This is a genomic window from Rubellimicrobium mesophilum DSM 19309 (assembly GCF_000600335.2).
In the GTDB taxonomy this organism is placed as follows: domain Bacteria; phylum Pseudomonadota; class Alphaproteobacteria; order Rhodobacterales; family Rhodobacteraceae; genus Rubellimicrobium; species Rubellimicrobium mesophilum.
The window spans coordinates 55,294-111,437 of sequence record NZ_KK088626.1; the positions used below are offsets into that span (position 1 = coordinate 55,294).

Sequence of the window (56,144 nt, forward strand, 5' to 3'; positions counted from 1 at the left end):
CCGAATCGCACGACTGGGCGGGGGCGCGGCGGACGCTGGGCGCGCAACTCAAGTCCGGCGCCCTGCCGCGCGACGTCCACAAGCGGCGCGACGCGGTGCTGGCGCTGAGCCAGGCCGCCGACGTGATCGACGACAGCAAGAGCATCGAGGCCCGCGAGGCCGCCATCGAGGCCAATCGCCTGTCGCCGGACCTGATCCCGGCGGCGGTCATGGCGGCGCGCGGATACATCGCCGCCCACAACGGCCGCTACGCCGCGCGGGTGCTGCGCAAGGCCTGGGACGTGCAGCCCCATCCCGACCTCGCCGCCGCCTTCGCCGAGATCGTCCCGGAGGAGTCCCCGCAGGAACGCCTGCGCCGCTTCCAGGCGCTGACCTCGCTCCGCCCCGAGCATCCCGAGACGCGGATGCTCCTCGCGGAGCTTCTGATCGCCGCCGAGGACTTCGCAGGCGCGCGTCGGGCCCTGGGCGACCTTCCCGAGACGCAACCCACCGGGCGCAATCTCACGCTGATGGCCGCGATCGCGCGGGGACAGGGGGAGGACGAGGCCACCGTGCGCGGCTGGCTCACGCGGGCCCTGGCCGCGCCGCGCGGGCCGCAGTGGGTGTGCGACAACTGCGGGCGCATCCACCCGCAGTGGGTCCCGGTCTGCGCCAACTGCCATGCCTTCGACACGCTGAGCTGGAAGACGCCGCCGGCCGAGGCCTCGCTGCCGGGTGGCGTGGAGATGCTGCCGTTGCTTGTCCGGGACGGCGCGGGCCCGTCGCGCGCCTCCTCGGGGCCCGAGGATTCGGACGCCACGGAAGCACGGATTCCGGCCTCGGCTCCGCCAAGTTAGGACTTCCCCCTTCCGCAGGGGGGTGCTAAGAGCCGCCCGGCGCCGCAGTAGCTCAGCTGGTAGAGCACGTCATTCGTAATGATGGGGTCGGGGGTTCGAGTCCCTTCTGCGGCACCACTGATCTGTTCGTCGAGACCCGGCAACGATCGATAAAGACCTTGAATATATGTAGTTTTGGAGCCACTTCGTCCGTGGCTGTCCGGCTTTGTTCGCCCATAGCCACCGCGAACTGGGGGCCTTTCGGGCAAGCGCGGTTTGGGGGCCGACAGGGCGCTGACGGACGTGGCGGTGCGGAGCGCGAAGCCGCGCGACAAGGACTACAAGCTCACGGACAGCGCCGGGCTCTACCTGCTGGTCGCGCCCTCCGGGGGCAAGCTCTGGCGGCTCAAGTATCGGATGCACGGGGTTGAGCGGAAGCTGGCGCTGGGACGCTATCCCGAGATGGCCTTAAGCGAGGCGCGCAAGGCTCGGGACGCGGCGCGAGAGGAGGCGAGGACCCTTCTGTCCTCAAGCGGCGCCAGCGGATCGGGGCCAAGATCGCGGTCGGGACCACCTTCGGAGCCGTGTCGCGCACCACTTGATCTGACTAGAGCTGGGCAGGTCACGAACCTGGGTTTCAAGCCCCTGATCTGATACACCCTTTCGTCCATCCAGAGTTGCTGGGTGGGGCTGCCTGCGTGAGATCGGCAAGAGCACATCGCCTGAGCCTTGTCGGTCGGATCCCTGACATGATGTCAGGTCCCCGACGAGTTGGCCTAGAAACCCATATGCGTCGCCATCTGCGGCCACGAGAGGATCTCGTGGATCGTCAGAGGATGGCTGACAGCGGTGAAGCAGGTCGCCGACATACTCGTAGATCGCTTCAGGCTCCTGCCGAGCCGAGGAGGGGCAAACCCGAACCCGGCCAGCGGACAGGTTCGCAAAGTTCCTGGCGCGCCTAGACGGCTTGGTCCGAAGTCGACTTCGACCGGGCGGTCTGGACCGTCTCAGCGTCGCACATGACGGGAGTCGTGGAGCACGCGGTCGCATAGTCCTGCTCTGCTCGACAGTTTCGGAAGACCCTGGGCGGGGTGAAGACCGGCGGCCTTCTAGAAGGATAGCCAACCCCGTCCGACGCGGCCATGGCGATGCTTCCTCACCGGCTCATGTCCGCTGTGACAGCGGACGGCTTCCGCAACGCGTCTCGTGACTGGTGCAGAGAGGAGGCAAGCTTTCCGCACGAGGCCGCCGAGCAGGCGCACCCCACATCGTCGGCGACGAGATGGAATGCGCTCACCCTCGTGGCGATGCGTTCAGGAAGCGACGCGAGCTCATGGAGGCGCCGTGGACGTGTCCGGAGGGTTCTCCGACCGCCCTGACCGAAGGGGAAGTGCTTGATCGTCACCGGCCCGCACGAGCGATATCCCAGCCCTAAGCTGGGAGTGCATGATTCCTGGGGCCCTTGGCCTTGCGGTCCTGCATCTGCGGGAGATGGCCGAGCAGGGGGGCTCCCGTCCGACCGCGCGAGAACGATAGGGCTTGCCCTGACGCGCGCAGAGCGTCGACCGCGACCCGCGCCGGGCCACGAGGGCACTCCATCGAGTGGTAGGGAGGCTGGACCGGGCTGGGCGGAGCGAGGCCGATCCCGTGCGCCGGGCGAGACGCGAGATCGAAGCAAACCTCGCCTTCTTGAGCTGCTCCCCTGGCTTGACCCCCCGGAACAGGAGGCATGGCGAGCCTTCTGTCGGGACGTTCATCCGTGCCCAGGACGTGAGCGCAGATTCCGCGGCTTCGGTCAGCCTCCGTTGCCGGTATCCACGTCGCTCTCGGGCGCGCTGGCATCCTCTCCGCCTGCAGCCGGGGTCGCCTCGCCCGTGTAGGTGAAGGCGAGGATCGCACCCGGGTTGGCCATCTGGTCGGTGGCGCCGCCCAGGGCGTCTCCGGCGAGCCCGCCCGTGTCGGTCGAGACGTAGATCGTCCGCCCGTCCGGGCTGATGGCGAGGTCGCGATAGCGGTTCACGGTGTCGAAGAGCCGGTCGGTGTCGCGGATCCAGTTCCCGTCCTCGGTGAGCTTGAAGCGGTAGACCGCCCCGCCCTTGAGCGAGGTGACGAGCAGCGAGCCGCCCCAGCCGGGGATCGCCCCATCCTCGGGGTAGAAGTCGAGGCCCGAGGGCGCGATCGAGGGCCGGCAGATGAAGAAGAGCTCGCCGCAGGCCGTGTCCTCGAGGTTCTGGCCGCTCGGGACCGTGAAGAGGGTCTTCAGGGGCTCGACGAAGTCTCCGTCCCAGTCGCTCTCCTCCTGGTGCGGCACGTCCGCAGGGACGGATTGGGCGTCGGTGAGGTTGGTCCAGGTCAGGGAGGCGCAGTCGGGTGCCGCCGACCAGTTCGCATAGGCATAGGACTGGTCGTCGCGGAAGCCCACGACGAAGGGCCAGCCGAAGTTGCCGCCCGACTGGAGCATGTTGATCTCGTCATCGGTGTTGGGGCCGTGCTCGGACTCGTAGATCTGCCCCTCGGGGCCAAAGACGATCCCCTGCGGGTTGCGGTGGCCGTAGGTGAAGACGTGGCTCCGCACGCCCTCGATCTCCGGGTTGTCGGGCGGGATCGAGCCGTCGAGCGCCATGCGCAGGACCTTGCCCTTATAGGCCGACCAGTCCTGGGCATCGACCTCGGCCTGGGTGGGTAGCCTTTGCGCCTCGATGGGCTTGCAGTAGTTGCCGAACTGGTTGGCGCCCTGCTCACCTTGCGTCCGGTAGAGCATCCCGTCCGGGCCGATGGCCAGCCGCCCGCCGTTGTGGTCGTTGCCGGCGGGGATGCCGGAGAGGAGCTCCTTGGGCTCGCCCAGGGTCTGGGCGTCGGCGTCCCAGGTCAGGCGGACGATCTTGGCGCGTGGGGCGTCCTGCTCGTCGCCATCCGCGGGCGTGCTGTCATAGGTGTAGGTGACGTAGACGTAGTCGTTCCCGCTCCCTTTGCCAAAGCCCGGGTCGAAGGCCAGGCCCAGCAGACCTTCGTGCTGCTGGTCGACCAGCACCTCGTCGAGGGTGATGGCGGGCTTGGCCTCGCCGGTCGCCGGATCGACGCGAGTCACGCGCTTGCCGGCTCGCTCGGTCACCCACAGCATGTCGTCAGGCCCCCAAGCCACTTCCCACGGACCTTCGAGCCCGGTGGCCAGGACCTTGCCCGAGAAGGTCTCGAGGGGGATAGCCTCTCCTGCTCCTGGCGCTGGAGCAGCCGCCTCCTGGGCAAAGGCCATCGGAATGAACGCGGTCATCCCTAGCACGGCGCTCAGAACTGTCCGTCCCATTGCTGCCTCCTTGGCATCGACAGCCAAGCCGCCAGGCAGGCTGCCGGAGCGGCAACGGGCGAAGGGCCATCACGTTCCCTAAGTCACCCATACGCTTGGTCCCGCGATCCCTTGCCTCGTATGATTTCAAGCGTCGAACAGAGCCAGGCGCCGAGAATGGAAGGGCCATGACACGGCCCCTTTTCCCTGACGACGTCCGGGCGACCATGGGGCCGCTTGTGCTATCGAAACGACTCAAGCCCAGGGCCAGGCGCCTCGACTGGAGGCGAGCCGCTTGGCTCAGCCGCTCTCCCTGAGGCCAACCGCCAGGACTGTCGCTTCGACGATCATGCCGCCCTCATCACTCGCGGCCGGGCTCTCACCTGACTCGACCGGATCAGGCGCTATTGTAATGTGCTGTCTGAGGCCGATCGCCGCCAAGGTTGCCGGCGAGCAGCCACTGGAGATCGTCATGGCCGGTTCCCGCACCAGCGCATCCGCTGTCCTGGGTGACCTGAGGACGCTGCTGCCCGATCTGGAAGCGCTCTACAAGGACATCCACTCTCACCCCGAGCTGTCCATGCAGGAGACGCGGACCTCGGGCATCGCCGCCGAACGTCTGAGGAACGCCGGCTATGAGGTGACCATGGGCGTCGGCAAGACGGGCGTCGTCGGGTTGCTTCGGAATGGCGAGGGACCGACCGTGATGCTGCGCGCTGACATGGACGCGTTGCCCATCGCAGAGGCCACCGGCCTTCCCTACGCGAGCAAGTCAACGGCGACGGATGCTCAAGGAAACGTCGTGCCCGTGGGTCACATGTGCGGCCACGACATCCATATCGCGTGGCTTGTCGGGGCGGCGACGTTGCTGTCGCAGGCGCGCAATACCTGGAGCGGCACCCTGATGGCCGTCTTCCAGCCGGGCGAGGAAACTGCGCAGGGCGCGCGCGCCATGATCGACGATGGCCTGCTCGACCGCTTCCCGACGCCGGATGTCGTGCTGGGCCAGCACGTCATGCTCGGGCCGGCGGGCACCGTCGCCGGCAGTGCCGGGCCGATCACCTCGGCGGCGGACAGCCTGGAGATCCGGCTGTTCGGGCGCGGCGCGCATGGATCGATGCCGCAGGCCAGCATCGACCCGGTCGTCATGGCGGCGTCCGTCGTCCTGCGTCTTCAGACCATCGTCTCGCGCGAGGTCGCCGCGACCGACGCGGCGGTGCTCACGGTGGGCGTGCTGCAGGCCGGCACCAAGGAGAACGTCATCCCCGACGAGGCCGTCATCAGGCTCAATGTGCGGACCTTCGACCCCGGAGTGCGCAAGCACGTGCTCGAGGCGATCGAGCGGATCGTCGATGCCGAGGCCGCGGCCTCAGGAGCCCCGCGCAAGCCGGAGATCACGCCGCTCGACCGTTACCCGCTGAACGTGAACGACGAGGCCGCGAGCAACCGGATCGCCGAGGCGTTCCGCAGCCATTTCTCGCCCGAGCGGGTCAAGCACACCGGGCCGGCGCCAGCCAGCGAGGACTTCGGCTGCTTCGGCACGGCCTGGCAGGTTCCCTCGGTGTTCTGGTTCGTTGGCGGCACCGACCCTGAGATCTATGCGAAGGCGAAAGCCGCAGGCAAGCTGAACGAGTTGCCGGTCAACCACAGCCCGCAGTTCGCGCCGGTCCTGCATCCCACGCTGGAAACCGGGGTCGAGGCGATGGTCGTGGGCACCCTGGCCTGGCTTGGCGCGACATGACCGCCCTGAGCCGGACTCGATATCGGGCGAATCGTCCTGCGGTAACACGGGGCGTCATGGCGTCATGCCCGTCGCATTCACCCCGGCCACCCTCAGACGTCCGCCTTGACATGCAAGGATCGTCGCGGGCGCGGGCATGATTGCCGTCGAGACCATCATACATGTGCTCGACCTGGGAGGCACGTTCGTCTTCGCGCTCAGCGGGGCGGTCGCGGCCGTCAATCGCCGGCTCGACGTCTTAGGCATCCTCGTGCTGTCCTTCGTGGCCGGGAACTTCGGCGGGATCACCCGGGATCTGCTGATCGGCGCGGCGCCGCCAGCCGCCCTGACCGACGGGCATTATCTCCTGGTCTCGGTCGTTGCCGGGCTCATCACCTTCTTCGCCTATGCCGGCGTCGACAGGCTGCGCAGTCCCGTGCTGCTGCTCGATGCGGTGGGGCTGGCGTTCTTCGCGGTCGCCGGGGCGCAGAAGGCGATCGAGTTCGGGCTGAGTCCGGTCATGTCGGCTCTTCTGGGCATGCTCACCGGCATCGGCGGCGGCATGACGCGCGACGTTCTCCTCGCGGAGATCCCGCAGGTGCTGCGGGCCGACCTCTACGCGGTCGCGGCGCTGGCGGGCGCGTCCATCGTCGTCCTTGGGGACAGGTTGGGCCTGTCCTATGGGATGTCGGCCCTGGCCGGAGGTGCCTTGTGCCTCGGCCTGCGCTTCATGGCCATCCAGCACCGCTGGCGTCTGCCGGTTGCGCATCTGTCCGCGCAAGGGCGCGCGGGCGTGGACCGGTCAGCCGATGAGGGGCCGCCCTGACACGCGGCTTTCCTTGGGACCGAGCGTGCCCTCGCGGCGATGCTGGGGGTCCGCGCCATGATCGAGGCCGGCGCCAGGCGTCGGCTCGACGCGGAGGGCAGCAGCCCGGTCATCGAGAGAGGCCGGGAGCCTGCCCGGACGAGCTTGGCCTCACGGGGTCTCCTCGGGCGTCCTGTTGGCTGGCAGTACCTGGGTCGGGGTCGAGGCAGTTGCCTGAGTGACCTGCCTCTCCGGCCTGGGGGACGCGGCTGGGCTCACGGGATGCGTTGCGGCGTCGGCACGAAGCGGAGCCGCACCGAGATGGCCACGAGCACTGCCGGCCCGCTGCCGATCCAAGTCCCGCTGTAGGGGATCACCGCCGTGATCGCGACCCAGGCGCCCAAGGCGAGCGGGTAGGGCACGCCGATGAGCCAGAGCGCCACCATCAGGGTTGCGAGGCTGCGCGGCAAGACTCGCGAGAGGCGGACCGGGACGGAGAGCACCAAGGCGATGGCGAAGCCGCCCACTGCCACAACGAGCATGATCGGGGCTTGCCAGAGGATCAGCGCCAGAGTGCCGAGGAGGGTCAGGACGAGCAGGTTGCGGGGCCTCGGGAGATCAGGATCGGCGTCGCCCGGCGAGGCCGGGCCGTGGGCAAGAGTGTCCGAGGTCGGCGAGGCGGTATCCAGTCGGAGGGAGCGGGTCGCATGGATGGGACCCGGCGAAATCCGTCTCGCAAGCGTGGGAACGCGAGGTCCAGCGAAGTGTTCCATGCGCGAAAGCCCTATCGCGGAGCCGTTCCGATGGTCGGAGCGGCGAACAGGAGGGGCACCATGGCCGATGTCGACCTTGGCTCCGACGCAGACACGCAGGCGTCGCTCCACTCCAGCCGGGGCTGGTCTGGCGCGCTGGGAAGCTTCCTTCTCGTCCTTGGGGTGCTCGCGGCCCTGAACCTCCTCTTGGCCGCTGTCGTCTTGGGCTTCCATGTCGGAGCGCTGATGATCCTGGGCGGCATCGCTTAGATCGGGCATGCGTTTCGGGTGAGGACCTGGGGCGGCTTCGCGCTCTGGATCGGGAGCCGGGTGATCTATGCCCTGGCCGGCATTCTCGCCTTCGCGAACCCACTCCTCGCGTCCAGCGCGCTGACGCTGATGATCGCCGTCTCGCTTCTTGTGGCTGGGGTCCTGCGGCTCATCGTAGGTCTGAGGGAGCGACCCCGGCGCGGGTGGGGGTAGGTGGTGGCAACCGGGCTCCTGGGCATTCTCACAAGGTTTGTCATCCTGGCTGGCTGGTCGGTGAACAGCTTGTGGATTCTGGGCACCATCCCGGCCGTCGACCTGATGTTCCAAGGCTGGGGATGGTTGGCTGTCGGGCTGGCGCCGGGACGCGACTGACGGTCGAGCCGAGCGATACCGCGCAATCTCTACGCCAAGGGTCCTGATCCAACGCCTCCGGCGGCCTGCATCTCCACTCTCCGGGAGAGCTCCCGACGCACAGCCCGATCGGGCCGGCTTGGGCATGGTTCTTGAGACGCGGCGGCGTTGGCTCGATCACCACGACCGCCGTCGAGACTCTCAGGGCAGTGGCGAGACGAGCCGGGCGACGGAGTCGCGAAACCGCGGGAGCGGGTTGCGCGCATGATGACTCCCTACCGTGAATTCCCGCAGTCGTCCTGGCCGCACAGGAAGGCCGTCTCAAGCTCCTGCGTGACAGCTTCGTCGTAGATCACGGCGTCGAGTTCGTAGTCGATGCTGGTCGAGCCTTGCCTGCTGCCGGTCTCGCGGACACGACGACAAGATCGTGACCTTGGAGCTGGAGGATGCCGATGAGGCGGAAGTTCGGCCCCGAGTTCAAGCTCAAGGCGGTGAAGTTGGTGAACGAGCGCGGCGTGTCGGTCGCGCAGGCCTGCCGTGACCTGGATGCCGATGAGAGCGTGCTCCAGCGCTGGATGCAGGATCTGGCAGAGGCGCCCGCGAGCGCATTCCCGGGCGGAGCAGGCCGAGATCGCGGCGCCGAGAACGGAGGTCGCCCGGCTCAAGGCGGCGTGCGATCTCACGGACACCGTGCCCGCCAGCGCGGAGAAGCGCAATCGCCTCTCGCTCGACGAATGAAAGGTAGCGCCCCGACAGCGGTTTCGCCGAGGGCGCAAAATGAGATGGTGGCATGCCGCCTGCCTCCCGGAGCCACCTGGCTCCCACGGGGGGCGATACTCCGGCCTCCACGGCCGCGTCCTCTCGAGCGCCACGCCGCGACCGCCGACCAGAACACCTGCCGGTGCTCGCGCTGCGGGTGCGGCGTGGCGCTCTGCGAGGCCATGTCGGCCAAGGACGTGATCGTACCGGAGGTGCCGGGGATCACGGCGGCGGTCGGCCTCCTCAAGACCGACCTGCGTTACGAGCACACCGAGGCGGTGATCGTGGAGCTGGACAAGGTAGCCCGCGCCGAGCTCGCCCGCATCAACGCGGCGGTGCGGGCCGCGCACGGCACGGTGCAGGCGGAGCTCGACAACGACGGCATCGCGCGGGAGCGGCAGACCATCGCGCCGGTGGCCGAGTGCCGCTACCAGGGCCAGGGCTTCGAGCTTCGCGCCTCCATGCCCGAGGGAGAGGTGACGGCGGAGAACCTCCACGTCGTCACCGACAGCTTCCATGACCAGCACCAGGCCGACTACGGCTACAGCTACCGCACGGCGGGAGTGGAGCTCATCACGCTGCGGGCCATCGGCTCGGCCTCGACGCGGCGGATCGACATTCCCCGGATCGGCAAGGCGGACGGATCGAGCCCCGACCGCGCGCTGATGTTCGTCCGGCCGACCACCTTCGACGACGGGCGGACGCTCGGGACGCCGCGCTACGACCGCACCAAGCTCCTCGCGGGAGACTGCGTCGAGGAGCCGGCGGTCCTGCACCAGCACGACTCGACCACGCTCGTGCCCCCGAGCTGGGTGGCCGAGACGCTGGACTACGGCAACACCCGCATCAGCCCGCTGGGCGCCTGAGAGGATGGACAGCCATGAACCAGATGCTGCCGCAGCCGGCGCTCACCGTCGATCCGATCACGCTCCAGGTGATCCGCGGCGCCTTCGAGACCATCGCGGAGGAGATGGGGCACGTCCTCTACCGCATGTCCTTCTCCTCGATCATCCGGGAGAGCCAGGACCTCGGCGCGGGGCTCTTCGACACTGCCTTCAACACGTTCTGCGAGTCGGAATCGACGCTGATGCACATCGGCTCGATCCCAAGCTACCCGCGCGGGAACGCGGAGACCCTGGAGGACGGGAGTGGTGCGAGGGCGACGCGGTGGTGCACAACCGCCCGTATCACGGCGCCTCGCACACCTCCGACCTCGTCATCGTCGTGCCGGTGCTCTTCCGGGGCCGCCTCGTCGGCTTCGCAGGAAACACGGCGCACCACGTGGACATCGGCGCGGCGACGCCGAGGCTCATCATCGACGTGCCGGACGTGTTCGCGGAAGGGATGCTCTTCGCCGGCACCAAGCTTTATCGCAAGGGCGAGCCCAACAACGCCATGTGGAACTACATCCGCCGCAACAGCCGCGCGGCGGGGCAGCTCGTCATGGATATCGAGGCGCAGGTCGCCTCGGCGCGGCTGGGCGCCAAGCGGTTCGTCGAGCTGCTGGAGAAGTACGGCGAGGACATGGTCTTCTCCGCCGCGAACCAGCTCATGGACTATGCCCAGCGCATGACCCGCGCCCGCATCCGCGAGATCCCGGACGGGGACTACACCGCTGAGGGCTGGCTCGACGACGTGCGGAACCGCGACGAGCGGCTCAAGGTCAAGGCACGGTGCGGGTGCGGGGCAACGAGGTCGACCTCACGGGCTCGACCGACCAGACGCCCACGGCCTACGATGTGCCCTTCGAGGGCTCGACCAAGGTGGCCGCTTGTGCCGGCTTCCGCAAGCTGTTGCTCGACGCCGCGACCTCCGAGGCGCGGATGTCGTCGAATGAGGGGCCGTTCCCGCCGGCGGCTACGGCGACCCGCTGAACCGCCCGGCGCTGAAGGTCTTGGAGGACGTGCTGGACGGCTACTGCTTGGCCACCCACGCGCGGGAGGCCTACGGGGTCGTTCTTGGACCTCGGGACCGAGACGGTGGACATGGCCGCGATGGAGAAGCTCCGGACGGCGATGCGCGGGAACGAGTAGAGGGACCAGGGGCTGCCGCATCGGGCGGCCCCTTCGCGCTTTTCAACAAGACCGATCCCGTGGTCGCCTGCGGCCGAAGGACGGCGTCAACTCCAACGACAGGGGCCACGCATGAACATCGCAGACGGATTACAGACCACCGGGAGCGACCGCACGTCGCTGATCGAGGACTCCATCCGTCCCACGACGCTGGACCAGAGGCCCATCGGGGCGCTGGGCTACGCCGGATCTGGGTCGGCATCGCCGTCATAATCCTCACCTGCTCGCTGGCGCGACCGGCATCCAGGGGGCTTCGGCCCCGCCACCGTGCTCCTAACCGTAGGTGCTTGCGGCAGGCCTACTGGAAAGCCAGGCTCGGGGGAGCAACCTGCCACCTGAGCCCGCTGCGCAGGACGTGAAGGATGCCGCTCAGCGCCCGCCGGTCGTCGCCTCCGGGCTTGCCCCGAGCCTTCGGAACGTGCGGCCGGAGCCGCTCCACCTGCTTGTCCGTCAACCAGAATTGCCTGCCCATGCCGCCTCCCAAAGCCGACGAGCATGAATCGGCTAAGCCGCTGAGAGGCCAGAGCGGCTAAAGGTCCTGAGCCTGGGACGGTCCCGTGACGACGGCGATGCTGATCGGTGACGTGCCGGGGCTTCGCCGGATGACTCCGGCCGAAGCTGTCAGGTAGGTCTGGCCTCGATCCCGCACGACCGCGAAGCTTTAGGCAGATGGCGAGCCATCATCCGTGGAGAGGGAGACTTGCGGCTTGGGCCCACCCACGCGGCCCAGGCCGCCGCTCGCCGCAACCCATGGCCGCTACCTCCTCCGGCACGCGCAGGCCGAACTCCTGCCGCAGGACCGACATGACCCGAAAGGCCATGCAGTCGTCATTGGGCCGCACGATCGAGGTCGAAGTGGCCCAGCGTCGGACTTCAAAGCCCTCTTGACGTGACGCTTTGCTTATGTCATCGGTGTCATGTCACCGATGACATAGGTGGGCGAAAGTCGGGCCGCTATCCGGGGTGGAGGCATGGCAACGATCTATGACGTAGCCCGGCTGGCCAACGTATCGGCCAAGACCGTCAGCCGCGTGCTGAACGAGGACGGGCCTGTCGGGCCGCGGACGCGGCAGGCGGTCCAGGAGGCCATCGCCCAACTGGGCTACGTCCCGTCCAACGCGGCGCGGATGATGCGGTCCAACCGCTCCGGGCTCGTCGGTCTCATCACCGGGGCGATCACGGCCGCGCAGGAGCCCACGCACCCTGCGGGCCTGCCGGATCTTCTCATCGTCCAGGGCATCCAGCGCGTCATGGCCGACCAGGACATGACGCTCATGGTGGCCGACACGGGCGGCCGCGCCGACCGCATCCCGCGTCTGGTCCGCACCTTCCTGGAGCATCGGGCCGAAGGGCTGATCTACGTCGCCGACTACCATCAGCGGGTGCGGTTGCCACCGGTCGCCGGATCGACGCCGCTGGTGCTGGCCAACTGCTTCGACGACGCCGGCACGCCGGCCGTCCTGCCCGACGACCGCCGGGGGCAGCACGACCTCGTGGCGCGCATCGCCGCCGCCGGGCATCGCCGGATCGCCTACCTGACGCTGCGCGAGGACATGGTGGCCACGTCCTTGCGCAGCCTAGGCTACCGCGACGCCCTCGCGGAGGCCGGGCTGCCCTTCGACCCGCGCCTCGTGCAGGTCGCCTACCTGTCCGATGGCGAGGAGGACTCGCGCATCCTCGTGGAGGCCATCGACCGCCTGCTCGAGCTGCCGGACCCGCCCACGGTGCTCTGCTGCGGCAACGACGCCATGGCGATGCGCGTCTACGGCATCCTGCGCTCGCGCGGGGTCCGGGTCCCGGAGGACATGTCCGTGGCGGGCTACGACAATCACCGGATCATCGCGGAGACGCTCTATCCGCCGCTCACGACGGTGGAGCTGCCCTACCGGGACATGGGCCAGCGGGCGGCCGAGCGGCTCCTGGCCTGCATCTCCGGCCAAGGCCGGGATGAGCCGACACCGACCCTGGTCTCGGGGCCGGTGCTCTGGCGCGCGTCGGTCACCGACCGGCCCGCCGCGAACCCTCGACACATCAGCTTCAACGGGAGGAGCGAACCATGACCCGACTGACGACCGCCACGGCCCTTGCCTTGATCTGGGCCTCGGGCGCCCTGGCGCAGACCGAGCTCACCATGTGGTATCATGGGGCAGGCAACCAGGTCGAAAGCGAGATCATCAACCAGATCATCTCGGACTTCAACGCGAGCCAGTCCGACTGGCACGTCACCATCGAGAGCTTCCCGCAGGCGGCCTACAACGACGCCGTCGTCGCGGCGGCGCTGGCGGGCGACCTGCCGGACATCCTGGACGTGGACGGCCCGATCATGCCCAACTGGGCCTGGGCGGGCTACCTCCAGCCGCTGCCCATCGACCCGGCCAAGATCGAGAGCTTCCTGCCCGGCCCCAAGGGCACTTGGAACGATCAGCTCTACTCCGTCGGCCTTTGGGACGCGGCGGTCGCTCTGGTCACGCGCCAGTCCACGCTGGACGAGCTGGGCCTGAGGACGCCCACGCTCGAGGAGCCCTGGACCCTGGAGGAGTTCATGGGCGCCATGGAGGCGGCCAAGGCCTCGGGCAAGTACGACTACGCCATCGACCTCGGCATGTCCGACCAGGGCGAGTGGTATCCCTACGCCTTCCTGCCCTTCCTGTGGTCCTTCGGGGGGGACCTGGTCGACGTGCAGGCCGATCCGCAGACCGCCGAAGGCGTGCTGAACGGCGACGCCGGGCTCAAGTTCGGCGAGTGGTGGCAGGGGATGTTCGCCAACGGCTACGCCCCGGGGCCGTCGCAGGACCCGGCCGACCACGCCTCGGGCTTCCAAGAGGGAAAGTATGCCTTCTCGTGGAACGGCAACTGGCTCGCGCTGCCCTTCCTCGAGGCCTACGACGACGTGGTGTTCCTGCCCGCGCCCGACTTCGGGAACGGCAACTACATCGGCGGGGCCTCCTGGCAATTCGCGGTCTCGGGCACGACCGAGCATCCCGAGGGTGGCGCGGCCTTCATCGAGTTCGCGCTGCAGGACAAGTATCTCGCCCAGTTCTCGGACGGGATCGGGCTGATCCCGCCCACGACCACGGCGGCGGCGATGACGCAGAACTACAAGGAGAGCGGGCCGATGGCCGTCTTCTACGACCTCTCGGCCGACCAGGCGCGCCTGCGCCCCGTCACGCCGGGCTATCCGGTCGCGTCCAAGGTGTTCCTCAAGGCCATGATGGACATCGCCAACGGCGCCGACGTGGCGGACACGCTGGACTCGGCGGTGGACGAGATCGACGCCGACATCCAGGCCAACAACGGCTACGCCCAAGCGCAGTGACAAGGCTCCCGGGCCGGGCCTCCTCTCTCCCGGAACCGGCCCGGGGATCCCGGGCCCTGGCGACAGGCCAGGGTCCACCTCGTCCGCCCCCAGCGACCGGAGCGTCCCATGGCCTCGCGTCTTTCCTTCTCGAACCGGGCGGGCTGGCTCATGGCCCTGCCGGGGTTCGGCCTCATCGCCCTGTTCGTGATCCTGCCCTTCGTGTTGGCCTTCGTGCTGTCGTTCACGAACCAGCGCCTCGTCTCGCCCAATCCGACCGAATGGGTGGGCCTGTCCAACTACCAGTCGCTCCTCGGCCTGGGCGTCCTCCACCTCGAGCCCGAGCGCGACGAGGCCGGCCAGGTCGTCACCGACGAGAACGGCGCCCCCGAATACCCGCGCCTGCGGAGCTACACCCGGAACAACCCCGACTATCCCCATCTCCAGGGCAAGAGCGAGTGGTTCTCCTTCGACTGGGGAAACGGGCGGACCTACGTCCTCGCCAGCGACGTCGTCTTCATGAAGGCGATCGTCAACACGCTGATCTTCGTGGCGGTGGTGGCGCCGGTGCAGGCGGGGCTCGCCCTCGTGCTCGCGCTGCTCATCAACCAGAGGCTCCGGGGCATCAACATCTTCCGCACCGTCTACTTCATGCCCGTGGTGGTCTCGATCGTCGTGGTCTCGCTCCTGTGGCGGTTCATCTACGCCGAGGACGGGCTCCTCAACAACCTGCTCTCGGGCCTCACCTTCGGGGCCTTCGACGGGCCCGACTGGCTGGGAAACCCGCGCACCGCGCTCGGCGCCATCATCGGGATGTCGATCTGGCAGGCCGTGGGCTTCCACATGGTCATCTGGCTCTCGGGCCTCCAGACCATCTCGCCCACGCTCTACGAAGCCGGGGCCATCGAGGGCGCGTCCCGCTGGCAGACCTTCCGCTACATCACCTGGCCGGGCCTCCGGAACACCGCCGTCCTGATCCTGATCGTCATCACCATGCAGGCATTCGCGCTCTTCGCGCAGATCGACGTGATGACCAAGGGGGGCCCGCTCGACAGCACGCAGACCATCGTCTTCCAGGCGGTCCAGCGCGGCTACGGCAAGCAGGACATCTCGAGCGGCGCCACGATCTCCGTGTTCCTCTTCGTGCTCGTCCTGTCCATCAGCCTCCTGCAACGCTGGCTCACGAGGGAGCGTCGCTGACATGGCCGCCATCGATCCGTCCAACCGGGGCCTCCGGCTTTTCGCGCGCTACGCGGTGCTGACGCTGGTCGCGGTGATCTTCGCCTTCCCGCTGGTGTTCATGCTGGTCTCCAGCCTCAAGCCCGACGACCAGCTCCTGAGGGACACCGCCTCGCTCCGGGCCTTCCTCCCGGTGGGGGACCTCAGCCTCCGGAACTACTACGCCGCCTTCGACCGGGCGCCGGTGGGGACCTTCATCCTCAACTCGGTCTTCGTCACCGGCGTGACGGTGGCCCTGTCGCTCTTCGTCTGCTCGCTCGCGGGCTTCGCCTTCGTCTTCCTGCGCTGGACGGGGCGGGACCTGGTGCTCTCGGTCATTCTGGCCACGCTGATCGTCCCCTTCGAGACCATCGCCATCCCGCTGCTCCTCGTCGTCTCCAAGCTTCCCTGGATCGGCGCGGAGGGGCTCACCCTTGGTTGGCTCAACACCTACCGCGTGCAGATCGTCCCCTTCATCGCGGACGGGCTCACGATCTTCCTCTTCGTGCAGTACTTCAAGGATCTGCCCGGCGACCTGATCGAGGCCGCCCGCGTCGAGGGCGCCTCCAACTGGCAGATCTACCGCCGGATCGTCATGCCGCTGTCGGGCCCGATCCTGGCCACCGCCGCCATCCTTAAGTTCCTCGTCATGTACAACCAGTACCTCTGGCCGCTCATGGTGGTGCAGGAGGAGGGGCGGCGCCCGGTGATGGTCGGCCTCCAGTACTTCTTCCAACTCAACCGCGCCTGGGGCGAGATCATGGCCTATCTCAGCCTCATCACCGTCCCGGTGCTGGCCTTTTACCTCTACCTGCAACGCGCCTTCATCGCGTCGATCGCCTCGACCGGCGTGAAGGGCTGACGGAGTTAACCTCGAATGGTGATCGCAATCGACGGCAAGTGGCTCTGGGACTCGTGGTACATCCACGACGGCGAGCGTTGGCACGGCTACTTCCTCCAGGCGGACCGCTCTCTGGGCGATCCCGACCTGCGCCACTTCAACGTGACGCAGGGCCACGCGACGAGCGCGGACCTGGTGACCTGGGACCACGAGGGCACCACCTTCCGGCCCGCCGAGGGGCCTGCCTGGGACGACTACACGACGTGGACGGGCTCGGTGGTGCGGGGCGACGACGGGCTCTGGCACCTGTTCTACACCGGCACCTCACGCTCCGAGCGGGGGCTCTACCAGCGGATCGGCCACGCGACCTCGACCGACCTGCATCGCTGGGCCCGCGTGGGTGACGGTCTCGCGCTGGACCTGACCGGGCCGAACGCCGACCGCTACGAGACCGAGCACATGGTCGGCTTCTGGCACGACCGGGCGATGCGCGACCCCTGGGTGATGCGCGACCCCGAGGGACCGGGCTGGCTCATGTACTTCACCGCCCGCTCGCCCGGCGTCCCTGAGGCGAACGGCGGCGGCGCCATCGGCTTCGCCACCTCGCCCGACCTCATGACCTGGACCCTCCAGCCTCCCGTCTTCGTGGGCGCCTTCGGCCAGCTCGAGGTCCCGCAGGTCTTCGAGCGGGGCGGCCGCTGGTTCTGCCTCTTCTGCACGGCGGCGCAGCACTGGGGCGAGGCCGCCAAGCAGATGCTGGGCACGCCCAGGACCGGCACGCATTACCTGATCGGGGACGGCCCTCGGGGCACCTGGGGCGTCGCGCCGCTCCCCCTCCTCGACATGGACGACCCCTGCCGCCGCTACGCCGCGCGCATCGTCGAGACCGCCGAGGGGATGCGCATCCTCGGCTTCGCGGATGGCGGTAAGGAGAGCTTCGGCGGGTTCATCATGGACCCGGAGCCCGTGGAGCTGGGGCCCGACGGCCTGCTCCGCGTCGTCCCCCAACCCCATCCCGCGGAGACGTGACATGGCCGAGATCAGCCTCAGGCAGGTGCGCAAGAGCTACGGCCCCACCGAGATCATCAAGGGCGTGGACATCGACATCGCCGACGGCGAGTTCTGCGTCTTCGTCGGCCCTTCGGGCTGCGGCAAGTCCACGCTGCTGCGCATGATCGCGGGCCTGGAGGACATCACCTCGGGGGAGCTCCGGATCGGCGGCCGCGTGGTCAACGAGCTGCCGCCCAAGGAGCGGGGCGTGGCCATGGTGTTCCAGAGCTACGCCATCTTCCCGCACATGACCGTGCGCGAGAACGTCGCCTTCGGCCTGACCATCGCCGGCGCCTCGAAGGAGGAGAAGGCCGCCAAGGTCGCCGAGGCCGCACGCATCCTGCAGATGGAGCATCTCCTGGACCGCCGGCCCTCCCAGCTCTCGGGCGGGCAGCGGCAGCGGGTGGCCATCGGCCGGGCGATCGTGCGCGAGCCCTCCGTGTTCCTCTTCGACGAGCCGCTCTCGAACCTCGACGCCGCGCTGCGGATGGACATGCGGCTGGAGATCGGCAAGCTCCACCAGCAGCTCGGGGCGACGATGATCTACGTCACCCACGACCAGGTCGAGGCGATGACGCTGGCCGACAAGATCGTGGTGCTGCGGGCGGGCGAGGTCATGCAGGTCGGCTCGCCCATGGAGCTGTACCACAACCCCGCCAACGTCTTCGTCGCGGGCTTCATCGGCAGTCCGTCGATGAACTTCCTCGACGTCGAGGTGCGCGGCGTGCAGGGCGACCGCGTGGTGGTCTCCAACGCCGCGCTCGAGCCCGTGGAAGTGCGCCCCAAGGTGGGCAGCTACGCGCCCGGCACGCGGGCGCGGCTCGGCGTCCGGCCGCAGTACCTCACGCCTGTCGTCGGAGACGGCGCGGGCACTCCACCCAACGCCGGGCGCCTGCACGGCCGCGTTGCCCTCACCGAGCGCCTCGGGGCCGAGACCATCGTGGAATCGACCCTCGCGGACCGGAGCCGAGTGATTGCCGCGCTGGCCCGCGACGCCGTCTACCCCGTCGGCGCCGAGGTCACCCTGGCCTTCCGCCCCGAGGAGGCTCACCTCTTCCCGGCCTAGGCCCCGGAGCCGGCCTCCGCCGTCCCGGCCGCCGGACGGGCTGAGGGGAGGCCGAGATCCGGCCATCCGCAACGCCGGCCCAAGAGGCTCCTCGCGCCTGGGCGCTTCCATGGGAGCCGAGCGGCCAAGGACCAGCGCGCCCGCCTCGTTCGACAGGCGTAGGATCGTAAGGGCATGGCCCCTTCCTGCTCCGCCCCGGATCAGGGACCTGCGAGGACCGTCCGGAACGCCGCCACGACAGCCGCATCGGTGCGCCGGCGGCTCGCCTCGGCAAATCCGAGGCGGATCGCTCCCGCCTCCGCTCCGGGATGGAGCGAGGCGCATGAGCTGTGCACTTCGTCGACGGGGACCGCGTCGAGCAGTGCGCGAACATTGCCCGGAGTGAGGCCCGAGCCCGCCATGACGGAGAGGCGGCCCCGCGCCGCCCGGTGGATCGTCCGCAGACCCTCGACGCCGTCGGGCGCCGTCCGTTGCCCACCCGAGCTGAGGACGCGCTCGAAACCGAGGTCGATGGCCGCCTCGGTCGCCCGGACGAAATCCGGGACCAGGTCGATGGCGCGGTGCAGCGTGCGTCTCAGGGACCCGGCGGCCTCCGACAGCCGGGCGAGCAGGTCCTCGTCCAGACGGCCGTCCCGGCGCGACGCGCCCAGGACGACCCCGGCGAGGCCGCAGCGCCGGACCTCGTCGATGTCGGCCAGCATGGCGTCGACGTCGGGGGGCGCGTAGACGAAGTCGCCGCCGCGCGGCCTCACGAGGACGTGGACCGGCACCGGAGCCTCGGCGGCCAGCCGCATCAGGCCGGGGGATGGGGTGAGGCCACCCAGCTCCAGGGCGGAGCAGAGCTCGATGCGCTCGGCGCCGCCGACGATGGCGGCCTCGAGGCTCTCCGGATCCGAGACACAGACCTCCAGCAGCGGCCTCATTCCAGGCCTCCGGGCGAGAGGGCGAGGAGGGCAGCGCCGACGAGCCCGGCCTCGCCGGCGATGCGCCCTGGCACGACGACCGGGCGGTCGGCGCGGCGCAGGATGCGGCGGCGAACCTCGCCGTCGAGCCGGGCCACGAGCTCGGGCACCCGACCGAGGCCGCCTCCGACGGGCACGATGTCCGCACCGACCACGTTGAGGACGAGCGCCAGCGGGCTCGCCAGGAGATTGACCTGCACCTCGATGGTGCGCTCGGCGGCGGCGTCGCCGGCGAGCCAGGCCGCGACGATGGCCGTGCTGGGGAGGGCCGCGCCGTGCAGGTGATGGTGCAGCCGCTCCATGCCGCGCGCGCCGCCGACCGTGTCGACGCAGCCGGAGAGCCCGCAGCCACAGGGGAAACGCGGAATCTCGACCGGCGGGTCGCCGACGCGCGTCGCGGCGACCGGGCCGTGGCCCCACTCGCCCGCGAATCCTCCGGCGCCGCTGACGATCCGCCCGTCGATGACGAGGCCGCCACCGACTCCGGTGCCGAGGATGGCGCCGAAGACGATGCGGTGCCCTTGCCCGACCCCCAGGCCGGCCTCGGCCAGCGCGAAGCAGTCGGCATCGTTGGCGATGAGGACAGGGCGGCCAAGGCGCGCGGCGAGGTCGGCGGCCAGCGCCCGGCCGTCGATGCAGGGGATGTTGGCGCAGGTGATGACGCCGGTGGCCGGATCGACGACGCCGGTGGTCGAGATGGCGACGGGCCCTTCGGCCGGCGCCCGTCCCGCCAGCGTGGAGAGGGCGGCCACGAAGTCGTCGAAGTCATGGAGCGGCGTCGGCACATGGCCGAGCGGCGCGATGGCGGCCGGGTCGCGGGCGACGCCGCCCTTGATGGCCGAGCCGCCGATGTCGAAGCAGGTGATGGCCGGGCGCGAGCGGCCGGGCGGCGCGGCGTCGTTCATGGCTGGCAAGTCGCTCCGGAACAGGCGAGAGAGTCGGCATGACCGAAGCCACGGGGCGCCTGCGGGTGCCGACCATCGACGATGTTGCGCGGCTGGCCGGCGTCTCGCGCGCCACGGCCTCGCGGGCGCTGTCCTCGGAGAAGCGTCCCGTCTCCGCCGCCAACCGCGAGCGGGTGCTGGCGGCGGCCGAGCAGCTCGGCTACCGCATCAACCCGCTGGCGCGCAGCCTCACCACCAAGACGGTGAACCTGGTGGCGGTGCTGGTGAACCACATCCACGACCTGTCGGACCTCGACCTCTTCGACCTGCTGCTGGCCGAGACGCAGGCCATCGGCAAGCAGGTCATCCTGATCCGCATCGGCTCGGGTGGCAAGGTCGAGGAGTTCCTGCGGCGCGGCGTGGCCTACCACGTCGATGCGGCTCTGGTGTTCTCGGACTTCGCGGATGCCGGGACGGCGCGGCGGATGTTCCACTCCGATCGCGTGCTGATGCTGAACGGCCACCACGACCGGCTTTCGCCCGCGGTCATCCCCGACGAGGCGCTGGGCATCGAGGCGGCCGTGGCGGACGCGGCGGGGAAGGGGGTGCGGACGGCCGCGCTGGTGACGGGGCGCACCTCCTCGCTGGTGGAGCAGGAGCGGATCGGCTTCTACCATCGTGCGCTCGCGCGGCGGGGGATCGGGCTGGGGCAGGTCATCCAGGGCGACTATTCCTATGAGAGCGGCCGGCAGGCCGGCGATCGGCTGGCCGGCGCCGGCGCGCCCGACGCGGTCTTCTGCACCTCGGACGCGGCGGCGATGGGCGTGCTGGACGCGCGGCGGACCGATTTCCCCGAGGGGCGGCCGGCGCGCTTCCGGCTCTACGGCTTCGACAACATCTCGCTGCTGGACTTCAGCGCCTACCCGATCTCCTCGATCGGCTACGACAAGACCGCCTATGTGCGCGAGATGATGCGTTTCCTCGCCGATCCGGACGGCTTCGCGCCCGATGGGGCGCCGGTCCTCGTGCCGACGCGCTTCGTCGCGCGCTCCACCGGGTAGGGCTCCGGGCCGTCGGGCGGCCCGGGGCGCAGGGGCTCACCAGAGCGGATTCAGCTCGGGCGGGTTGGCGGTCTCGCCCCACCACTTCTTGTAGTTGGCCTCGTAGGCGCCCGACTGGATGTAATCCGAGACGAACATGTCGAGCCAGCGGACGAACTCCGGGTCGCCCTTGGCGACGGCGATGCTGATCGGATCGTTCGAGTAGAGCCCCGGCAGCGTCACCAGCGAGGGGTTCTGCGTGGCGAGGTAGTCGAGGAGCGAGGAATCCTCGATGGCCGCGTCGACCCGCCCCTGCTGGAGCTGGAGCACGCCGTCGGGCGCGAACTGGTCGACGTAGACCAGCTCGGCGTCCGGTACGGCCTCCTTGATGAAGGCCTCGCCGGTGGTGCCCCGGCCGACCACGACCGACTTGCCCGCGAGGTCCTCGAGGCTCTGGATGCCGGAGTCGGCCTGCACGATCACGCGGAGGCCGGCGCGGTTGTAGGGGATGGTGAAGTCCACGCTCTTGGCGCGCTCCAGCGTGGCCGAGGTGTTGGCGACCACGATGTCGAGCTGGCCCGAAACCAGCATGGAGATGCGCGCGTCGCCCGAGACATCGGTGAACTCGACCGGCACGCCCAGCTTCTCGGCGAGCCGGGTGGCCACGTCCACGTCGTAGCCAACGGGGTTGTTCTGCTCGTCGCGGAAGCCGATGGGCTCGCCGCCCAGCGACACGCCGATACGGACGACGCCGGCGTCGCGGATGTCCTGGAGCTTGTCGGCCAGGGCCGGGACCGCCGAGCTGGCGACGACCGCCAGGGCGGCCAGGGTGGACAGGATGCGCTTCATTAGGAAACTCCTCTCTGTTGGCTCATGCCGTCTGCGCGGCCCTGAGTTCGGGTTCGGCCATGGTGTCGTCCCATAGCCAGTAGCGGATCTCGCCCGGGCAGCGGAAGTTGACGACGCGGTGGTCGCCCCGGGCATCGACCGCATGGATGACGACCCCGCCGAGGAAGCCGTCCTTCAGCCCAGCCAGATCCTCGACCGCCATGGCGACGGCGTCGTCGAGCGGATGGCCCAGCTTCAGGGCGAGGACGATGCTGCGCGCGGTGGAGCAGCGCATGGTCATCTCGCCGGTATGGGTGCAGGCGGTCGCGCCGTGGCGGCTGTCGGCGTAGTAGCCCGCGCCGGGGATCGGGCTGTCGCCCAGCCGGCCCGGATACTTCCAGGCCCAGCCCGAGGTCGAGGTCGCGGCGTGGATGCCGCGCGCGGGATCGGCGCTGAGGTACACGGTGGTGTCGCGCACCCGCTCCGGGTCGGTGATGGCCCGCAGGAGCGGCGCGAGGGGGATGTCGGGGAACCGCCCCCGCTCCTCGGGCGAGAGCTCCCTCTCCAGCCTCTCCCACCAGACGCGCCGGCTATCGGGCAGCAGCACGTCCTCGACGGGGAGGCCGATCTCCGAGGCGAAGCGGCGCGCGCCCTCCCCCGTCAGCATCACATGGGGCAGCCGCTTCATGACCTCGTGCGCGAGCCGCGCCACGTGGAGCGTATGGGGGACCGCGCCGACCGCGCCGACCTCCCGCGTGGTGCCGTCCATCACGGCGGCGTCGCATTCCATCTCGCCCAGCATGTTGGGCCAGCCGCCGCGGCCGACGCTGCGGACCCGGACCTCGGCCTCGACCTCGCCGATGCCGGCGACCAGGGCGGTTAGGCTGTCGGCGCCCTCCCGCAGCATCCGCACCGTGGTCGGCACGCCGGGCCAGCCTTCCGCATTGGCGATGAACAGCATGGGGGGTCAGTCTTTCCGCATCTTGGAGAGGAATTGCGCGACGCGCGGCTGCGCCAGCCCGCCGTCCTGCGCGAAGAAGTCCCGAGTCGGCAGGTCCACCAGCAGCACGCCCTTCTCGAGGAAGACGATGCGGTCGGAGATCTGCCGCGCGAACTCGATCTCGTGGGTGACGAAGACCATGGTGGTGCCGTTCCCGGCGAGCTTGGCGAGGATGTTCAGCACCTCGGCCGTCATCTCCGGGTCGAGGGCGCTCGTCACCTCGTCGAGCAGCAGGTAACTGGGTTTCATCGCCAAGGCCCGGCAGATGCCGACGCGCTGGCGTTGCCCGCCCGAGAGCTGGGCCGGATAGGCGTCCGCGCGGTCTTCGAGGCCGACCGAGGCCAGCAGCGCCCGGCCCTCGGCCTCCGCCTCGGCCTTCGGGCGCTTCAACACCTCGATGGGGGCGAGCGTGATGTTCCGCAGCGCCGTCATGTGCGGGTAGAGGTTGAAGAGCTGGAACACCGTGCCCGACCGCTTGCGCGCCTCCGCGAGCTCCTTGGGCCTGGACACGTCGAAGCCGTCCACGGTGATCCGGCCTCCGTCGAGCCGTTCGAGCCCGTTGATGCAGCGGATCAGCGTGGACTTGCCCGAGCCCGAGGAGCCGAGGACGGAGACGACCTCGCCCGGTTTCACGGTCAGGTTGACGCCGTCCAGCACGGTGACGGCGCCAAAGGTCTTTCGGACGTTCTCGACGTTCAGCATTCAGAGGCCCCGGAAGGCGCTGTGCGCCCGCAGACGGTGTTCGATGCGCGCGCCCACGCCCGCGACGAGCTTGGCGGCGAGATAATAGAGAAGGCCCACCACGCTCCAGACGATGAAAGGCTTGAGGGTCCGGAGGTTGAGCGTGGCGCCGATCTTGGCGAGGTCCATGACCCCGATCACCGAGATCAGCGACGTCACCTGCAACTGGTTGACCAGGAGTGCGGTGAGCGGCCCGATGGAGAAGGCCGCGGCCTGCGGCGCGATGACGTGGCGGAGCACCTGCCAGCGGCTCAGGCCGAAGACGCGTGCCGCCTCGACCTGATCGCGGCCGATGGACTCGATGGCCGAGACGGCGATGACGTAGACGAAGGCGGCGGTGTTGGCCGAGAGCGTGATGACCGCCGCCTGCACCGGCCCGACGTTCAGGTGGAAGAAGGCTGGGAAGCCGAAGAACACGAGGAAGAGCTGCACCAGCACAGGCGAGTTCTTGAGGAGCTCGGTCACGAAGGTGACGGCCTGCGTCAGCCCCGGCACCCGGTAATAGCGGACGACGCCGAGGACCGTGCCGGCTAGGAGGCCGATCAGCGAGGTGAGCAGGAAGAGCCCGACCGTGACGCCCAGCCCCTGCGCGAGCAGCACGAGGTCGTAGGGGGTGAACTGCGTGAAGCGCATCAGCTCACCTGCCCCATCAGGTCGCGGTTGAGGCGGCGGTGCAGCAGCGCGATGCCGATGGAGACGAGGTAGGTCAGCGCCGCGTAGACGACGAGAAGCACGAAATAGACCTCGAAGGGCCGGAAGGTGTCCGAGGCCACGATCTTGGCCTGTCCGGTCAGCTCGTTCAGGGTGATGGTCGACAGGATCGAGGAGGTGAGGATCATGTTGATCAGCACCGACCCGAGCGGCCTGACCGAGGTCCGCAGCGCGATGGGGAGCACGATCCTCGTGAAGGTGACGCGCTTCGACAGCCCGCTCACCTCGGCGGCCTCGAGGATGCCGTTGTCGATGGCAAGGATGCCGGCACGGATGGCGTCCGAGGCATAGGCACCCCCGGCGATGGAGAGCGCGATGACGCCCGTCGTGAAGGCGTCGATGTAGATGCCGATCTCGGGCAGGCCGTAGTAGAAGAAGAAGAGCTGCACGATGAACGGGACGTTGCGGAACAGGTCGACATAGGCGTAGGCGGCCCGTCGCGCCCAGCCGCCGGAGGAGGTCCGGGCGATGGCGACGGCCATGCCCAGCACGACGCTTCCCACCAGCGCGAGCCCGCAGACCGCCGCCGTGAGCATCGCCCCCGAGGCGAGGAAGCCGAGGTGGGGAACGAGGACGCTGAGGTCGAACCGCAAGGGGGCATTCCATCGGTGAAACCGGTTTCAGCCTCGCTGGTCACGAAACCTGTGTCAAGGCGGCAGCGACCGCCCAGCACACAGGTCAGAGCGGCAGGACGATCTCGGCCCTCAGCCCGCCTCCGGTGCGGTTGGACAGGCGGATCTCGCCGCTGTGGTCCTCGGCGATGGCCTGGGCGATGCTGAGGCCCAGGCCCGTGCCACCGGAGTCGGAGGAGCGGGCCTGTCGCCACGGTAGAACGGGGCGAATACCGCCTCCAGCTTCTCCTCCGGAATGCCAGGCCCCCGGTCCTCCACCGAGATGACGGCCCGGCCGCCGGCCTGAGCCACGCTCACCCGCGCCTCGTGGCCGTACTTGATGGCGTTCTCCACGAGATTGGTCACCGCCCGCTTGATGGCCAGCCGCTTGCACGCGACGACGAGGCCCGAGGGGACGTCGCATTCGATGGCGGCGCCAGAGTCGGCCAAGTCGTCGCAGATGCTCCCGACGAGGGCGCCGAGATCGATCCGGCTCTTGTCCTCGGCCTCGTGTGAAGCCCGGGCGAAGGTGAGGAAGGTTCCGATGATCGCGTCCACGTCGTCCAGGGCGCGGAGGTTCTTCTCACGTTCCTCCGAAGCCGGCATCATCTCCAGACGAAGTCGGATCTGCGTGAGCGGGGTGCGCAGGTCGTGCGAGATCGCGGCAAGAAGCTCGGTCCGCCCCTGGATCAGCTTCACCAGCCGGTTCTGCATGCTGTTGAAGGCGGCCGCCGCAACGGCAACCTCCTTGGGACCTGTGACCGCCAGCGGCTTCGCGTACAGGTTCCGGCCCAGGCTCTCCGCCGCATCCGCCAAGCGCCCGAGAGGAGAGGTCACCCGGCTGACGAGCCAGAATGCCACCAGCGCGATCCCGATGACGGCCGAGATGAGGTTGGCGTAGAACAGCCCCTCGGGCAGGGAGCGGGACCGGTTGATCAGGCCCAGGAAGTTGATCCACTCGTCCGGGCCTTGCCGGATCGAGATCGCCACGTTGGGCGCCTCGAAGGGCACGTTCACGGCCCAGGGCGGCGAGCCGGCCCGGCTCGCCGGATCGAAGGGCGGCGGGATCACCCGGTAGCCCGTTTCCTCGATGAAGCGGACGCGCAGGCCGCTCTCGGAGATCCGCGGCACCTGCGTTCGGAGATATGCGGCGACGTCCAGCTCGGCCTGTGTGGGCTCCGGCACGACCACGGCGGGCTCCTGCGAGACCCAGACCCGGAAGGCGCGGCTGTCGGAGGAGCGCACAAGAGGATTGCGCCAGCTATCCGGCAGATCGTGCAGGAGGCGGCTGATGCCGGCGGCCCGCTCGGCCCGGTCGATGGCCTCCGTCATGGCGAGCGCCTCTTGGCGGTCGAGGCTGTAGAAGAGCAGCCCCGCCGCGTGGGACAGCAGGAAGCTCACGACGATGATCGCCGCCGTCTGGAAGCGCATGCTGCGGAAGGCCATCAGGTCACGTCCGGCGTGAAGAGGTAGCCGTCGCCCCAGACCGTCTTGATGAGGCGCGGGCTCTTGGGGTCGTCGCCCAGCTTGCGGCGCAGGCGGCTCACCTGGATGTCGATGCTCCGGTCCGAGATCACCGCCGAGCGCCCGCGCGTCGCGTCGAGGAGCTTCTCGCGCGAGAGGATCATCTGCGGCCAAGTGACGAAGGCCATCAGCAGCTCGAACTCGGCGCTGCTGAGGAGGACCACGACCCCGTCCGAGTCGACCAGCTCGCGCTTGGCGGTGTCGAGCCGCCAGCCCTCGAAGGAGATGAAGCGGGGCGGCGTGTCCGCCGGGCGCCGGGCCGGCCCGTCGCTGCGCCGGAGCACGGCCTTGATGCGGGCGAGGAGCTCGCGCCCGTGGAAGGGCTTCGGCAGGTAGTCGTCGGCGCCCATCTCGAGCCCGAGCACCCGGTCGAAGTCGTCGCCCTTGGCGGTGAGCATGATGATGGGCGTGGTCATCCCCTCGGCCCGCAGCTCGCGGCAGAAGGTCAGGCCGTCCTTTCCCGGCAGCATGAGGTCGAGGACGATCAGGTCCACCGGCCCGGCGTCGAGGGCCCGCCGCCCGGCCCGGACGTCGGCGGCGCGGCTGACCAGGTAGCCCTCGGCCCCGATCAATCGGCCTACGAGGTCGGCGATCTCCGGGTCGTCGTCCACGACGAGGATGTGCTGGGCGGGGGCGGCCATGCTCCTCCTGCGGCCCTGTATCGTCGGTGCGGGCACGCTGGCCCGGCCCCGTCTTAGCAGACCGCTCCGGCAAGGTCAGGGAAAAGGGATGACAGACTGTGTCGCGAGCCCGCCTCCCCGACACAGTCTGTCACGAACCTGAAAGAGACACCGCGAATCCGGAAGCCCCCCGTCACCTAGGTTGGCTCCGACGCCGATGCCCGGCGAGGTTCGCAAGGTAGCAATGGCATGACAGAACGACCGACACCGACCGCCAGGAGGGGGCTCGTGACGCAGGAGCCCAGGCGGATCGGCGCCGCCGCGAGGGGCTGGCCCGGGCTCGGCCGGCTCCTCGCGGATCGCGGCCTCGGACGGCCAGGAGGGCGTCCGTCCAGCTCCGGCACCACGGTCTCTCGGGCGCTGCGGCCCGGGCGGCCGCGCCCGGGCTGGCCCGCTGACGGCCTCGAATCCCGGTGCTCTCGTTCCCTCGATCTGTCCCGCACCGGCACTCGGCGGGCCAGATGCCGCTCCTGGCCTGCCCTTCTTTCCTCTGGGGCGGACGCGCGATGTCACCCTTGCCGGCCCGCGGACGCAAGCCCGCCCCCTGCTGCTTCAGGACGGAAGGCAACCTGTCGGAGATGCTGTATAGAATGACCGATCTCTACCACTCGACCGGCCCCCAGGACGACGCGGGCACCCCCCTTCTTCCCGAGACGCTTCGCCTGCTGGAGCGCCTCGGCGGCATGACCTCGGAGGAGTTGGCCTCCCTTCGCATCGAGAAGTCCCGCCGTGTCGCCTCGTACCACGCGAGGCCGGAGCCGAACGTGCCCCTCCTGAAGTTCCGCATCATGGAGGCCGACCGGAACCTGCTGACCTTCGTCGGGCAGGAGGCGGCGGGCTTCGAGGTGCTCCAGGTGTTCTGCGCAGGCTTCCAGTATCACTGGCGCAGCGACCTGTCGCGCGCCTTCGAGGAGCAGGCGCCGCTCGTGAGCCGGGTCTACGGGCTCTCGGACACCCAGGAGCTTGCCGTGGATCACCTGGTCGTCCCCGTGATCCGCAAGCACCGCGTCCGCGTGGTCCGGGGCTGGCTCGCCTTCAGCCAGGATCTCGACACCTGCGGCGAGTGGGCCAGCCAGAGCGCCGGTTCCCTGTTCCGCCGGACGGAGCCGGCGCGGCCCGTGCGGCTCCCCGCGCGGCTCTGGGACCCCGAGCGGCGGCGGCTCCACCCCGCTGGCCTCTTCCGGGCGGTGAACCGGGGATGGCGCGAGTCCCGGGAGCCGCGTCGTCCTTGAGGTCCAGCCCGCTCGGGACTGATTGGCTGCCGTACGACGGGCCGCCCGTGCCCATCGAAACTCCACAGGGAGACGACTTATGACGATCCGGATGAACCATCAGGACCTTGACGCGACCGCCGCGCGGCCCCTGCCGGGCGGTCCAGCCACGGCGCGGAACGACGACATGAGCCGCTTTCAAAGGGGCCGCCGCGTCCTCGTGCTCGAGAATGACATGATCCTTGCCGATGAACTGCGGCGTGAACTTGAAAACGAAGGTGTCGAGGTGCTGGGGCCTGTGGCCACCGTGGCCGAGGCGCTGGATCTTCTGCGGTCCGAACCCGGCCCGGATGCGGCCATTCTCGACGTGTTCCTGGACGACGAGGTCGCCTATCCGGTCGCGGAGGTCCTCAGGAAATGTGGCATCCCGTTCGTCCTCGCCACCAACCGTCTCGCCTGGACGATCCCACGCGCCTATGCCGACGTGCCCCGCGTCGAGAAGCCGGTCGACATGCGCCGGCTCGCCCGGGCCCTGGCGGGGCGCTCCGCACGTCCCGAGGGGGACCCGGCATGAGGGCGGCCCGGCTCGGACTCGGCCTCCTTGCGGTCGCGGCGGCCCCGGCGATGGCCGCCGAGACCTTCCTGCAGGTCGCCAATCGAAGCAACCTGACGATCATGGAGATATATGCCTCCCCGGCGGGCAAGGGTACGTGGGACGAGGACCTTCTCGTCGCCAGGGTGCTCCCTCGTGGCGAGACGGGGACTTTCGTCATCCCCGAGCGACGTCCCGGGTGCACCTATGACCTTCGCCTCGTCTTCGAGAACGGGCGGGAGGCCGTGCAGGCCACCGACGCCTGCTCGGGACGGGGCCATGTGGTTCGGGAGGCGCCATGATCCGTCCGCCCATCGAGCCGTTCGAGAATCCGGCCATAGGCGACACCGCAGGCGCATGGGGACCCCGGATCGAGGTCGGCCCTGACATGGCGCCCGCACCCACGGAGGAAAGGACGAGCATGGATGTCGGCCCGATTCGCACGACACCGAGCCAGCCTGACATCGGCCCCCTGGGTTCGTCGGCCGAGGGCGGCCACCCGGTCGCTCTGGACGAGCCCCATCGCCTGCCCGAGCAGCCCGCAAGGCCACCCCGTGGCCGGGACCTTCGGCTGCCGAAGGTCGTGACCAGCGCCTGAATGGACCATCGCCCTCGCCGACTGCGCCTGGAGCCGAGTAGGTCGCCGCCATTGCCCGGCCTGCCATCGGAGCGCCTGGCCCGAGCCGGCTGAACGAGCGGTCGGTCGCTTCCGCGATCTCCACGACGTCCTGAGGCGCTCGCCTGCCGTGCGGCCGCTTCCCCCTTTGACGCCCTCGGTGGCGGAGCGTCGGAGACCGATCGAGCCTCACTGCTCCCATCCGCCGGCTCTGCGCGCCGGAATGTCGGGAGACCGGCCGCCATTCCGCCAAGTCAGCCATGCGGCTCCGACTTGATCTGACGCCCCTCCGCCCCTTAGTTCGATGCAGACGGCCGGACAGCGGCCGGATCCCGGCCCGGGTGGCAGCCCCGGGCCTCGCCGGTCTCCGCAAGGGACCGCCGGCGGCACGTCGGGGAGCGCCACACAAGGGAGACGTCCGACCCGAGCATGATCGAGCCGAACCTGATCCTCCTTCTTGTCCTGCTGCCCTTCGCCGGATCGCTGGTCGCGGCGACCCTGCCCTCGGGTGCCCGTACCGGCACGGCCTGGCTCTCTGGCCTGGTGCTCTCGGCGGGCCTCCTGATCCTCGCCGCGCTCCACCGTCCGGTCGCCGACGGCCAGGTGCTGCGCGCCAAGTTGTCCTGGGTGCCCTCGCTGGGACTCGACCTCGACTTCCGCCTCGACGGCTTCGCCTGGCTCTTCGTGACGCTGGTCCTCGGGATCGGCGTCCTCGTGGTGCTCTACGCCCGCTACTACTTAGCCAAATCCGATCCGGCCCCGCGATTCCACGCCTGCATCCTGGCCTTCACCGGGGCGATGGTCGGGATGCTGACCTCGGGCAACGTCCTCATGCTGGTGGTATTCTGGGAACTCACCAGCCTCGTCTCCTTCCTGCTGATCGGCTACTGGCACCAGAGCCCCGCCGCCCGGGACGGCGCCCGCATGGCGTTGGTCATCACCGCCGCCGGCGGGCTCTGCCTCCTCGCGGCGATGCTGCTCCTGGGCCGGATCGCGGGCAGCTACGACCTCGACGTCATCCTGGCCTCCGGCGCCGCGATCCGGACGCATCCCCTCTACGGGGCCACGCTGGCGCTGTTCCTGATCGGCGCCTTCACCAAGTCCGCGCAGGTCCCGTTTCACTTCTGGCTGCCCAACGCCATGGCGGCCCCCACACCCGTGTCGGCCTTCCTGCACTCGGCCACGATGGTGAAGGCCGGGGTCTTCCTGCTCGTGCGCTTCTCGCCCGCGCTCGGGGGGACCGAGGCCTGGTTCTTCGCCGTCACCGGCATCGGCATGGCCTCGCTGACCTTCGGGGCGATGGTCGCGCTCTTCCGCCACGACCTGAAGGGCCTCCTCGCCTATTCCACGATCAGCAACCTGGGCCTCATCACCGCCCTGGCCGGGATCGGCAGCCGCGCCGCCATCCTCGCCGGGATCTTCCACATCGTGAATCACGCGGTCTTCAAGGCCTCGCTCTTCATGGCCGCCGGCATCATCGACCACGAGAGCGGGACCCGCGACATGCGCCGCCTGAGCGGGCTCATCCGGCTGATGCCGGTGACGGGCACGCTGGCCATCGTGGCAGCGGCGTCGATGGCGGGGGTGCCGCTCCTCAACGGCTTCCTGTCCAAGGAGATGTTCTTCGCCGAGGCGGTGGACTGGCACAACGGCACCTGGCTCGACGACGCGCTGCCCTACATCGCCACCTTCGCCAGCGTCTTCACGGTCGCCTACTCGCTGCGCTTCATCGCCACCGTGTTCTTCGGCCCGCCGCCCGTGGACCTGCCCCAGACCCCGCACGAGCCCGTGCGCTGGCTGCGCTGGCCGGTCGAGCTCCTAGTGATGGCCTGCCTCGTGGTCGGCGTCGTCCCCGGCCTGACGCTGGGGCCGACGCTGAACATGGCCGCCCGCTCGGTCCTCGGGGCGGACCTGCCGTATTACAGCGTGGCGGTCTGGCACGGACTCAACACGCCGCTCGTCATGAGCTTCGTCGCGCTGGTCCTCGGGGCCGCGCTCTACCTCGGCTTCGCGGACCGCATCGCCCAGGGGCCCGAGGGGCCGCCGCTGATCCACCGCCTGCAGGCCCAGCGCCTCTACGAGCGCTTCATGCTGGCGGCGACCTGGACCGGCCCACGCCGGCTGCTGCGGGTGGTGGCGCCGGATCGGCTCCAGCCGCAGCTCCGGCTCATCGTGCTGCTGGCGATCGCGGGCACGGCCTACATGACCTGGGGTCGGGTCGGGATCGAGCCCAGGCTCGGCCCGACCGCGCCCAATGCCGGCTTCCTCCTGATGTGGGTGGTGGGCGGCGCCTGCGCGGTCGGCGCCGCCTGGCAGGCCAAGTATCACCGCTTCGCCGCGCTCGTGCTGCTGGGGGTCGCGGGGCTCGTGACCTGCCTGACCTTCGCCTGGTTCTCGGCCCCCGACCTCGCGGTGACGCAGCTCCTTGTCGAGGTGGTCACCACGGTCCTGCTGCTGCTCGGCCTGCGCTGGATGCCCCGCCGGCGCGAGGAGATCTCGGGCGACCGGCTCCTCGCGGCCCGCGGCCGGCGGGGCCGCGACCTCGTGATCGCCGTGGCCTTCGGAACGGCGATGTCCCTCCTGGCCTTCACGGTGATGACGCGGCCCCAGCTCTCGACCGTGGGCGACTGGTTCCTGCGCCACGCCTACTCCGAGGGCGGCGGCACCAACGTCGTGAACGTCATCCTCGTCGACTTCCGCGCCTTCGACACCTTCGGCGAGATCACCGTCCTCGTCATCGTGGCGCTGACGGTCTTCGCGCTGCTCCGCCGCTTCCGCCCCGCCGACGAGAGCGCCGGTCGACCCGAGCAGCAGGCAACTCCCACGGCCCGGGCGCTGCGCGACTACATGCTCGTCCCCTCGGTCATCATGCAGTGGATGTTCCCGGTGCTGATCGTGCTCTCCGCCTACCTGTTCCTGCGCGGCCACGACCTGCCCGGCGGGGGCTTCTCGGCCGGGGTGACGCTGGCCATCGCCTTCCTCCTCCAGTATCTCGCCGCCCATGTCCGCTGGGTCGAGTCGCGGCTGACGGTCCTGCCCGCGTTCTGGATGGGCTTCGGCCTCCTGGTCGCCGGGGGGACGGGTCTGGGCTCCTGGGTCTTCGGCTATCCGTTCCTGACGGCCCATGCGCAATACGTGGACCTCCCCCTAATCGGAGAGGTGCCGGCGGCCACCGCGATGATCTTCGACCTGGGCGTCTTCGGGGTCGTGGTCGGCGCCACGGTGCTCATGCTCATCGCCATCGCCCACCAGTCGCTCCGCTCCGCCCGCGCCCGGGCCGAGGAGGCCGAGCGGCAGCACGAGGAGGCGGCCTGATGGAGATTGTGCTCTCCGCCGCCATCGGGGTCCTGGCCGCCTCGGGCGCCTGGCTGCTGATGCGGCCCCGCAGCTTCCAGGTGATCGTGGGCCTCTGCCTGCTGTCCTACGCGGTGAACCTCTTCATCTTCGCCATGGGGCGGCTGACCGTCGGCGCCCCGGCGATCATGCCCAAGCGGGGCTTCGTGAACCCCGACGCCTACGCCGACCCGATCCCGCAGGCGCTGGTGCTCACCGCCATCGTCATCAGCTTCGCCACCACGGCGCTGTTCCTGGTGGTGATGATCGCCGCGCGCGGCTTCACCGGCAGCGACCACGTCGACGGTCAGGAGCGCGCCCCGTGACCCCCGCGCCCGAGCACCTCGTCATCGCGCCCATCCTGATCCCCTTCTTCGCCGGGGCCCTGATGCTGCTCTACGGCGACGACCGGCAGCGCAAGGCCCGGCTGATCCTGAGCTTCGGCTCCGCCATCGCCCTCCTCCTCGTCGCCCTGGGCCTCCTCGGCCGCGCCTCGCAGAGCCCCGCCGCCGAGGGGGGCGCCATGGGCTTCTACCTCCTCGGCGACTGGGCGAGCCCCTTCGGCATCGTGCTGGTGCTCGACCGGCTCTCGGCGATGATGCTGCTCCTCCTGGCGGTCCTCGCGCTCCCGGCGCTGACCTATTCGCTCGCCGGCTGGCAGAGGCAGGGGACGCATTTCCACGCGCTCTTCCAGTTCCTGCTGATGGGACTGAACGGGGCCTTCCTGACCGGCGACCTGTTCAACCTCTTCGTCTTCTTCGAGGTGCTGCTGGCGGCCTCCTACGGCCTCCTCCTGCACGGCTCGGGTGCGTTCCGGGTCGGAGCGGGGCTTCACTACATCGCGGTCAACCTGACCGCCTCGCTGATGTTCCTGATCGGGGTCAGCCTGATCTACGGCGTCACCGGCACCCTGAACATGGCGCACCTGGCCGGGCTGATCCCCACCCTGTCCGAGGCCGACCGTCCGCTCCTCCACGCGGGCGCGGCGATCCTGGCGCTGGCCTTCCTCGTCAAGGCGGGGATGTGGCCGCTCTCCTTCTGGCTGCCCACGGCCTATTCCGCCGGGGCGCCGCCGGTCGCGGCGATCTTCGCGGTGATGACCAAGGTCGGGGTCTACGCCGTGCTGCGCCTCTCCATGCTGATGTTCGGCCCCGGCGCGGGCCCCTCGCTGGGCGTCGGCGCCGAGGTGCTGATCGCGGGCGGGATGCTGACGATGCTCTTCGGCCTCCTAGGCGTCCTGGGCACGCAGGCGCTGGGGCGCATGGCCGGTCACCTCGTCCTGGTCTCGTCCGGCACGGTGCTGGCAGTGATCGGCTTCACCCTCGCGGGGGGCGGCAACGCCATGCTGGCTGGCGGGCTCTACTACCTCGTGGCCTCGACGCTCGCCTCCAGCGCCCTGTTCCTCCTCATCGAGCCCCTGAGCCGCGAGGATGGCGACATCGCGGCCATGCTGGCGCTGACGGCCGACGCCTACGGCATCGCCGACCCGCTGGAGGATGAGGACGCCGCGACGGGGCTAGCCATCCCAGGCTCGCTCGCCACGCTGGCCGTGGGCTTCGGCGGCTGCCTCCTGGTCCTCGCGGGGATGCCGCCGCTCGCGGGCTTCGTCGGCAAGCTCGCCATCCTCTCCGGCCTCCTGTCCGGCGGCGGCCTCTCGGTGCCGCAGGACTGGGCTTGGACCTTCCTGGCACTGCTGCTCCTCTCGGGCCTCGCCACGCTGATCGGCCTCGTGCGGGTCGGAGTGCAGGTCTTCTGGACCAGCGACCTCGCCGCCCAGAAGATATGGGCGCTTGAGGTCGGGCCGCCGGCGGCGCTTCTCCTGCTCGCCGCGGCGATGACCGTCCGGTCCGAGGACGTGCTTGGCTACATGGACGCGACCTCCCGCGCGCTGCACAGCCCGCCGGTCTACACCACGGGGGTGAGCCTCGCGCCTCGCGTCACCGATGGGGCGGAGGCCACGGAATGAGCCGCCTCGTCCCCTATCCGCTCCTCGTGGTCGGCCTGGTCCTGATGTGGCTGATCCTCACGCGGTTCTCGCTCGGGCACCTCCTGCTCGGCACGGGCATCGCCGTCGTCGCCGGCTGGGCCATGGGCGCGCTCGAACCCGAGAGGCCCCGGCTGCGCCGCTGGTCCGCCATCCCCGTGCTTATGGGCATCGTCGCCTGGGACATCCTGCGCTCCAACGTCGCCGTCGCCCGGCTCGTGCTGTCCGAGGGGCGCGGCGCCCGGCGCTCGGGCTTCCTGCGCGTGCCGCTGCGCCTGCGCCACCCCTCGGCCTTGGCCGTGCTGGCGATCATCGTCACGGCCACGCCCGGGACGGCCTGGGTCGAGTACGATGCCGACACCGGCGTCCTCCTCCTCCACGTCTTCGACCTGGTGGACGAGGCCGGCTGGCGCGACCTGATCCAGAACCGCTACGAGGCCCGTCTCCTGGAGATCTTCGGATGAGCGGAATGATCCTGACCCTCGCCCTCGATGTTGCGCAGGTGGCCCTGGCCATCGCGGCCCTCCTCGCCGGGGGCCGGATCCTGCGCGGCCCCCGCGCGCAGGACCGCATCCTCGGCCTTGACACGCTCTACGTGACGGCGATGCTTCTGTTCCTCGTCACCGGGATGCGCTCGGGGAGCCTGTTCTTCTTCGAGGCGGCCATGGTGATCGGCGTCATGGGCTTCGTGTCCACCGTGGCGCTGGCCAAGTTCCTCATCCGCGGCGAGGTGATCGAATGAGCCATCTCGACGCCGTGCCCCTCTGGGCCGCGATCCCGGCGGCGCTGCTGATCCTGCTGGGCAGCGGACTCACGCTCCTCGGGGCGCTGGGCCTCGCGCGGCTTCGCAGCTTCTACGATCGTCTGCACGCGCCCGCGCTGGCCACGAGCTGGGGCACGCTGAGCCTCGTGCTGGCCTCGGTGATCCTGTTCAGCACCCTCGAGCAAAGGCCGGTGGTCCACGACCTGCTGATCGGGTTCTTCGTGATGGTCACGACCCCGGTGACGATGATGCTCCTGGGCCGCGCCGCGCTGCACCGCGACCGGGCGGAGCGGTCGGCGGCCGTTCCTCCGGCGTCCCTGGCGGAGCCCGAGGAGCCAAGCCGGAGGTGATGCCCTTGCAGCCCTTCGGCGTGGCGCCGGAGGAGCGTGCCCTATCCCGAGCAGATCTCCTTCACGCGTCCCCGCAGCCAGCGATGCGCCGGGTCGGCGTCCATGCGTGGGTGCCAGAGCATCGAGACGGTGAACTCCGGGACGGAGACGGGCAGGGCGAAGCTCACGAGGCCCTCGCGCAGCGTGGACGTCAGCCGCTCCGGCACCCCCGCGATCAGGTCCGACCCGCGCGCCAGCGCCAGCGCCGCCGAGAAGCTGCCCACCGCCGTCGTGATCTCCCGCGTCAGGCCTAGCGCCTCCAGCGCCGCGTCGATGCGCCCGCCGTCGAAGCCGCGCCGGGCGATCGCGACGTGTCGCCCAGCCGCGTAGCTCTCGGGCGTGACCGTGCCCACGGCGAGCGGATGCCCCGGCCGCACCGCGCCCACGAAGCGGTCGCGGAAGAGCGCCTGCGCCCGCACCTCCGGCCCGATGGCCGCGTCCACCACGCCGGTCTCCAGATCGACCGTCCCTTCGCGCAGGGGCGTGCTGTCCTTGTCGGCCTTGAGCACGAAGCGGAGTCGCACCTCCGGTGCCTTGGCCCCCACGCGCGCAAGGAGGTCCGCCCCGAAGGTCTCGACGAAGCCGTCGCTGGTCCGCAGCGTGAAGGTGCGCTCGAGTCGGGTAACGTCCAGGAGCTCCACCGGTCGCAGCGCCGCCTCCGCCCCCTGGACGAGGGCGCCGACCCGCTCCCGCAGCTCGACCGCGCGGGGCGTCGGCACGAGGCCCCGCCCCGCTCGGACGAGGAGCGGATCGCCCGTCGCCTCCCGCAGCCGCGCCAAGGCCCGGCTCATGGCCGAGGGGCTGAGCCGCAGCCGCCGCGCGGCGCCGGCCACGGTCCCTTCCGAGAGGAGCACGTCGAGGGTGACGAGGAGGTTGAGGTCGGGTCGAGCCATGGCCGCATCCTAGCACATCGGGGGAGCCATGGCGCCCCATGCACGAACTCTGTGCATATGCCGCGCCTTCCGCCACATCGGGTGCGGGGCTACCCCGAGGGCACCGCAACCGCGCATCCGGAACTGTCCCATGATCCCCACCTGCCTTGCTCCTCTAAGATTAGCCGACATCCTGTCCGGCCTCAGGTCCCTCTGCTACGCCGGATCAGCCGAAGGCTTCGCCACGCTCCGAGCCTCCGCCAAACTTACCTCTCGGCCCTGGCTGTCCCGGTCGCCGCGACCCTCGCGCACCTGGTCGCAGCCTGAGCGGAGGCGGTCATGACAGCCTCCGTCGACGCTTCCCTCGCCAGCCGCCCCGCCCCGCCGCTCTCGATGCGCTGGACCCTGGCGGCCCTTTCCCTCTCGATGCTCCTGTCCTCGCTCGGCACCAGCATCGCCAACGTCGCCCTGCCGACCCTGGCCGAGGCGTTCCACGCCTCCTTCCAGCAGGTCCAGTGGGTCGTGCTGGCCTACCTCCTCGCCGTCACCGCGCTGATCGTCGGCGTGGGCCGGCTGGGCGACATCCTGGGCCGCCGGCGGCTGCTGCTGGCCGGGCTCGCCCTGTTCACGGTCGCCTCCGTCCTCTGCGGCCTCGCGCCGTCGCTTGGGCTGCTGATCGCCGCGCGGGCGGCGCAGGGCCTCGGCGGCGCCGCGATGATGGCGCTGACCCTGGCCTTCGTGGGCCAGTCCGTCCCCAGGGACCGGACGGGCCGCGCCATGGGCCTCCTCGGCACCATGTCGGCCGTCGGCACCGCGCTCGGCCCCTCGCTGGGCGGACTCATCATCGCGGCCTTTGGCTGGCGCGCGATCTTCCTCCTCAACCTGCCCCTGGGCGTCCTCGCCATGGCCCTCGCCGCGCACGCCCTGCCGCCGGACCGGCCGATCCCGTCCTCGGAGCGCCCCCGCTTCGACGCCTGGGGCACGCTCCTGCTCGCGGCCAGCCTCGCCGCCTACGCGCTGGCCATGACCCTGGGGCGCGGCCACCCCGGCCCGCTCAACGCGGGGCTCCTCGGGGCCGCCCTGCTGGCCCTCGGCCTCTTCGCCCGGGTCCAGAGCCGGTCGCCCTTCCCCCTGATCCGCCTTGACCTGTTCCAGGACCCCAGCCTCCGCGCGGGCTTCGCCACCAGCGCCCTGGTCGCGACGGTGGTCATGGCCACGCTGGTCGTCGGCCCGTTCTTCCTTTCGGGCGCGCTCGGGCTCGATGCGGCCCGCGTCGGGCTGGTCATGTCCGCCGGCCCGGTCGTCGCAGCCCTGACGGGGGTGCCGGCGGGCCGCCTCGTCGACCGCTTCGGCGCATCACCCATGACGCTCGCCGGACTGGTCCTGATGCTGGCGGGCTGCGGGCTCCTGGCCCTGCTCGGGGCCGCGTTCGGCATCCCCGGCTACGCGGGGCCGCTGGTCGTCGTCACCTCCGGCTACGCCCTGTTCCAGGCCGCCAACACCACGGCCGTCCTGAGGGACGTCCCCACCGACCGTCGCGGCCTGGTGTCGGGCCTGCTGAACCTATCCCGGAACCTCGGCCTCGTCACCGGAGCCTCCGCCATGGGCGCCGTCTTCGCCGCAGCCTCCGGCGCGGGCGCCCCCGACCTCTCCGGCCCGGCGGCCGTCGCCAGCGGCACCCAGGTCACCTTCGCCGTCGCGGCGGCCCTCACCGTCGCCGCCCTCGCCCTCGCCTGGCGCGCCCGAGGCCAGCCCCAGCCTTCCTCGTGACCCCCGCAACCCTCTTGAAAGAGACCGTCATGCCCATGTCCTTCAAGCCCGCGTGGCTCGTCCTGGCCGGCCTCATCCTGCTCGCGCTCGTCCCCGTGATCGCCGGCGGCGCCCGCCTTGCCGAGCTCGCCGGCCAGCCCGAGGTCACGCCCTCCAACGCCCGCTTCGTGACCGCGCCCGTCCCAGTGGTCCTGCACATCGTCTCGGTCACCACCTACGCCCTGCTCGGCGCCTTCCAGTTCTCCGACGGCCTTCGTCGCAGCCATCCCCGCTGGCACCGCATCGCGGGGCGGGTGCTGGTCCTCGCCGGCCTCCTCGCCGCGCTGAGCGGTCTCTGGATGACGCAGGCCTACACGCCGCCGCCCATGGACCGGGGCCTCACGCTCTACCTCGTCCGCATCGCGGTCGGCACGGGGATGACGGCCTCCCTGACCCTCGGCATCGCCGCCATCCGGCGCGGCGACATCACCCGCCACCGGGCCTGGATGATGCGCGCCTACGGCCTCGGCATGGGCGCAGGCACGCAGGTCCTGACGCACCTGCCCTGGACCCTCCTCATCGAGATGCCAAACTCCACGACCACCCGCGACGTCCTCATGGGCGCCGGCTGGGCCATCAACATCGCCATCGTCGAGTGGGTCTTGGTCCGGCGCACCCGGCTCGGACGCCAGCAGGCGGTCGCACCCCTGGTGTCCTGACCCCCGGAAAGGCTTGACCGGGGCCTCGCGATCCCTAGGCTCACCCATCAGGTCATCCTTTGCCCCAGAGGCCGTCGTGAGCCCGACGTCGTTCCACGAGCGCAACCCCGGACCTGATCCTGCCCTGCGGCACCGTTCGCAGGGCTGATCCGGGAGACATCGTCACGCCTCTCTCGGTCGGCCCATCTGGCGGCTGGCGCCTTGCCGGCGGCCCCGACTCACCGATCCGAGACACGACATGACCCTCATCGCCTGCAAGGACCTCGGCGTCACCCTGGGTGCGCCGCTCTTCTCCGACCTCACCTTCTCCCTCGCCAAGGGCGACCGCCTCGGCCTCGCCGCCGCGAACGGCCGGGGCAAGTCCACGCTCCTGCGCTGCCTTGCCGGAACCCACGAGCCGACCTCCGGCGAGGTGACGCGCGCCCGCGGCCTGCAGGTCGGGCAGGCGCAGCAGGACGTGCCTGCCGACGCCCTCGCCCTGCCGCTGCGCGAGGCGGTGCTGCGCGCCCTCCCTCCGGAGCGGCAGGACGGCGAAGACTGGCGCGTGGACATCGTGCTGGACGACCTGGAAGTGCCCGAGGACCTGCGCGACCGGCCCCTCGGCGCCCTCAGCGGTGGCTGGCAGCGGACGGCGCTCCTGGCCCGCGCCTGGGTAATCGAGCCCGACGTCCTCCTGATGGACGAGCCCACGAACCACCTTGACCTCGGGCGGATCGGGTTCCTCCAGACCTGGCTCGCGACGGTGGCGCGGGGCACGGCCGTCGTGGTGGCAAGTCATGATCGCGCCTTCCTCGACGCCGTGACGGCCAGGACGCTGTTCCTTCGCGAGACACGGTCGCAGATCTTCACCCTGCCTTACACACGCGCCCGGGCTGCTCTGGCCGAGGCCGACGAGGCCCTGGAGCGACGTTTCGAGAACGATATGAGGCAGGCGGCTCAGTTGCGGCGGCAGGCGGCCAAGCTCAGGAACATCGGCATCAACTCGGGCTCCGACCTCCTCGTGGTCAAGACCAAGCAGCTTCGGGAGAGAGCCGACCGGCTTGAGGAGGCAGCACGACCCGCGCATCAGGAACGCTCGGCCGGGACGATCCGCCTTGCGAACGGGACCACGCCGTCCAAGGCGCTGGTCGCCCTCGACGACGTGGCCGTCGCCACGCCGGACGGGCAGCTCCTGTTCCGGACGGGCAAGCTCTGGATCAACAGGGGCGATCGCGTCGTGCTCCTGGGCCGCAACGGCAGCGGCAAGTCCCGGCTCATGGCGCTCGTCCACCGGGCGGTGCAGGGCGACGTGCCAGGCCTGAGCGTCGCGCCCACGGTGGTCGAGGGCTGGTCGGACCAGGGGCTGGGCCAGCTCAACGCCTTCGCGACGCCCTGGGCTGCGGTGACGGAACGCTTCGACGTAGGCGACCAGAGGGCGCGGGCGCTGCTGGCCGGGGCCGGGATCGGGGTCGACCTGCAGGGGGTCCATCTCTCGGCGCTCTCGGGCGGGCAGAAGGCGCGGCTCGCCATGCTGGCGCTGCGCCTCACGCGTCCCAATCTCTACCTGCTCGACGAGCCCACGAACCACCTCGACATCGATGGGCAGGAGGCCTTGGAGGAGGAGCTTTGCGCCCAGGAGGTCAGCGGCCTCCTCGTCTCGCACGACCGCGCCTTCGTGCGCGGCGTGGGTACCCGGTTCTGGCAGATCCAGGGCCGCAGGCTCGTGGAAGTGGATGGGCCGGAGGCGTTCTTCCGGGACGCGCTCGCGGGTGGATGAGACTGGCAGCGGGTAGCCCCGTTCCCTGCCTAGGAGATTCGAGGAGCGGGGTTGCCGGGGCGTGGCCGGGACGCCTCTGCGACATTGCTCGCTTCCTTGCAAGGTTTGATGACGGCCGGCGCCTTCGGTTCATGACGAGCGCATGGCTACATCGTCCGTGGTCGTCCGGCTTTGTTCACCGACGGCCACGTCGGAGCAGGGCTTTGGGGGCTCTCCCGCTATGCGGCGAAATGGGCGTCCGACATGGCCCCAGTGGACGCGGCAAGGAACGTGGAACCACGGGCGAAGGACCAAGTAGCCTTCGAAAGGTGTGGGCCTCTCCCTGCTGGCCGCGCCGATTGGCAGCAGGCTTTGACGGCTCAAGTGCCGGATACTTGGGGTCGAGAAGCGGCTCGCGAGCCGACCGGCGGGGGGGTCCTGCCGCCGAGCAGCATGGTCGTCGCGTTGTCGCGCGCGATGAACTGGACCCGCAACGGGAGCAACAGCGGCGATCGGGTCGCTGCCAGCCTATCGAGCCGAGCCTTACGGGATTCGGGCTGTGTTCAAGTTGCTGGGCCAATAGGGAGCTTGGAAAACGGCCAAATGCATCCGCGTCTTCGAGCCGGGTCATTCCGGTATGTAGGTGATTGCCAACCTTCGGGCTACGGACTGGTGCCAGCGCCTTGCAAGGAGAGCTCATCCGAAGCCTTGACGAGCGCTGGGCCGAGCCACCGATGGAAGCCGGCCTCCAATGAAGGTGTTGCTCGCCTCTGAGGGGAGCGAGCCGAAGGGACGAGGAAATCAGGGCGTTGGAGCGGCCCTGGTGCAGGTAGATTGGTTCGCATCCCGTCCGCATATTGGAGGTGCGGAACGGACTTGGCCTTTACTCAGGCTCGGCCCGGGGAGAACGCAGATCGTCAACGGCCGTCCGACCTAGCCCAGTCAGGTTCGATCTGCTCCCCATCGGTAGCATTGCTCAACCAAGCATCGTTGGAGAAACCGCGTGCCGTCGTGTCCCGCCCGACCCGGCGCGGGTGCCCGACAAGATGGGTCTGCCCGGCAACCCGGCCCTCGGCATGACCGAGGTGGCCCCGTTCGGTCGCAGGATCCAGCACGGCCGTGGTCCGCCGTGTCAGGCATGTTCAGCATGGACCTCGCGCGGAAACGGGGCCGTGCCGTCTTGGAACAAGCCGGGCCGCGCAAGGTTCCTTCATGGCCCGCTGCGGGGTGGAGGAACTGCCATGGACACCCGCGACATCATCGTGATCGGCGGCTCCTCGGGGGCCACGGCGCCCTTGAAGACCATCCTGGGCGCCCTGCCCACCGATCTCCCGGCGGCGGTCTTCATCGTGCTGCACATCCCGGCGCGCAGCCTTGGCATCCTGACCACGGTGGCGCAGGCGGCAGGGCGCCTGCCGGTCCGGCCCGCCGCGGACGGGATGCCCATCGAGCTTGGGCACATCTACCTCGGCGTGCCCGATCGGCATCTGCTGCTCGTGGACGGCCATATCCGGCTTGGGCGTGGCCCGCGAGAGAACATGGCGCGCCCAGCCATCGACCCGCTCTTCCGCTCGGCAGCCGTATCCTACGGGTCCCGCGTGGTGGGTGTGCTGCTGAGCGGGCTCCTCAACGACGGCGCGGCCGGGCTCTCGGCCATCAAGCGTTGCGGAGGACTGGCCCTCGTGCAGGATCCCCAGGATGCCATCGCCGACGCGATGCCGCTTGCGGCGCTCCAGGCCGTCACCGCGGATCTGGTCGCGGCGAGCGGCCGGATCGGCGACGTGCTCTCCGACCTCGTGCGAGAGCCCGCGGGCCCGCGCGTCCCGATCCCGCCCGAGATCCGGCTCGAGGTGGACATCGCGGCGGGCGAGCGGGTGGATAGCGGCGTCCTGCGCCGCTTCGCGGATCCTGCCGCGCTCATCTGCCCCGACTGTGGGGGGGTCATGTCCCAGGTCCGCGAGCCCGGGCCCCTGCGCTTCCGCTGCCAGGTGGGGCACGCCAAGACCGCCGAGGTGCTGGCCTACGAGCAGGAGAACGCCGTGGACGAGGCCCTCCGGGTGGCGCTCCGCATCATCGAGGAGCGGGCCGAGCTGGTCTCGCGCATGGCCGAGGACGGGCGCAAGACGGGCCGTCGCGCAGTGGCCGAGATGTATCAGGAGCGGGCGGAGGAATACCGCCACTATGCCGACACGCTCCGCCGGGCGGTGCTGATGTCCATGGGACGGGCGGAGCCCTCGGGCGACGAGGGCGGGCAGGAGGAGGCAAAGTAGCCTCGCGCCCGGGGCGTCGCATTCCTCGGTGGTGCAGCGGTCCCCAGGTGCCTAAAGCTGGAGGAAGGGCGTGCCCTCGAAGCGCGGCTCAGGACGGATGACCATGTCCCATGATGCGAACCAGAACCGCGATGAGACCGCGCCGGTCGTCGTGACCATCACGGGGGCGGCGGCGAAGATCTCCTCGCTCGAGACGCTGCTGCGCCGCCTCCCTCCGGTCGAGGAGGCCGCCTTGGTCGTGGTGCTCCAGCACCGCGAGGCGCTGGACGAGGAGCAGTTCAGGGAAGCGGCTCAAGCAGGCGGGCACGAGCTGGTCGAGCTCGCGGACGGCACGCCGCTCCAGGCCGGCCGTCTCCATCTCGCTCCGCTGGGTGGGATCGCGACGCTGGAGGACGGCCATGTCCAGGTACGGCCGACGGAGCAGATCCCGGGCTTGCAGGGGCTGATCGACAGCTTCCTCGTCTCGCTCGCCCGCGCCCAAGGCGAGCGCAGCATCATGGTGGCGCTGGACGGCACCGACGGGGATGGCACTCTCGGGGCGCAGGAGATGAAGGAGGCCGGGGCCGTGGTGCTGGCCGAGGCGACGCCGGAGGCCAAGGAGGGCCACCTCGATGCCAGCGACAGCCCCGCTGCCTTGGCCGACGCCGTTCTGCCGGTCGATGCCCTCGCTTCCCATCTCCTGTCCCTGATCGACGAGATCGCCGAGGCACCTCGGCCCGGGACCGCGACCCTGTCCCTCGACGCGACCGAGGTACGCGAGGCGCTCGCGGCCATCGCCGACCTCCTGCGTCAGAGGACCGGCCACGATTTCCACGGCTACAAGCCCGGCACCTTCCTGCGCCGTGTGCAGCGACGGATGCAGGCGCTGCTGCTCGAAGACCTTGGGACCTACATCGAGACGCTACGGAATCAGCCCGAGGAGGCGCAGAGCCTCTTCAACGACCTGCTGATCGGGGTCACCGACTTCTTCCGCGACAAGCGCGAGTGGGAACTCCTCGAGCATGAGGTCGTGCCCCGCCTCTTCGAGGACAAGGCTGGGCACGACGCTCTGCGCGTCTGGGTGGCGGGCTGCTCCACAGGCGAGGAAGCCTACTCCCTGGCCATCCTGCTGGCCGAGCACCGGGCGCGGATCGAGGACCCGCCGCAAATCCAGATCTTCGCCTCCGACCTCGACGGCCGGGCGCTCGCGGCGGCGCGGGCCGGGCGCTACACCGGGCGGATCGCGGATCAGATGAGCCCGGAGCGGCTCGGGCGCTGGTTCGTGAAGGAGGGCGACACCTATCACATCGTCAAGGAGCTGCGGGAGATGTGCATCTTCTCCCAGCACAGCCTCATCAAGGACGCGCCCTTCTCGCGACTGGACCTGATCTCGTGCCGCAACCTGCTCATCTACCTCGATGCCGATCTCCAGGAGCGGGTGATCCCGCTCTTCCACTTCGCGCTGCGACCAGGCGGCTTCCTGTTCCTCGGCAACTCCGAGAACGCCTCGCGTCACAACGACCTGTTCCAGGCCGCCGAGCCCCGCTCGCGCATCTTCCGCCAACTCGACACGGAGAGGCGGACCCTGCCCGAGTTCCCCTTCACCTCGGTGGACCGGCGATGGCTGTCCCGGGCGAATCTGGCTGACGCCTCGGGCAGCTCGGCTCGCGTCGCGCCCGATGCCGCCGACCTCACCCGCTGGGCCGAGCGGATCGTGGAGCGCTACGCGCCGGCCTATGTCATCCTGGACGCCGCCTATACGGTGCTGCACTTCTCCGGACCCATGGGGCGCTACCTCGCACCAGCGGGCGGTGCCGCATCGCTCAACATCCTCAGCCTCGTCCATCCGGTCCTTCGGGCGGAGCTGCGCACGGCGCTCGGCCGTGCCGCCGAGGAGGGCCACCCCGTGGAGGTGAACGGGCTGGAGTTCAGCATCAACGGGCAAGGCCTCGGGGCCGATCTCGTGGTGGAGCCGCTCCAGCGCGCCCCGGGGACGACGCCGGGCTTCGTGGTGCTCTTCCGGGAGGCCACCCCCCGCTCCGAGGCCCAGGAGCCCAGGAGCTCCGGCGCGGCCGGCAACCCGAGCGAGCATGTGCTCCACCTTGAGGAGGAGCTGCAGCTCTCCCGCGACCGCCTGCAGGCGACCATCGAGGAGCTCGAGAGCACCAACGAGGAGCTGAAGTCCTCCAACGAGGAATACCAGTCGCTCAACGAGGAGCTGCAGAGCGCCAACGAGGAGCTCGAGACGTCCAAGGAGGAGCTCCAGTCGGTCAACGAGGAGCTCATCACCGTCAACGGCGAACTCGCGCACCGTGTCCAGGAGCTTGGCCGCGCGAACAGCGATCTCAAGAACTTCCTCGAAAGCACGCAGATCGCCACGCTGTTCCTCGACAACAATCTGAGGGTGACGAACTTCACCCCGGCCAGCACGGACCTCTTTCACCTCGTCGAGTCCGACGAAGGCCGGCCGATCGCCCACATCAAGGCCCGCGTCCACTACGACGAGATCGAGGCCGATGCCCGCCGCGTGCTCAGGACCCTGGCCCCTGTCGAGCGGGAGGTGGGCGACCCCGTCGCAGGCGCGCACTACATGGTCCGCGTCCTGCCCTACCGCACCACCGACAACTTCATCGCCGGCGTGGTCGTCACCTTCGTCGATGTCACCGCACGCCGAGAGGCCGAGGAGCGGCTGCGGAAGGCCCAGATGCGGCACCAGGCTGTCCTGCAGCACATGGGTGCCGGCTACTCCCTCCTGGAGATCCTCTTCGACAAGGACGACCGCGCCCATGACATGCGCCATCTCGAGGTGAACGAGGCCGCCAAGCGCCTCATCGGCACCGATCCCACCGGCAAGCTCCTCTCCGAGCAAGGCTCTCGCCACGAACGATACTGGTTCGACATCGTGGGCGGCGTCGCCCGGACGGGCGAGCCCGCGCGGGGCCGGCGGTTCGCTGCCCCGGAGGGGCGCTGGTATGACTTCGAGGTCTACAAGCCCTACCCGGAGGACCCGGAGAGCCGCCAGGTCGCGGCGATCTTCCAGGACGTCACCGCGCTCAAGGCGGCCGAGGACGCGCTGCGCGCGAGCGAGGAGCGCAAGGCCTTCCTGTTGAAGCTATCGGACGCGCTCAGGCCGTTGGCCGACCCGGTGGTCCTTCAGGGAGCCGCCGCTCGCATCCTGGGGGAACGCCTGGACGTGGACCGCGCCTACTACGTCGAACTCGACGAGGCGCGTCAGGTGGCGACCGTCGAGCAGGAGTTCCGCCGCGGCGAGGTCCCAAGCGTCGTCGGCGAGCACGCCTTCGCTTCCTATGGCGCCACGCTCGGTCTCCTGCGGGCTGGCAAGGCCGTCGTCTTCGATGACGTCGAGACCGAGCCCAGGGTCGACCCGGCCGACCTTCCGGCCTATCGAGCGCTGGGGCTTCGGGCCTTCCTGAACACCCCGCTGATCAAGGACGGCGCCTTGGTCTGCGCCATGTGCGTGGTGAGCGCGGAGCCCCGCCGCTGGACCGCAGCGGATGCGGCGCTCGTCGAGGAGACGGCCGAGAGGACCTGGGCGGCGGTGGAGCGCGCCCGTGCCGAAGCCGCGCTACGTGGGAGCGAGGAGCGCTTCCGCACCATCGTCGAGGCGGCACGGGACTATGCCATCTTCACCACCGACGTCGAGGGGCGGATCGTGGCCTGGCCCTCGGGCGCACGGCAGGTCTTCGGCTGGACGGCCGAGGAGGTCATCGGCCAGCCCGTGGACATCACCTTCACGCCGGAGGACCGGGCGGCGGGCGTGCCCGATGCGGAGCGGCGTGAGGCACGCGAGAAGGGCCAGGCGCCCGACGTGCGTTGGCATTTGTGCAGGAACAGCTCGCGGGTGTTCATCGACGGCGTCGTGCGTCCGCTCGTTGGGCCGGACGGAACGGTCACCGGCTTCCTCAAGGTCGGCCAGGACATGACCGAACGGCGGGCCACGGAGCAAGCCCTGCACGAGAGCGAGGCGCGCTTCCGACAGTTCGGAGACGCCTCGGCGGACGTCCTCTGGGTCCGCGACGCCGAGACGCTCGCCTTCGAATACGTCAGCCCCGCCTTCGAGGAGATCTACGGTTCCAAGCTCGAGCACATCCTGGCCGGCAACCATGTGCGGCGCTGGGCGGAGCTCATCGTGCCCGAGGATCGGGAGAGGACGCTCGCCAACCTGCGCCGCGTGCGCGAGGGCGAGCACGTGCTCCACGACTTCCGGATCCTGCGGTCGGACGGGCAGGTCCGCTGGATTCATGACACCGACTTCCCGCTCCTGGACGACGAGGGGCGCGCCCATCGCATTGCCGGCATCGGCCGCGACGTGACCGACGAGGTGGAGCTGCGGGACCGTCAGCGCGTGCTCGTGGCCGAGCTTCAGCACCGCACGAGGAATCTCATGGGCGTGGTGCGCTCGCTGGCCGACAAGACGCTCGCCAGCAGCGGCTCGCTCGAGGACTTCGGGAGCCGATTCCGCGACCGGCTCAACGCCTTGGCCCGCGTGAACGGGCTTCTGTCCCGCCTTGAGGAGGGCAGCCGCATCACCTTCGACCAGCTTCTCCAGGCCGAGCTGTCCGCCCATGGCGCGGTGGATGCGGAGGGCAAGGGCGATCAGGTCCGGCTCAGTGGGCCCAAGGGCATCCGGCTCCGCTCCAGCATGGTGCAGATCCTGGCGCTGGGGCTCCATGAGCTCGCGACCAACGCCATCAAGTATGGAGCGCTGTCGCAGCCGAACGGGCGGCTGAGCGTGACCTGGAGCGTGGTGGACGGCAAGGATGGCGAGCGGCGGCTGCGCGTCGACTGGCGTGAGAGCGGCGTGGCCGTCGCGCTGCCCGACGGCGTCGGAGAGATGGATGGCAAGGTGACCCCGTTGCGCCGGAGCGGCTATGGCCGCGAACTGATCGTCAGGGCCCTGCCTTACCAGCTCAAGGCCGAGACGACCTATGAGCTGACGCCCGAGGGCGTGCGCTGCACCATCGTGCTGCCCGTCTCGCTCACCCGGGGCGAGACCTCCTCCACGGACGAGGGCACCGATGCCTGAGTCCATGACCTCGTCCCTCGGCGTCCGGGACCATCGTGTCTTCCTGACCGAGGACGAGCTCCTTCTGGCCGAGGACCTACGCGGGGAACTGGAGCGACAAGAGGCCGACGTGACGGGACCGCTGGGCACGGTCGCGGACGCGCTAGAGTTCCTGCGGATGGAACCCGCCCCTTGTCTGGCCGTCTTCGACATCAGCCTTCAGGACGAGATGGTCTGCCCCATGGCCGATGTGCCGCGGGCCCAGGATGTCACCTTCATCTTCGCGACCGGCTCCGACGCCCAGGCGATTCCGCCAACCAATGCGGACGTGCCTCGTGCCGGGACGCCAGTGGAGCTGAAGCATCTCGTGGGAACGTCCGGCCCTGACGGGGCAGTATAGGCCGGAAGGCCACCTGGTCCGGTTCCACGCTCTTGGGTCTGCCAGTCCCCCTTGCGCGGCCTGTCGCGGCGGGACCTCGCGGTCCTGCTCGGGAGGAAGGACGGTGCTGCAAGGTTGGGGGCCGTCGCGTCGCCACGCGCCAGGAGAAGACCGCCCTCGACTACCTCGCTGTCGTCTACCGGCGATCATCGCAGCCGCCGCCGTGCGGTCAGCGCATTGCCGGTCGCGGCAAAGGCTGCGGTGTTGTCGAAGACGCACCAGCATTCGCCGCCCTCGGCCGCGCGAAGGCCAAGTTGGGTCATGATGGCGTGGATCGCCTCGTCGCTATAGGACGAGTAGTAGACCCGTGGCGACCCGTGAAGACGGACGTAGGCCAAGCCGCTCCAGCCGCCCGTCCGGTCGCCGTTCGGAGCAGGAGCAGGATCCGCAGCCACGCGTCCGATCCGGAGCCCCTCGAGCAAGCTCTCGACCTGGGGCGTGAACCAGGACCGGTGGCGCGGCTCGCAGGCGACGTGGCCCGTCACGCGCTGCCTCAGATCCTGCATGAACAGGCCCGCCACCTCCGGCTCGAAGGCGAGGCTGGGCGGGAGCTGCAACAGGAGGGGACCCAGCTTCCATCCCAACCCGCTGACCTCCGACAAGAAGCGCTCCAGAGGCTCGCCAGCCCCCTTGAGGCGCCTCTGATGAGTGATGATCCCAGGGACCTTGACGGCGAACCTGAACGTTTCCGGCACCGAAGCCGCCCAACGCTCGTAGGTGACGCGGCGATGCGGACGATAGAAGGACGAGTTGATTTCCACCGCACTGAACACCTGCGCATAGCGCTCCAGGTGACTCCCCGTCATCGGAAAGGCGGTCGCGTGCTCCTTTGGGACGTTCCAGCCGGCCGTGCCGAGGCGGATGCTGGTGGACATGGCGCTCCAGGCGAAAGATCGAGTTCGATATCCGACCTGGGGTGATGGCCACATCCTGGCAAGCGTTCGCCGGAGACCGCGTGATGCCCGGACAGCCGCAGAGCCGAGCACCCTGCGGGACGAGCCGCACCGCTGCATGGGGAGGCGAGGAGAGCGTGGCATTCCTCGTCAGGCAGGGTGCAAGCGCCCGGTCATCCGGTGCGGCGGCACCGGAAAGGCGGCCGGCCGGCGCCGATCAGCGTTGAGGCTTCTTCGCCCTGACGGGGCGCTTGTTCCCAGCGCGGTCTGGGTTCGGCTTGGGACTGGGACGCTTCGCGGAAGTCTTGACTGGCTTCACCGGACTCCTGTCGTCCATGTCGCGCGTCGTGGCGCCGGTAGTCCATGGGGCCACCTTCTTGGACGGATGCTCGCGGCCCACCGGATTGCCTGCCTCGTGCCGTTGCGCAGGAGGACCGCTGTCAATGGCGGGAGCGTCCATGATGGCCACGGATTGCGGCACCTTGGGGGGGCGAGCCTCGGTCTCGGCGCCGCGCGACGGCCGGCGGCCAGGGGGCGAACCGCCCGTCCGCCGGTAGGTCCGCTCGGGACGCTCCAGCACCGGCTCGCCGGGGAGGCGTCGCAGGACGATGCCGGGGACGATCTCTATGCCCTCCGGAAAGCGCGAGGCCAGGGCCGCCGCGATCTGCACGAAGGTCTCGTCCTGCTGCACCCGGATCGCGCCGATCGCGTCCTTGGTGATGCCGCCCGCCTCGCAGATCTTGGGCAGGAGCCAGCGCGCCTCGGCCCGGCCCGACCGACCCACCGGCAGGGAGAACCAGGCCGAGTCTCCGAAGGACCCGCGCTCGCGGGGCGCCGGACGGGTGGGAGCGCCGGCGTCCGACAGCTCCTCCGGCGCGGACCGGCCCTCGCGCCAAAGCCGCACGAAGGCGGCGGCCACGCGGTCTGGCCCGTGCCGGTCGAGAAGCGCGGCCACGAGGGCAGTTTCCTCCTCCGGCGCGGAGGCCAGGGCGGCATGGTCGAGGATGCGGGCGTCGTCCTTGTCCTTGACCTCCTCGGCCGAGGGCGCCTTGCCCCATTCGGCCGTGACCCGGGCGCCCTGGAGCAGGCGCTGGGCCTTCTTGTAGTCCGCAGGCGTCACGATCAGCGCCGAGACGCCCTTGGCCCCGGCCCGCCCGGTCCGGCCCGAGCGGTGCAGCAGCGTCTCCGAGTTCGTCGGCAGGTCCGCGTGGATCACCAGTTCGAGGCCGGGAAGGTCGATGCCGCGCGCGGCCACGTCGGTGGCGATGCAGACCCGCGCCCGTCCGTCGCGGAGCGCCTGCAGCGCGTGGGTGCGCTCCGCCTGGCTCAGCTCGCCCGACAGCGCCACCACCTGGAAGCCGCGATTGCCCATCCGCGCCAGCAGGTGGCTCACGTTGGCCCGCGTCTTGCAGAAGATGATGGCCGTGCGCGCCTCGTGGAAGCGAAGGAGGTTGAAGATCGCGGGCTCGCGGTCCCGCGCGGTCACGCTGAAGGCGCGATACTCGATGTCGGCGTGCTGCCGGGCCTCGCCGACGGTCTGGAGGCGCAGCGCGTCCTTCTGGAAGTCCTTGGCCAGCTCCTCGATCGCCTTGGGCACGGTAGCCGAGAGCATCAGCGTGCGGCGATCCTCGGGCGCGGCGCGAAGGATGAACTCCAGGTCCTCGCGGAAGCCGAGGTCCAGCATCTCGTCGGCCTCGTCCAGCACCGCCGCGCGGAGGGCCGAGAGATCGAGGCTGCCGCGCTCGATATGGTCGCGCAGGCGGCCGGGGGTGCCGACGACGATATGGGGGCCACGCTCCAGCGCCAGGCGCTCCCGGCGGATGTCCATGCCGCCGACGCAGGTGGCGACCTGCGCACCGGCCTCGCCGTAGAGCCAAGCCAGCTCGCGCGCGACCTGCAGGGCCAGCTCGCGCGTGGGCGCGATGGCGAGCGCCAGGGGCGCCTCGGCGGGCGATAGGCGTTCGGCCACGCCCAGAATCTCGGGCGCGACGGCGAGGCCGAAGGCCACGGTCTTGCCCGACCCGGTCTGGGCCGAGACGAGGAGGTCGCACCCCGCGGCCTCGGGGGCCAGAACGGCCTCCTGAACGGGGGTCAGGCTGGCATAGCCCTTGGCGGCCAGCGCCGCGGCCAGGGGCGCGGCCGGATCGGGATGGGTCATGGTCGTCGCCAGAGAGGGGGTGCTCGCACCCGATGGGGGCCACTATGTCCCACTGTCGCGGCTGGGCTGTCCGGTGCCCGCCACCCCGGAACGTCGAGGCCAAGCGTCGCCACTAGCCTTTGATACGACCGAAGTCAAAGGCAAAGCGGGCCGACCCACACACCGACCACCGATCGGGTCTCCTGCGCATCGCCGCCGCTATGAAGAAGGCGACAGCCCCTGCTGCCTCCGGCCGGTGGCAAGGCCATGGCCCGGCATGCCGGCCAGAGCGGACCTGTTCTGGTGGGTCCATAGCCGGGTCTCGTTGTATCGACGCAGCCCGAACTCGGGCAGAGCTTCAGTGTTCCGACCTAGAGCTTGCCCTCGCGCACGCCTTCCCAAGAGCACCCCAATCGGACCCTCGCCCGGGCCTCGAGATCTGCCGCCTGCCCAAGCCCCCCGCGCCGCTTGCCCAGTCTTCGTACCCTCGGCGGTCAGTCACCGGCCCGGCAGATCATCGTGCACTGGTCGGTCACTTGGCAGCAGGAGTTCCCATCGAAGGCCAGCCCTCCAGAAAACTAGCTGGGAGTGCGAACCTTTCCCCCTCCGATGGCATCCAAGGGGGGCGAGGCCGAAGTCTGGCCCGTCACCTGAAGGGAGTTTCCCATGCTCAAGCAGATCATCATCGCCGCCTCCTTGGTCGCGGCGACCGCTGCGCTGGCCCAGGAGGCCACCGTGCCCACCCAGGCGCCGCCGCCCGCGCCCTACCAGGAGGTTAGCAAGCTTGTGGACCTGCCCGAGTTCCTGCCGGGGCTGGGCACGCTCTACGTCGATCCCGCGACGCTGCCTGCCGGGCCGTTCCTGGCCTACGACCACGACGGCAAGCTCTCGGCCACGGTCTACATGACCCCGCTCGCCGACCTGCAGGGAGGCACGGCCTACGACGACCTGCCCGTGGGTGCCCCCGAGGTCACGAGCGTGGACATCTACTACAATGCCGGCCACCCAGGCGTCGAGCAGCCGCACGCCCATGTGGTGCTCTACCACGACGCCGACGCCAAGAGCCGGCTGGCGCAGTGATGTGGACCCGTCGGCACCTGCTGGCGCGGGGGGGCGGCGGCCTCGCCGCCCTCGCGGCTCCGCGCCTCGTCCGGGCGGCCGGCACCGAGGTCCTCGGCATGCGCGGCTCGGCCCGGGGCGAACGGGTCTGGTTCGCGCCTCAAGGCCTCGCGGTCGCTCCGGGCACCACCCTGCGCTGGACGAACCGCGACCCGGGCAACAGCCACACCACCACGGCCTATCACCCGGACCTCTACGGCCGGCCCCTCCGCATCCCCGAGGGGGCGACGCCATGGGACAGTGGGCTCCTCCTGCCGGACGAGAGCTTCGAGGTGACGCTGGAGCGGCCGGGGGTGTACGATTACTACTGCCAGCCGCACGAGATGGCGGGCATGGTGGGGCGCATCGTGGTGGGCCAACCGGGCGACCCCGGCTGGGAGGAGGCCTCCGCCGACCCGGGCGACCTGCCCGACATGGCGCTCATGGCCTTCCCAACGGTCGAGGCCATCCTGGCGGCGGGACGCATCGACGAGGAGGAGCCCACGTGATCCCGAAGTCGCTCGGACGGACGGAGGACCTGCGGGAGACCCAGGAGGAGTTGCTGCTCGCCCAGGCGCGGACCCGGGACGAGGCGGCGGTGCGCGAGCTGATCCGGCGCCTCAACCCCCGGCTCTTCCGGGTGGCTCGCGGTGTTCTGGACAGCGATGCGGAGGCCGAGGAGGTGCTCCAGGAGGCCTACCTCATCGCCTTCACCCGCTTGGGCGAGTTCCGGGGAGAAGCTCGCTTCTCGACCTGGGTCACGCGCATCGTCCTCAACGCCGCCATGATGCGCCGGCGCCGGACCCGGCCGACAGAGGAGTACGACACCGTGGCCGAGGATAGGATGGACGGTGGGCAGGTCCTGACCTTTCCGGGGGGAGGGACCGAGGGGCCCGAGGCGGCGCTGGGCCGGTCCCAGCTCCGCAGGCTGATCGAAGCGGCGGTCGGCGAGCTGCCGCCGGAGTTGCGCCTTGTGTTCCTTCTGCGCGAATCCGAGGGAATGAGCGTCCTCGCCATCGCGCGCGACCTCGCCCTCAACCCGATCACCGTGAAGACGCGGCTTTACCGGGCCCGCCGCCTCCTGCGCGCGACCCTCGAGGCGCGGCTGCGGGGCGGGTTCGAGACGGCGTTCCCCTTCGATGGAGCTCGATGCACGGGCATGGCCGAGCGGGTGGTCGCGGCGCTCAAGGAGAACGGCGACCTGCCCTGATTCCGGTCGACATCGCGGCACTGAACGCCGGTGACCGGGTTGGATATCGGCCTTCCTGGATCACAGGGAGTGATGCTCGTCCCATGGTGGACCGGGTGGCCTGCCTGCCGACCGACGTAAGTGACCCTCCGCCAGCGGCGGAAACGCCTAATTCGAGGCCTCCCGCAATGCCTTTCCTTTGGCCGGGTCCGAGCGCGGCGACTCCAGGTGAAGCGTCGATAAGCCTGTCGCCCGCACGAATCCGGTTGCAGGTACAGCCTGATCGTAAAGGGCACTCCAGGTCCGTGGGACGCCACCTCTCGTCAGAGGGTGATACGCGGCGGCCGCCCTGATCCGCATCGCGATGCGCTGACCCCAGCGGGGCCTCGGTGGGAGGCCAGAACCCAACCCCATCGCCTGTTCGGGCCCCAGGTGGCCGGCCCCCGGTTCGAAGGGCGCTCGACCCCTGGCCCGCCCTCATTCCGCCGCCTGCACCAGCGGCTCCGCTGCCTCCTCCCCCACCGGCACCGCCGTCGAGGGCCCCCTGCGGCGCCGCGCGATTCGGCTCACCAGCACATAAAGCGCGGGCACCAGGAAGATGCCGACGAAGGTCGCGGCCAGCGTCCCGCCCAGGACGCCGATGCCGATGGCCTTCTGCGCCCCCGCCCCGGCCCCCGTCGCGGTGGCCAGGGGCAGCACCCCCAAGGCAAAGGCGATCGAGGTCATCAGGATCGGCCTGAGCCGCAGCCGCGCCGCCTCGACCGCCGCCTGCCGCGCAGTGCGCCCCTGTCGTTCGAGGTCGCGGGCGAACTCCACGATCAGGATCGCGTTCTTCGCGGCCAGCCCGATGGTCGCGAGCAGGCCCACCTTGAAGTAGACGTCGTTCGACTGCCCGAAGATCCAGGCCGCCAGCAGCGCCCCCATCACCCCCACCGGCACCGACAGGATCACCGAGAAGGGGATCGCCCAGCTCTCGTAGAGCGCCGCGAGGCAGAGGAACACCACGAGCACCGACAGCGCGTAGAGGTAGGGCGCCTGGTTCCCCGACTGCCGCTCCTGGTAGCTCAGGTCCGTCCAGGCCACGCCCCAGCCGCCCGGGACCTGGGCGACCAGCTCCTCCATCGCGTCCATCGCCTCGCCCGAGCTGTGGCCCTCGGCCTCCGAGCCCGAGACCGACAGCGCCGGCCGCCCGTCGATGCGCGACAGGCGCGGCGGCACCGGCGCCCACTCAGTCGTCAGGAACGAGGCGAAGGGCACCATCTCTCCGCTCGCGTTCCGCGCGTACCACCCCTCGATGTCCTCGGGCTGCATCCGCGACGCGGCCTCGCCTTGCACGATGACGGGGCGGAGGGAGGAACCCAGCACGAAGTCGTTCACGCTCTCGCCCGCGAAGATCACCGACAGCATGGCGTTCACCTGCGGGACCGAGAGGCCGAAGCTCTCGGCCTTCTGCTGGTCGATGTCGATGCGGAGCGCGCTGCGGTCCTCGGTCCCGCTCACGTCCACGTTCTGGACCCGCTCGTCGCCCTCGGCCAGCGCGATGAGTTGCTCGGCCGCGCCCCGCAGCGCCTCGGTCCCTGCGCCAGTCTGGTCCACGAGGTACATCGAGAAGCCGCGCTGGTTGCCCAGCCCCTGGATCGCCGGCGGCTGCACCACGGTGATCCGCCCCGCCCGGTGCCCCGCGAAACGCGCGTTGGCCCGCTGCGCCACCGCCGAGGCCGAGAGCTCCGGGTCGTCGCGCTCCTCGAAGTCCTTGAGCTTCACGAAGAGCATGGCGTTGTTCTGCCCGTTCCCCCGGAAGCCGAAGCCCAGGGCCGCGAAGGTGGACTCCACCGCCTCGGACTCCTCCGAGTTGAGGTAGTCCTCGACCTC

49 protein-coding genes, 1 tRNA gene and 5 pseudogenes (2 of these 55 only partly in view) are annotated in these 56,144 nt (G+C 70.0%); 37 read left to right on the plus strand and 18 right to left on the minus strand.

The features are described from left to right. From RUMESO_RS21820 to RUMESO_RS24685, 3 genes are all read left to right on the plus strand, one after another. Window positions 1-836: the 3' portion of a heme biosynthesis protein HemY gene (locus tag RUMESO_RS21820; RefSeq protein ID WP_037283729.1), read on the plus strand. 622 nt of this gene lie to the left of the window's left edge; the window shows 836 of its 1,458 coding nt (coding positions 623-1,458); its start codon lies off the left edge, out of view; its stop codon occupies window positions 834-836. Window positions 837-877: 41 nt separating this feature from the next. Next, window positions 878-953 (plus strand) — tRNA-Thr (locus RUMESO_RS21825). 165 nt (window positions 954-1,118) lie between these two features. After that, window positions 1,119-1,469 (plus strand): Arm DNA-binding domain-containing protein, encoded by a 351-nt coding sequence (locus RUMESO_RS24685; protein ID WP_281177597.1) that lies wholly within the window; start codon window positions 1,119-1,121, stop codon window positions 1,467-1,469. Window positions 1,470-2,610: 1,141 nt separating this feature from the next. Here RUMESO_RS24685 and RUMESO_RS21830 read toward each other — a convergent pair. Beyond that, the gene (locus tag RUMESO_RS21830) at window positions 2,611-4,119 is read right to left on the minus strand and encodes a glucose/sorbosone family PQQ-dependent dehydrogenase (protein WP_211262964.1); all 1,509 of its coding nucleotides are present in this window, start codon (window positions 4,117-4,119) and stop codon (window positions 2,611-2,613) included. A 451-nt stretch (window positions 4,120-4,570) separates the two neighbouring features. On the opposite strand from RUMESO_RS21830, the gene RUMESO_RS21835 reads away from it, so the two are divergent. Together RUMESO_RS21835 and RUMESO_RS21840 are read left to right on the plus strand one after the other, a co-directional pair. Continuing rightward, window positions 4,571-5,839 carry a M20 family metallopeptidase gene (locus RUMESO_RS21835; RefSeq protein ID WP_037283833.1) on the plus strand — a complete coding sequence of 423 codons (1,269 nt, stop codon included), beginning with the start codon at window positions 4,571-4,573 and terminating at the stop codon, window positions 5,837-5,839. A gap of 136 nt (window positions 5,840-5,975) precedes the next feature. Beyond that, window positions 5,976-6,644 (plus strand): trimeric intracellular cation channel family protein, encoded by a 669-nt coding sequence (locus tag RUMESO_RS21840; protein WP_037283731.1) that lies wholly within the window; start codon window positions 5,976-5,978, stop codon window positions 6,642-6,644. 254 nt (window positions 6,645-6,898) lie between these two features. On the opposite strand, the gene RUMESO_RS21845 is transcribed toward RUMESO_RS21840, so the two are convergent. Then, window positions 6,899-7,396, minus strand: a complete 498-nt coding sequence (locus tag RUMESO_RS21845; protein ID WP_037283733.1) for an AI-2E family transporter — start codon at window positions 7,394-7,396, stop codon at window positions 6,899-6,901. 60 nt (window positions 7,397-7,456) lie between these two features. Here RUMESO_RS21845 and RUMESO_RS26635 point away from each other — a divergent pair, with 60 nt between their 5' ends. The 3 genes and pseudogenes from RUMESO_RS26635 to RUMESO_RS28730 form a co-directional block, all read left to right on the plus strand. Then, a complete protein-coding gene (locus RUMESO_RS26635) occupies window positions 7,457-7,645 on the plus strand; it encodes a hypothetical protein (RefSeq protein ID WP_211262965.1) in 189 nt (62 codons plus the stop codon). 18 nt (window positions 7,646-7,663) lie between these two features. Then, window positions 7,664-7,858, plus strand: coding sequence for a DUF308 domain-containing protein (locus tag RUMESO_RS26640; protein WP_211262966.1), 195 nt, complete (start codon window positions 7,664-7,666; stop codon window positions 7,856-7,858). Window positions 7,859-8,442: 584 nt separating this feature from the next. Continuing rightward, a pseudogene (locus tag RUMESO_RS28730) lies at window positions 8,443-8,542 on the plus strand (transposase); the annotation flags it as partial. Between the two features lie 114 nt (window positions 8,543-8,656). On the opposite strand, the pseudogene RUMESO_RS28735 reads toward RUMESO_RS28730, so the two are convergent. Further along, a pseudogene (locus RUMESO_RS28735) lies at window positions 8,657-8,906 on the minus strand (helix-turn-helix domain-containing protein); the annotation flags it as partial. A gap of 13 nt (window positions 8,907-8,919) precedes the next feature. Here RUMESO_RS28735 and RUMESO_RS25450 point away from each other — a divergent pair. From RUMESO_RS25450 to RUMESO_RS27595, 4 genes and pseudogenes are all read left to right on the plus strand, one after another. Next, window positions 8,920-9,621 (plus strand): hydantoinase/oxoprolinase family protein, encoded by a 702-nt coding sequence (locus RUMESO_RS25450; protein ID WP_037283737.1) that lies wholly within the window; start codon window positions 8,920-8,922, stop codon window positions 9,619-9,621. A 104-nt stretch (window positions 9,622-9,725) separates the two neighbouring features. Then, window positions 9,726-9,809, plus strand: a pseudogene (locus RUMESO_RS28015) (hypothetical protein); the annotation flags it as partial. A gap of 116 nt (window positions 9,810-9,925) precedes the next feature. After that, window positions 9,926-10,363, plus strand: a pseudogene (locus RUMESO_RS28020) (hydantoinase B/oxoprolinase family protein); the annotation flags it as partial. Between the two features lie 65 nt (window positions 10,364-10,428). Beyond that, entirely contained in the window at window positions 10,429-10,629 is a 201-nt protein-coding gene (locus RUMESO_RS27595; RefSeq protein ID WP_245639381.1) for a hypothetical protein, read from the plus strand. 496 nt (window positions 10,630-11,125) lie between these two features. Here RUMESO_RS27595 and RUMESO_RS24695 read toward each other — a convergent pair whose 3' ends face one another. Beyond that, window positions 11,126-11,299 carry an IS5 family transposase gene (locus RUMESO_RS24695; protein ID WP_082484515.1) on the minus strand — a complete coding sequence of 58 codons (174 nt, stop codon included), beginning with the start codon at window positions 11,297-11,299 and terminating at the stop codon, window positions 11,126-11,128. Between the two features lie 499 nt (window positions 11,300-11,798). Between RUMESO_RS24695 and RUMESO_RS21870 the strand changes: the two genes are divergently transcribed. From RUMESO_RS21870 to RUMESO_RS21895, 6 genes are all read left to right on the plus strand, one after another. Then, window positions 11,799-12,887, plus strand: a complete 1,089-nt coding sequence (locus RUMESO_RS21870) for a LacI family DNA-binding transcriptional regulator (protein WP_051521596.1) — start codon at window positions 11,799-11,801, stop codon at window positions 12,885-12,887. Further along, complete coding sequence (locus tag RUMESO_RS21875) at window positions 12,884-14,143, plus strand: extracellular solute-binding protein (RefSeq protein ID WP_037283739.1); 1,260 nt, start codon at window positions 12,884-12,886, stop codon at window positions 14,141-14,143. Before RUMESO_RS21870 ends, RUMESO_RS21875 begins: the two co-directional genes overlap by 4 nt. Window positions 14,144-14,251: 108 nt before the next feature. After that, window positions 14,252-15,322: a carbohydrate ABC transporter permease gene (locus RUMESO_RS21880; protein ID WP_037283741.1), complete on the plus strand. Its 1,071-nt coding sequence runs from the start codon at window positions 14,252-14,254 to the stop codon at window positions 15,320-15,322. Between the two features lies 1 nt (window position 15,323). Next, a complete protein-coding gene (locus RUMESO_RS21885) occupies window positions 15,324-16,202 on the plus strand; it encodes a carbohydrate ABC transporter permease (protein ID WP_037283743.1) in 879 nt (292 codons plus the stop codon). 15 nt (window positions 16,203-16,217) lie between these two features. Next, window positions 16,218-17,210 carry a glycoside hydrolase family protein gene (locus tag RUMESO_RS21890; protein ID WP_037283745.1) on the plus strand — a complete coding sequence of 331 codons (993 nt, stop codon included), beginning with the start codon at window positions 16,218-16,220 and terminating at the stop codon, window positions 17,208-17,210. Window position 17,211: 1 nt separating this feature from the next. Next, entirely contained in the window at window positions 17,212-18,297 is a 1,086-nt protein-coding gene (locus tag RUMESO_RS21895; protein ID WP_037283747.1) for an ABC transporter ATP-binding protein, read from the plus strand. Window positions 18,298-18,497: 200 nt separating this feature from the next. On the opposite strand, the gene RUMESO_RS21900 is transcribed toward RUMESO_RS21895, so the two are convergent. Both RUMESO_RS21900 and RUMESO_RS21905 read right to left on the minus strand, forming a co-directional pair. Next, window positions 18,498-19,220, minus strand: a complete 723-nt coding sequence (locus RUMESO_RS21900) for a copper homeostasis protein CutC (protein ID WP_037283749.1) — start codon at window positions 19,218-19,220, stop codon at window positions 18,498-18,500. Further along, entirely contained in the window at window positions 19,217-20,164 is a 948-nt protein-coding gene (locus RUMESO_RS21905) for an ROK family protein (RefSeq protein ID WP_051521597.1), read from the minus strand. The genes RUMESO_RS21900 and RUMESO_RS21905 overlap by 4 nt, the downstream gene beginning before the upstream one ends. Before the next feature lie 38 nt (window positions 20,165-20,202). Between RUMESO_RS21905 and RUMESO_RS21910 the strand changes: the two genes are divergently transcribed. Beyond that, entirely contained in the window at window positions 20,203-21,204 is a 1,002-nt protein-coding gene (locus tag RUMESO_RS21910; RefSeq protein WP_037283751.1) for a LacI family DNA-binding transcriptional regulator, read from the plus strand. Between the two features lie 36 nt (window positions 21,205-21,240). Here the strand turns inward: RUMESO_RS21910 and RUMESO_RS21915 are convergent, their stop codons facing one another. The 8 genes and pseudogenes from RUMESO_RS21915 to RUMESO_RS21945 all read right to left on the minus strand — a co-directional run bounded on the left by RUMESO_RS21915 (window position 21,241) and on the right by RUMESO_RS21945 (window position 27,239). Next, window positions 21,241-22,032, minus strand: a complete 792-nt coding sequence (locus RUMESO_RS21915; RefSeq protein WP_037283753.1) for a transporter substrate-binding domain-containing protein — start codon at window positions 22,030-22,032, stop codon at window positions 21,241-21,243. 22 nt (window positions 22,033-22,054) lie between these two features. After that, window positions 22,055-22,972, minus strand: coding sequence for an isoaspartyl peptidase/L-asparaginase (locus RUMESO_RS21920; protein WP_037283756.1), 918 nt, complete (start codon window positions 22,970-22,972; stop codon window positions 22,055-22,057). A 6-nt stretch (window positions 22,973-22,978) separates the two neighbouring features. Beyond that, entirely contained in the window at window positions 22,979-23,713 is a 735-nt protein-coding gene (locus tag RUMESO_RS21925; RefSeq protein WP_037283758.1) for an amino acid ABC transporter ATP-binding protein, read from the minus strand. Further along, entirely contained in the window at window positions 23,714-24,385 is a 672-nt protein-coding gene (locus RUMESO_RS21930) for an amino acid ABC transporter permease (protein ID WP_037283760.1), read from the minus strand. Further along, window positions 24,385-25,056: an amino acid ABC transporter permease gene (locus tag RUMESO_RS21935; RefSeq protein ID WP_037283762.1), complete on the minus strand. Its 672-nt coding sequence runs from the start codon at window positions 25,054-25,056 to the stop codon at window positions 24,385-24,387. Before RUMESO_RS21935 ends, RUMESO_RS21930 begins: the two co-directional genes overlap by 1 nt. A gap of 85 nt (window positions 25,057-25,141) precedes the next feature. Further along, window positions 25,142-25,306, minus strand: a complete 165-nt coding sequence (locus tag RUMESO_RS28740) for an ATP-binding protein (RefSeq protein ID WP_425414944.1) — start codon at window positions 25,304-25,306, stop codon at window positions 25,142-25,144. After that, window positions 25,300-26,520 (minus strand): annotated as a pseudogene (locus RUMESO_RS25955) (ATP-binding protein); the annotation flags it as partial. The gene RUMESO_RS28740 and the pseudogene RUMESO_RS25955, both read right to left, overlap by 7 nt. Next, window positions 26,520-27,239 (minus strand): response regulator, encoded by a 720-nt coding sequence (locus tag RUMESO_RS21945; protein WP_037283767.1) that lies wholly within the window; start codon window positions 27,237-27,239, stop codon window positions 26,520-26,522. The gene RUMESO_RS21945 and the pseudogene RUMESO_RS25955, both read right to left, overlap by 1 nt. A gap of 629 nt (window positions 27,240-27,868) precedes the next feature. On the opposite strand from RUMESO_RS21945, the gene RUMESO_RS21950 reads away from it, so the two are divergent. The 9 genes from RUMESO_RS21950 to mnhG all read left to right on the plus strand — a co-directional run bounded on the left by RUMESO_RS21950 (window position 27,869) and on the right by mnhG (window position 36,127). Further along, window positions 27,869-28,510, plus strand: a complete 642-nt coding sequence (locus RUMESO_RS21950) for a hypothetical protein (RefSeq protein WP_037283769.1) — start codon at window positions 27,869-27,871, stop codon at window positions 28,508-28,510. A gap of 214 nt (window positions 28,511-28,724) precedes the next feature. Further along, the gene (locus RUMESO_RS21955) at window positions 28,725-29,063 is read left to right on the plus strand and encodes a response regulator (protein ID WP_211262967.1); all 339 of its coding nucleotides are present in this window, start codon (window positions 28,725-28,727) and stop codon (window positions 29,061-29,063) included. Then, window positions 29,060-29,383 (plus strand): hypothetical protein, encoded by a 324-nt coding sequence (locus tag RUMESO_RS21960; protein WP_051521599.1) that lies wholly within the window; start codon window positions 29,060-29,062, stop codon window positions 29,381-29,383. Before RUMESO_RS21955 ends, RUMESO_RS21960 begins: the two co-directional genes overlap by 4 nt. 743 nt (window positions 29,384-30,126) lie before the next feature. Then, window positions 30,127-33,012, plus strand: a complete 2,886-nt coding sequence (locus RUMESO_RS21970) for a monovalent cation/H+ antiporter subunit A (RefSeq protein WP_037283774.1) — start codon at window positions 30,127-30,129, stop codon at window positions 33,010-33,012. After that, window positions 33,012-33,356, plus strand: coding sequence for a Na+/H+ antiporter subunit C (locus tag RUMESO_RS21975; protein ID WP_037283776.1), 345 nt, complete (start codon window positions 33,012-33,014; stop codon window positions 33,354-33,356). The genes RUMESO_RS21970 and RUMESO_RS21975 overlap by 1 nt, the downstream gene beginning before the upstream one ends. Further along, the gene (locus tag RUMESO_RS21980; RefSeq protein WP_037283778.1) at window positions 33,353-34,996 is read left to right on the plus strand and encodes a monovalent cation/H+ antiporter subunit D; all 1,644 of its coding nucleotides are present in this window, start codon (window positions 33,353-33,355) and stop codon (window positions 34,994-34,996) included. The genes RUMESO_RS21975 and RUMESO_RS21980 overlap by 4 nt, the downstream gene beginning before the upstream one ends. Further along, window positions 34,993-35,478 (plus strand): Na+/H+ antiporter subunit E, encoded by a 486-nt coding sequence (locus tag RUMESO_RS21985; protein WP_037283779.1) that lies wholly within the window; start codon window positions 34,993-34,995, stop codon window positions 35,476-35,478. The genes RUMESO_RS21980 and RUMESO_RS21985 overlap by 4 nt, the downstream gene beginning before the upstream one ends. Further along, window positions 35,475-35,756, plus strand: coding sequence for a K+/H+ antiporter subunit F (locus RUMESO_RS21990; protein ID WP_037283781.1), 282 nt, complete (start codon window positions 35,475-35,477; stop codon window positions 35,754-35,756). Before RUMESO_RS21985 ends, RUMESO_RS21990 begins: the two co-directional genes overlap by 4 nt. Then, entirely contained in the window at window positions 35,753-36,127 is a 375-nt protein-coding gene (gene mnhG / locus RUMESO_RS21995) for a monovalent cation/H(+) antiporter subunit G (protein WP_037283783.1), read from the plus strand. Before RUMESO_RS21990 ends, mnhG begins: the two co-directional genes overlap by 4 nt. A 41-nt stretch (window positions 36,128-36,168) precedes the next feature. On the opposite strand, the gene RUMESO_RS22000 is transcribed toward mnhG, so the two are convergent. Continuing rightward, window positions 36,169-37,059, minus strand: coding sequence for a LysR family transcriptional regulator (locus tag RUMESO_RS22000; RefSeq protein WP_037283785.1), 891 nt, complete (start codon window positions 37,057-37,059; stop codon window positions 36,169-36,171). A gap of 318 nt (window positions 37,060-37,377) precedes the next feature. Between RUMESO_RS22000 and RUMESO_RS22005 the strand changes: the two genes are divergently transcribed. The 6 genes from RUMESO_RS22005 to RUMESO_RS22030 all read left to right on the plus strand — a co-directional run bounded on the left by RUMESO_RS22005 (window position 37,378) and on the right by RUMESO_RS22030 (window position 48,916). Further along, window positions 37,378-38,808, plus strand: coding sequence for an MFS transporter (locus RUMESO_RS22005; protein ID WP_037283787.1), 1,431 nt, complete (start codon window positions 37,378-37,380; stop codon window positions 38,806-38,808). A gap of 29 nt (window positions 38,809-38,837) precedes the next feature. Beyond that, window positions 38,838-39,506 (plus strand): DUF2306 domain-containing protein, encoded by a 669-nt coding sequence (locus RUMESO_RS22010; RefSeq protein ID WP_037283789.1) that lies wholly within the window; start codon window positions 38,838-38,840, stop codon window positions 39,504-39,506. A 238-nt stretch (window positions 39,507-39,744) separates the two neighbouring features. Next, window positions 39,745-41,262: an ABC-F family ATP-binding cassette domain-containing protein gene (locus RUMESO_RS22015; RefSeq protein ID WP_037283791.1), complete on the plus strand. Its 1,518-nt coding sequence runs from the start codon at window positions 39,745-39,747 to the stop codon at window positions 41,260-41,262. A gap of 1,220 nt (window positions 41,263-42,482) precedes the next feature. Beyond that, entirely contained in the window at window positions 42,483-43,511 is a 1,029-nt protein-coding gene (locus RUMESO_RS22020; RefSeq protein WP_037283793.1) for a chemotaxis protein CheB, read from the plus strand. A gap of 103 nt (window positions 43,512-43,614) precedes the next feature. Then, window positions 43,615-48,537 carry a CheR family methyltransferase gene (locus tag RUMESO_RS22025; RefSeq protein ID WP_156363061.1) on the plus strand — a complete coding sequence of 1,641 codons (4,923 nt, stop codon included), beginning with the start codon at window positions 43,615-43,617 and terminating at the stop codon, window positions 48,535-48,537. Beyond that, window positions 48,530-48,916, plus strand: a complete 387-nt coding sequence (locus RUMESO_RS22030) for a response regulator (protein WP_051521601.1) — start codon at window positions 48,530-48,532, stop codon at window positions 48,914-48,916. The genes RUMESO_RS22025 and RUMESO_RS22030 overlap by 8 nt, the downstream gene beginning before the upstream one ends. Before the next feature lie 185 nt (window positions 48,917-49,101). Here RUMESO_RS22030 and RUMESO_RS22035 read toward each other — a convergent pair whose 3' ends face one another. Both RUMESO_RS22035 and RUMESO_RS22040 read right to left on the minus strand, forming a co-directional pair. Continuing rightward, window positions 49,102-49,830 carry a DUF72 domain-containing protein gene (locus RUMESO_RS22035; protein WP_037283795.1) on the minus strand — a complete coding sequence of 243 codons (729 nt, stop codon included), beginning with the start codon at window positions 49,828-49,830 and terminating at the stop codon, window positions 49,102-49,104. Between the two features lie 235 nt (window positions 49,831-50,065). After that, window positions 50,066-52,006: a DEAD/DEAH box helicase gene (locus tag RUMESO_RS22040; protein ID WP_082484519.1), complete on the minus strand. Its 1,941-nt coding sequence runs from the start codon at window positions 52,004-52,006 to the stop codon at window positions 50,066-50,068. A gap of 645 nt (window positions 52,007-52,651) precedes the next feature. Between RUMESO_RS22040 and RUMESO_RS22045 the strand changes: the two genes are divergently transcribed. The 3 genes from RUMESO_RS22045 to RUMESO_RS22055 are packed head-to-tail and all read left to right on the plus strand — an operon-like array spanning window position 52,652 to window position 54,293. Further along, the gene (locus RUMESO_RS22045) at window positions 52,652-53,065 is read left to right on the plus strand and encodes a hypothetical protein (protein ID WP_037283797.1); all 414 of its coding nucleotides are present in this window, start codon (window positions 52,652-52,654) and stop codon (window positions 53,063-53,065) included. Continuing rightward, complete coding sequence (locus RUMESO_RS22050; protein WP_037283799.1) at window positions 53,065-53,592, plus strand: cupredoxin domain-containing protein; 528 nt, start codon at window positions 53,065-53,067, stop codon at window positions 53,590-53,592. Before RUMESO_RS22045 ends, RUMESO_RS22050 begins: the two co-directional genes overlap by 1 nt. Continuing rightward, window positions 53,589-54,293 carry an RNA polymerase sigma factor gene (locus RUMESO_RS22055; protein WP_037283801.1) on the plus strand — a complete coding sequence of 235 codons (705 nt, stop codon included), beginning with the start codon at window positions 53,589-53,591 and terminating at the stop codon, window positions 54,291-54,293. Before RUMESO_RS22050 ends, RUMESO_RS22055 begins: the two co-directional genes overlap by 4 nt. A gap of 456 nt (window positions 54,294-54,749) precedes the next feature. On the opposite strand, the gene RUMESO_RS22060 is transcribed toward RUMESO_RS22055, so the two are convergent. Further along, a protein-coding gene (locus RUMESO_RS22060; RefSeq protein WP_082484523.1) for an efflux RND transporter permease subunit crosses the window boundary here: on the minus strand, window positions 54,750-56,144 show its end. It continues 1,761 nt past the right edge of the window; the window shows 1,395 of its 3,156 coding nt (coding positions 1,762-3,156); its start codon lies off the right edge, out of view; it ends in the stop codon at window positions 54,750-54,752.

Coding starts and splice junctions, on each gene's coding strand:
- RUMESO_RS21830 (WP_211262964.1), bottom strand. CDS start 4,119: ATGGGACGGACAGTTCTGAGCGCCGTGCTAGGGATGACCGCGTTCATT.
- RUMESO_RS21835 (WP_037283833.1), top strand. CDS start 4,571: ATGGCCGGTTCCCGCACCAGCGCATCCGCTGTCCTGGGTGACCTGAGG.
- RUMESO_RS21840 (WP_037283731.1), top strand. CDS start 5,976: ATGATTGCCGTCGAGACCATCATACATGTGCTCGACCTGGGAGGCACG.
- RUMESO_RS21845 (WP_037283733.1), bottom strand. CDS start 7,396: ATGGAACACTTCGCTGGACCTCGCGTTCCCACGCTTGCGAGACGGATT.
- RUMESO_RS26635 (WP_211262965.1), top strand. CDS start 7,457: ATGGCCGATGTCGACCTTGGCTCCGACGCAGACACGCAGGCGTCGCTC.
- RUMESO_RS24695 (WP_082484515.1), bottom strand. CDS start 11,299: ATGGGCAGGCAATTCTGGTTGACGGACAAGCAGGTGGAGCGGCTCCGG.
- RUMESO_RS21870 (WP_051521596.1), top strand. CDS start 11,799: ATGGCAACGATCTATGACGTAGCCCGGCTGGCCAACGTATCGGCCAAG.
- RUMESO_RS21875 (WP_037283739.1), top strand. CDS start 12,884: ATGACCCGACTGACGACCGCCACGGCCCTTGCCTTGATCTGGGCCTCG.
- RUMESO_RS21880 (WP_037283741.1), top strand. CDS start 14,252: ATGGCCTCGCGTCTTTCCTTCTCGAACCGGGCGGGCTGGCTCATGGCC.
- RUMESO_RS21885 (WP_037283743.1), top strand. CDS start 15,324: ATGGCCGCCATCGATCCGTCCAACCGGGGCCTCCGGCTTTTCGCGCGC.
- RUMESO_RS21890 (WP_037283745.1), top strand. CDS start 16,218: ATGGTGATCGCAATCGACGGCAAGTGGCTCTGGGACTCGTGGTACATC.
- RUMESO_RS21895 (WP_037283747.1), top strand. CDS start 17,212: ATGGCCGAGATCAGCCTCAGGCAGGTGCGCAAGAGCTACGGCCCCACC.
- RUMESO_RS21900 (WP_037283749.1), bottom strand. CDS start 19,220: ATGAGGCCGCTGCTGGAGGTCTGTGTCTCGGATCCGGAGAGCCTCGAG.
- RUMESO_RS21905 (WP_051521597.1), bottom strand. CDS start 20,164: ATGAACGACGCCGCGCCGCCCGGCCGCTCGCGCCCGGCCATCACCTGC.
- RUMESO_RS21910 (WP_037283751.1), top strand. CDS start 20,203: ATGACCGAAGCCACGGGGCGCCTGCGGGTGCCGACCATCGACGATGTT.
- RUMESO_RS21915 (WP_037283753.1), bottom strand. CDS start 22,032: ATGAAGCGCATCCTGTCCACCCTGGCCGCCCTGGCGGTCGTCGCCAGC.
- RUMESO_RS21920 (WP_037283756.1), bottom strand. CDS start 22,972: ATGCTGTTCATCGCCAATGCGGAAGGCTGGCCCGGCGTGCCGACCACG.
- RUMESO_RS21925 (WP_037283758.1), bottom strand. CDS start 23,713: ATGCTGAACGTCGAGAACGTCCGAAAGACCTTTGGCGCCGTCACCGTG.
- RUMESO_RS21930 (WP_037283760.1), bottom strand. CDS start 24,385: ATGCGCTTCACGCAGTTCACCCCCTACGACCTCGTGCTGCTCGCGCAG.
- RUMESO_RS21945 (WP_037283767.1), bottom strand. CDS start 27,239: ATGGCCGCCCCCGCCCAGCACATCCTCGTCGTGGACGACGACCCGGAG.
- RUMESO_RS21950 (WP_037283769.1), top strand. CDS start 27,869: ATGACCGATCTCTACCACTCGACCGGCCCCCAGGACGACGCGGGCACC.
- RUMESO_RS21955 (WP_211262967.1), top strand. CDS start 28,725: ATGATCCTTGCCGATGAACTGCGGCGTGAACTTGAAAACGAAGGTGTC.
- RUMESO_RS21960 (WP_051521599.1), top strand. CDS start 29,060: ATGAGGGCGGCCCGGCTCGGACTCGGCCTCCTTGCGGTCGCGGCGGCC.
- RUMESO_RS21970 (WP_037283774.1), top strand. CDS start 30,127: ATGATCGAGCCGAACCTGATCCTCCTTCTTGTCCTGCTGCCCTTCGCC.
- RUMESO_RS21975 (WP_037283776.1), top strand. CDS start 33,012: ATGGAGATTGTGCTCTCCGCCGCCATCGGGGTCCTGGCCGCCTCGGGC.
- RUMESO_RS21985 (WP_037283779.1), top strand. CDS start 34,993: ATGAGCCGCCTCGTCCCCTATCCGCTCCTCGTGGTCGGCCTGGTCCTG.
- RUMESO_RS21990 (WP_037283781.1), top strand. CDS start 35,475: ATGAGCGGAATGATCCTGACCCTCGCCCTCGATGTTGCGCAGGTGGCC.
- mnhG (WP_037283783.1), top strand. CDS start 35,753: ATGAGCCATCTCGACGCCGTGCCCCTCTGGGCCGCGATCCCGGCGGCG.
- RUMESO_RS22000 (WP_037283785.1), bottom strand. CDS start 37,059: ATGGCTCGACCCGACCTCAACCTCCTCGTCACCCTCGACGTGCTCCTC.
- RUMESO_RS22005 (WP_037283787.1), top strand. CDS start 37,378: ATGACAGCCTCCGTCGACGCTTCCCTCGCCAGCCGCCCCGCCCCGCCG.
- RUMESO_RS22010 (WP_037283789.1), top strand. CDS start 38,838: ATGCCCATGTCCTTCAAGCCCGCGTGGCTCGTCCTGGCCGGCCTCATC.
- RUMESO_RS22015 (WP_037283791.1), top strand. CDS start 39,745: ATGACCCTCATCGCCTGCAAGGACCTCGGCGTCACCCTGGGTGCGCCG.
- RUMESO_RS22020 (WP_037283793.1), top strand. CDS start 42,483: ATGGACACCCGCGACATCATCGTGATCGGCGGCTCCTCGGGGGCCACG.
- RUMESO_RS22025 (WP_156363061.1), top strand. CDS start 43,615: ATGTCCCATGATGCGAACCAGAACCGCGATGAGACCGCGCCGGTCGTC.
- RUMESO_RS22030 (WP_051521601.1), top strand. CDS start 48,530: ATGCCTGAGTCCATGACCTCGTCCCTCGGCGTCCGGGACCATCGTGTC.
- RUMESO_RS22035 (WP_037283795.1), bottom strand. CDS start 49,830: ATGTCCACCAGCATCCGCCTCGGCACGGCCGGCTGGAACGTCCCAAAG.
- RUMESO_RS22040 (WP_082484519.1), bottom strand. CDS start 52,006: ATGACCCATCCCGATCCGGCCGCGCCCCTGGCCGCGGCGCTGGCCGCC.
- RUMESO_RS22045 (WP_037283797.1), top strand. CDS start 52,652: ATGCTCAAGCAGATCATCATCGCCGCCTCCTTGGTCGCGGCGACCGCT.
- RUMESO_RS22050 (WP_037283799.1), top strand. CDS start 53,065: ATGTGGACCCGTCGGCACCTGCTGGCGCGGGGGGGCGGCGGCCTCGCC.